This is a genomic window from Methylobacterium sp. Leaf85, from assembly GCF_001422125.1.
Lineage (GTDB): Bacteria > Pseudomonadota > Alphaproteobacteria > Rhizobiales > Beijerinckiaceae > Methylobacterium > Methylobacterium bullatum.
The window spans coordinates 54,442-101,574 of the sequence record NZ_LMME01000009.1; the positions used below are offsets into that span (position 1 = coordinate 54,442).

Annotated in this window: 45 protein-coding genes and 1 tRNA gene (1 of these 46 only partly in view); 24 read left to right on the forward strand and 22 right to left on the reverse strand. The window is 69.7% G+C overall.

Annotated elements, in window-relative coordinates; all coding sequences use genetic code 11:
- Together pucL and ASF08_RS07870 are read right to left on the reverse strand one after the other, a co-directional pair.
- A protein-coding gene (gene pucL / locus ASF08_RS07865) for a factor-independent urate hydroxylase (protein ID WP_056143476.1) crosses the window boundary here: on the reverse strand, positions 1 to 337 show its start. Its footprint begins 503 nt before the window's first position; the window shows 337 of its 840 coding nt (coding positions 1-337); its start codon is at positions 335 to 337; its stop codon lies off the left edge, out of view.
- A gap of 41 nt (positions 338 to 378) precedes the next feature.
- Entirely contained in the window at positions 379 to 1,776 is a 1,398-nt protein-coding gene (locus ASF08_RS07870; protein ID WP_244474482.1) for a nucleobase:cation symporter-2 family protein, read from the reverse strand.
- Positions 1,777 to 1,951: 175 nt separating this feature from the next.
- Between ASF08_RS07870 and uraD the strand changes: the two genes are divergently transcribed.
- Both uraD and ASF08_RS07880 read left to right on the forward strand, forming a co-directional pair.
- The gene (gene uraD, locus ASF08_RS07875) at positions 1,952 to 2,848 is read left to right on the forward strand and encodes a 2-oxo-4-hydroxy-4-carboxy-5-ureidoimidazoline decarboxylase (protein WP_056143478.1); all 897 of its coding nucleotides are present in this window, start codon (positions 1,952 to 1,954) and stop codon (positions 2,846 to 2,848) included.
- Between the two features lie 105 nt (positions 2,849 to 2,953).
- Positions 2,954 to 3,217: a hypothetical protein gene (locus ASF08_RS07880; protein WP_018045691.1), complete on the forward strand. Its 264-nt coding sequence runs from the start codon at positions 2,954 to 2,956 to the stop codon at positions 3,215 to 3,217.
- 86 nt (positions 3,218 to 3,303) lie between these two features.
- Here ASF08_RS07880 and ASF08_RS07885 read toward each other — a convergent pair whose 3' ends face one another.
- The 6 genes from ASF08_RS07885 to ASF08_RS07910 all read right to left on the reverse strand — a co-directional run bounded on the left by ASF08_RS07885 (position 3,304) and on the right by ASF08_RS07910 (position 10,890).
- The gene (locus tag ASF08_RS07885) at positions 3,304 to 4,359 is read right to left on the reverse strand and encodes a BMP family ABC transporter substrate-binding protein (RefSeq protein WP_026176256.1); all 1,056 of its coding nucleotides are present in this window, start codon (positions 4,357 to 4,359) and stop codon (positions 3,304 to 3,306) included.
- 95 nt (positions 4,360 to 4,454) lie between these two features.
- On the reverse strand, positions 4,455 to 5,381 hold the full coding sequence (locus ASF08_RS07890; RefSeq protein ID WP_056143483.1) for an ABC transporter permease: 927 nt from the start codon (positions 5,379 to 5,381) through the stop codon (positions 4,455 to 4,457).
- A gap of 28 nt (positions 5,382 to 5,409) precedes the next feature.
- Positions 5,410 to 6,501, reverse strand: a complete 1,092-nt coding sequence (locus ASF08_RS07895) for an ABC transporter permease (protein ID WP_056143486.1) — start codon at positions 6,499 to 6,501, stop codon at positions 5,410 to 5,412.
- Positions 6,502 to 6,833: 332 nt separating this feature from the next.
- Positions 6,834 to 8,435 carry an ABC transporter ATP-binding protein gene (locus tag ASF08_RS07900; RefSeq protein WP_056143490.1) on the reverse strand — a complete coding sequence of 534 codons (1,602 nt, stop codon included), beginning with the start codon at positions 8,433 to 8,435 and terminating at the stop codon, positions 6,834 to 6,836.
- Between the two features lie 2 nt (positions 8,436 to 8,437).
- Entirely contained in the window at positions 8,438 to 9,802 is a 1,365-nt protein-coding gene (locus tag ASF08_RS07905; protein WP_056143493.1) for an 8-oxoguanine deaminase, read from the reverse strand.
- Between the two features lie 65 nt (positions 9,803 to 9,867).
- The gene (locus ASF08_RS07910) at positions 9,868 to 10,890 is read right to left on the reverse strand and encodes a hypothetical protein (RefSeq protein WP_056143496.1); all 1,023 of its coding nucleotides are present in this window, start codon (positions 10,888 to 10,890) and stop codon (positions 9,868 to 9,870) included.
- A gap of 235 nt (positions 10,891 to 11,125) precedes the next feature.
- On the opposite strand from ASF08_RS07910, the gene ASF08_RS07915 reads away from it, so the two are divergent.
- The 3 genes from ASF08_RS07915 to ASF08_RS07925 all read left to right on the forward strand — a co-directional run bounded on the left by ASF08_RS07915 (position 11,126) and on the right by ASF08_RS07925 (position 14,344).
- Positions 11,126 to 11,866, forward strand: coding sequence for a GntR family transcriptional regulator (locus ASF08_RS07915; RefSeq protein ID WP_056143499.1), 741 nt, complete (start codon positions 11,126 to 11,128; stop codon positions 11,864 to 11,866).
- Between the two features lie 156 nt (positions 11,867 to 12,022).
- Entirely contained in the window at positions 12,023 to 12,697 is a 675-nt protein-coding gene (locus ASF08_RS07920; RefSeq protein ID WP_056143502.1) for a cysteine hydrolase family protein, read from the forward strand.
- Positions 12,698 to 12,751: 54 nt separating this feature from the next.
- Positions 12,752 to 14,344 (forward strand): hypothetical protein, encoded by a 1,593-nt coding sequence (locus tag ASF08_RS07925; RefSeq protein WP_056143505.1) that lies wholly within the window; start codon positions 12,752 to 12,754, stop codon positions 14,342 to 14,344.
- 141 nt (positions 14,345 to 14,485) lie between these two features.
- On the opposite strand, the gene ASF08_RS07930 is transcribed toward ASF08_RS07925, so the two are convergent.
- From ASF08_RS07930 to ASF08_RS07945, 4 genes are all read right to left on the reverse strand, one after another.
- Positions 14,486 to 14,722: a DUF2171 domain-containing protein gene (locus ASF08_RS07930; RefSeq protein ID WP_056143511.1), complete on the reverse strand. Its 237-nt coding sequence runs from the start codon at positions 14,720 to 14,722 to the stop codon at positions 14,486 to 14,488.
- A gap of 12 nt (positions 14,723 to 14,734) precedes the next feature.
- Positions 14,735 to 15,331 carry a YciE/YciF ferroxidase family protein gene (locus tag ASF08_RS07935; protein WP_056143514.1) on the reverse strand — a complete coding sequence of 199 codons (597 nt, stop codon included), beginning with the start codon at positions 15,329 to 15,331 and terminating at the stop codon, positions 14,735 to 14,737.
- 195 nt (positions 15,332 to 15,526) lie between these two features.
- On the reverse strand, positions 15,527 to 16,135 hold the full coding sequence (locus ASF08_RS07940; RefSeq protein ID WP_056143517.1) for a hypothetical protein: 609 nt from the start codon (positions 16,133 to 16,135) through the stop codon (positions 15,527 to 15,529).
- Between the two features lie 163 nt (positions 16,136 to 16,298).
- Positions 16,299 to 16,511 (reverse strand): hypothetical protein, encoded by a 213-nt coding sequence (locus tag ASF08_RS07945; protein ID WP_056143520.1) that lies wholly within the window; start codon positions 16,509 to 16,511, stop codon positions 16,299 to 16,301.
- Positions 16,512 to 16,987: 476 nt separating this feature from the next.
- On the opposite strand from ASF08_RS07945, the gene fdxA reads away from it, so the two are divergent.
- From fdxA to ASF08_RS07975, 6 genes are all read left to right on the forward strand, one after another.
- Complete coding sequence (gene fdxA / locus ASF08_RS07950; protein ID WP_018045675.1) at positions 16,988 to 17,326, forward strand: ferredoxin FdxA; 339 nt, start codon at positions 16,988 to 16,990, stop codon at positions 17,324 to 17,326.
- 581 nt (positions 17,327 to 17,907) lie between these two features.
- The gene (locus ASF08_RS07955; protein ID WP_018045674.1) at positions 17,908 to 18,510 is read left to right on the forward strand and encodes a CarD family transcriptional regulator; all 603 of its coding nucleotides are present in this window, start codon (positions 17,908 to 17,910) and stop codon (positions 18,508 to 18,510) included.
- Positions 18,511 to 18,817: 307 nt separating this feature from the next.
- A complete protein-coding gene (locus tag ASF08_RS07960; protein WP_026176254.1) occupies positions 18,818 to 19,690 on the forward strand; it encodes an RNA polymerase factor sigma-32 in 873 nt (290 codons plus the stop codon).
- Positions 19,691 to 19,768: 78 nt separating this feature from the next.
- Entirely contained in the window at positions 19,769 to 20,014 is a 246-nt protein-coding gene (locus ASF08_RS07965) for a hypothetical protein (RefSeq protein WP_156629507.1), read from the forward strand.
- A gap of 3 nt (positions 20,015 to 20,017) precedes the next feature.
- Entirely contained in the window at positions 20,018 to 20,800 is a 783-nt protein-coding gene (locus ASF08_RS07970) for a 4'-phosphopantetheinyl transferase family protein (protein ID WP_082473122.1), read from the forward strand.
- A 63-nt stretch (positions 20,801 to 20,863) separates the two neighbouring features.
- Positions 20,864 to 20,940 (forward strand) — tRNA-Pro (locus ASF08_RS07975).
- A gap of 201 nt (positions 20,941 to 21,141) precedes the next feature.
- Here ASF08_RS07975 and ASF08_RS07980 read toward each other — a convergent pair.
- On the reverse strand, positions 21,142 to 21,975 hold the full coding sequence (locus ASF08_RS07980; protein WP_056143526.1) for a phosphotransferase family protein: 834 nt from the start codon (positions 21,973 to 21,975) through the stop codon (positions 21,142 to 21,144).
- 205 nt (positions 21,976 to 22,180) lie between these two features.
- Entirely contained in the window at positions 22,181 to 22,465 is a 285-nt protein-coding gene (locus ASF08_RS07985) for a hypothetical protein (protein WP_018045669.1), read from the reverse strand.
- A gap of 269 nt (positions 22,466 to 22,734) precedes the next feature.
- On the opposite strand from ASF08_RS07985, the gene ASF08_RS07990 reads away from it, so the two are divergent.
- Positions 22,735 to 23,718, forward strand: coding sequence for a hypothetical protein (locus ASF08_RS07990; protein WP_056143529.1), 984 nt, complete (start codon positions 22,735 to 22,737; stop codon positions 23,716 to 23,718).
- On the opposite strand, the gene ASF08_RS07995 is transcribed toward ASF08_RS07990, so the two are convergent.
- Both ASF08_RS07995 and ASF08_RS08000 read right to left on the reverse strand, forming a co-directional pair.
- Positions 23,706 to 24,956, reverse strand: a complete 1,251-nt coding sequence (locus ASF08_RS07995) for a glycosyltransferase family 4 protein (protein ID WP_056143531.1) — start codon at positions 24,954 to 24,956, stop codon at positions 23,706 to 23,708. The two genes, ASF08_RS07990 and ASF08_RS07995, sit on opposite strands and share 13 nt — an antisense overlap.
- A gap of 8 nt (positions 24,957 to 24,964) precedes the next feature.
- The gene (locus ASF08_RS08000) at positions 24,965 to 26,005 is read right to left on the reverse strand and encodes a glycosyltransferase family 4 protein (protein WP_056143534.1); all 1,041 of its coding nucleotides are present in this window, start codon (positions 26,003 to 26,005) and stop codon (positions 24,965 to 24,967) included.
- A gap of 72 nt (positions 26,006 to 26,077) precedes the next feature.
- Between ASF08_RS08000 and ASF08_RS08005 the strand changes: the two genes are divergently transcribed.
- From ASF08_RS08005 to ASF08_RS08030, 6 genes are all read left to right on the forward strand, one after another.
- A complete protein-coding gene (locus tag ASF08_RS08005; protein WP_056143537.1) occupies positions 26,078 to 28,132 on the forward strand; it encodes an HAD-IIB family hydrolase in 2,055 nt (684 codons plus the stop codon).
- Positions 28,122 to 28,994 (forward strand): glycosyltransferase family 2 protein, encoded by an 873-nt coding sequence (locus tag ASF08_RS08010; RefSeq protein WP_056143540.1) that lies wholly within the window; start codon positions 28,122 to 28,124, stop codon positions 28,992 to 28,994. The genes ASF08_RS08005 and ASF08_RS08010 overlap by 11 nt, the downstream gene beginning before the upstream one ends.
- Positions 28,995 to 29,010: 16 nt before the next feature.
- On the forward strand, positions 29,011 to 30,120 hold the full coding sequence (locus ASF08_RS08015) for a glycosyltransferase (RefSeq protein WP_056143543.1): 1,110 nt from the start codon (positions 29,011 to 29,013) through the stop codon (positions 30,118 to 30,120).
- 32 nt (positions 30,121 to 30,152) lie between these two features.
- Positions 30,153 to 31,109, forward strand: a complete 957-nt coding sequence (locus tag ASF08_RS08020; RefSeq protein WP_056143546.1) for a galactosyltransferase-related protein — start codon at positions 30,153 to 30,155, stop codon at positions 31,107 to 31,109.
- A 10-nt stretch (positions 31,110 to 31,119) separates the two neighbouring features.
- Complete coding sequence (locus tag ASF08_RS08025) at positions 31,120 to 32,196, forward strand: glycosyltransferase (protein ID WP_056143549.1); 1,077 nt, start codon at positions 31,120 to 31,122, stop codon at positions 32,194 to 32,196.
- A 657-nt stretch (positions 32,197 to 32,853) separates the two neighbouring features.
- Positions 32,854 to 35,205: a calcium-binding protein gene (locus ASF08_RS08030; RefSeq protein WP_056143553.1), complete on the forward strand. Its 2,352-nt coding sequence runs from the start codon at positions 32,854 to 32,856 to the stop codon at positions 35,203 to 35,205.
- A 496-nt stretch (positions 35,206 to 35,701) separates the two neighbouring features.
- Here the strand turns inward: ASF08_RS08030 and ASF08_RS08040 are convergent, their stop codons facing one another.
- Positions 35,702 to 36,166 (reverse strand): hypothetical protein, encoded by a 465-nt coding sequence (locus ASF08_RS08040; RefSeq protein WP_056143559.1) that lies wholly within the window; start codon positions 36,164 to 36,166, stop codon positions 35,702 to 35,704.
- Between the two features lie 106 nt (positions 36,167 to 36,272).
- Positions 36,273 to 37,469: an MFS transporter gene (locus ASF08_RS08045; protein ID WP_056143562.1), complete on the reverse strand. Its 1,197-nt coding sequence runs from the start codon at positions 37,467 to 37,469 to the stop codon at positions 36,273 to 36,275.
- 108 nt (positions 37,470 to 37,577) lie between these two features.
- On the opposite strand from ASF08_RS08045, the gene ASF08_RS08050 reads away from it, so the two are divergent.
- From ASF08_RS08050 to ASF08_RS08060, 3 genes are all read left to right on the forward strand, one after another.
- Positions 37,578 to 38,366 carry a helix-turn-helix domain-containing protein gene (locus ASF08_RS08050; protein WP_056143565.1) on the forward strand — a complete coding sequence of 263 codons (789 nt, stop codon included), beginning with the start codon at positions 37,578 to 37,580 and terminating at the stop codon, positions 38,364 to 38,366.
- Between the two features lie 123 nt (positions 38,367 to 38,489).
- A complete protein-coding gene (locus ASF08_RS08055) occupies positions 38,490 to 38,906 on the forward strand; it encodes a hypothetical protein (RefSeq protein ID WP_156629508.1) in 417 nt (138 codons plus the stop codon).
- Positions 38,903 to 39,370 (forward strand): hypothetical protein, encoded by a 468-nt coding sequence (locus ASF08_RS08060; RefSeq protein WP_056143572.1) that lies wholly within the window; start codon positions 38,903 to 38,905, stop codon positions 39,368 to 39,370. The genes ASF08_RS08055 and ASF08_RS08060 overlap by 4 nt, the downstream gene beginning before the upstream one ends.
- Before the next feature lie 207 nt (positions 39,371 to 39,577).
- Here the strand turns inward: ASF08_RS08060 and ASF08_RS08070 are convergent, their stop codons facing one another.
- Genes ASF08_RS08070 through ASF08_RS08085 form a run of 4 tightly spaced genes read right to left on the reverse strand, consistent with a single transcriptional unit; the run spans position 39,578 to position 42,308 of the window.
- Entirely contained in the window at positions 39,578 to 39,772 is a 195-nt protein-coding gene (locus ASF08_RS08070; RefSeq protein ID WP_056143577.1) for a DUF3606 domain-containing protein, read from the reverse strand.
- Positions 39,773 to 39,774: 2 nt separating this feature from the next.
- On the reverse strand, positions 39,775 to 39,987 hold the full coding sequence (locus tag ASF08_RS08075) for a hypothetical protein (protein WP_018045652.1): 213 nt from the start codon (positions 39,985 to 39,987) through the stop codon (positions 39,775 to 39,777).
- A gap of 59 nt (positions 39,988 to 40,046) precedes the next feature.
- Positions 40,047 to 40,865 carry an ATP-binding cassette domain-containing protein gene (locus ASF08_RS08080; protein WP_056143580.1) on the reverse strand — a complete coding sequence of 273 codons (819 nt, stop codon included), beginning with the start codon at positions 40,863 to 40,865 and terminating at the stop codon, positions 40,047 to 40,049.
- A gap of 60 nt (positions 40,866 to 40,925) precedes the next feature.
- Entirely contained in the window at positions 40,926 to 42,308 is a 1,383-nt protein-coding gene (locus tag ASF08_RS08085) for a lysine N(6)-hydroxylase/L-ornithine N(5)-oxygenase family protein (RefSeq protein ID WP_056143583.1), read from the reverse strand.
- Positions 42,309 to 42,502: 194 nt separating this feature from the next.
- Between ASF08_RS08085 and ASF08_RS08090 the strand changes: the two genes are divergently transcribed.
- The 3 genes from ASF08_RS08090 to ASF08_RS25450 all read left to right on the forward strand — a co-directional run.
- Positions 42,503 to 42,718 (forward strand): MbtH family protein, encoded by a 216-nt coding sequence (locus ASF08_RS08090; RefSeq protein WP_056143585.1) that lies wholly within the window; start codon positions 42,503 to 42,505, stop codon positions 42,716 to 42,718.
- Positions 42,719 to 42,773: 55 nt separating this feature from the next.
- A partial coding sequence (locus tag ASF08_RS25290) for an AMP-binding protein (RefSeq protein ID WP_244474484.1) occupies positions 42,774 to 46,471 on the forward strand: 3,698 nt, incomplete at its 3' end.
- Positions 46,472 to 46,516: 45 nt separating this feature from the next.
- On the forward strand, positions 46,517 to 47,133 hold a 617-nt coding region (locus ASF08_RS25450; protein WP_244474485.1), incomplete at its 3' end, for an AMP-binding protein.

Consider the following 47,133-nt stretch of genomic DNA (forward strand, 5'->3'; position numbering starts at 1 on the left):
GCCGGCCGCCGATGGCCTGGCGCAGCCAGCGCGTCTCCTTGCCCTCGATCCCGATCTCCTCGACCTGCGGATACGTGTCGAGGAAGGTCGCGGCGACGGCCTCGGCGAAGGCTTCCTTGTCGAGGGACAGGTTCTTGGCCGCCACCACGTTGACGATGTTCTTCACGCTGTCGGTGGCGACGCAGGCCCGGTTGTCGCCGTCGGTCCAGGCGGCCTCGAAGGCCCCCTTCATCAGGACCGCGAGGGACAGTTCGCGCGGGGTGTGGTCGTCGCCGTCGCGGGTGAGGCGCATCACCCGCACGCGGCCCTTGCCGTATTTGGAGGCGATCAGGGGCATGCTTGTCTCCCAGGAGGGGCGATGAAGGACGACGGCCGTCCTCAATGTTCGGAGGACGCCGCCTGATGCCGGGCCGCGGCGCGGGCGGCCTCGTCGCCGGTCAGGCCGTTGAAGAACAGGTTCAGGCTCACCGCCGCGATCGCGCAGAGCAGGATTCCGGATTCGAGGAGCGGGTGCAGCGCGTGCGGCATCTGCTTGAAGAAGGCCGGGGCGACGAGGGGGATCATGCCGAAACCGACGGAGACCGCAACGACGAACAGGTTGTTGCGATTGCGGGCGAAGTCCACCGCGCCGAGGATGCGCACGCCCGTCGCGCCGACCATCCCGAACATCACGAGCCCGGCCCCGCCGAGCACGCATTGCGGCACCGCCTCGACCAGCGCCGCGAGCTTCGGGACGAGGCCGAGCCCGAGCATGATGAACCCGCCGACCACCGCGACGTAGCGGGTGCGCACCCCGGTGACGCCCACGAGCCCGATATTCTGCGAGAACGAGGTGTAGGGGAACGTGTTGAAGATGCCGCCGATGACGGTGCCGAGGCCGTCGCCGCGCAGGCCCCTGGTCAGGCGCTTCTCGTCCACGGGGTCGGCGCAGATCTCGGCGAGCGCCAGGAACATCCCGGTCGATTCGATCATCACCACGATCATCACGATGCAGAGGGTGACGATCGAGACGGGATCGAAGGTCGGGGCGCCGAAGGCGAAGGGCCGCACCACGTCGAACCAGGACGCGGTGGCCACATGGCCGAGATCGACCAACCCGAAGGCGGCGGCCACGAGCATCCCGGCGACGATGCCGATGAGCACCGAGGCCGAATTGACGAAGCCGGTGCCGTAGCGGGTGATCGCCAGGATCACGCACAGCACGAAGGCGGCGATGGCGAGATGGAGCGGTGCCCCGTAATCCGGGTTGCCGATTCCTCCGGCGGCCCAGTTCACGCCCACCTTCATCAGCGAGACGCCGATGACCAGGATGATCGTTCCGGTCACCACGGGCGGGAACAGCGGCAGCAGCCGTCCGATGAGCGGCGCCACGAGAAACGCGAACAGGCCGGCCGCGATCACGGCGCCGTAGATGCCGGTCAGCCCGATCTCGGGATTGGTCCCCATGGCGACCATGGGCGTGACGGCGGCGAAGGTGACGCCCATCATCACCGGCATGCGCACGCCGATCCCCGGCAGGCCCCAGCTCTGCAGCAGAGTCGCGAGTCCGCACGCGAACAGGTCGGCGCTCACCAGCATCGCCACCTGATCCGGCGGGAGTTTCAGGGCGCGCCCGACGATCAGCGGCACCGCCACGGCGCCGGCATACATCACCAGGACGTGCTGCAGCCCGAGCAGAGCGAGGGCGACGGGAGGCACCGTCGTCACGGGCGCCGTGGCCGGCTCGGCGGCGGCGATGGTGTCGGGATGGGCGGCGATGGTCGTGGCACTGGTCATGGGGTCGACGCCTCCGCCGCTCCGGGCAGATCCCTCAGCGGGGATGCGGTGTCCGTGGGCGCAAGGCGTGTGCCACCGGGGCGGGACCCGGCGGTGACGCGCATGGCCCGTTGCCTGCACCGGCCGGGCCTGCGATGCGTCGTCATCGCCTGCCTTCAACGGAGAGCCCGCCGCCATGGCGTCGACACTCGCAGCTCTGAACGAGGCCTCCGATGCGGACTTCGTGGCCACGCTCGGTGCCGTGTTCGAACACGCGCCCTGGGTGGCCGAGGCGGCCCTGCCGCAGCGGCCCTTCGCCACCGTGGAGGCGCTGTTCTCGGCCATGCGCGATGCGGTCCAGGGCGCGCCGGAGGGGCGGCGCCTCGCGCTGCTCACCGGCCATCCCGAACTTGCCGGGCGCGCCGCCCGATCCGGGGCCATCGCCCCCGATTCCATCGCGGAGCAGGCCGCGGCCGGCCTCGACCGGATGTCGGAGGCGGAATACGCCCGGTTCGAGGCGCTCAACGCGGCCTACCGCGACAAATTCGGGATCCCCTTCATCCTGTGCGTCAAGCGGCATGGCCGCGCCTCGCTGCTCGGGACCTTCGAGGCGCGGCTGGAATCCGCTCCCGATGTGGAGCGGCGCACGGCCGAGGCCGAGGTGATGCGGATCGCCGCGATCCGCCTGAACGCCCTGGTGAGCGGCCCCGGTCCGCTCGCCACGACGGGCCGGATCTCGACCCATGTCCTCGACACCGTCCGGGGGAAGCCGGCCGCCGGGGTGGCCGTCGACCTCGTCGAGTTCGTCTCCGCGACGGAGGCGGTGCTGGTGGCCCGCGCGGTGACCAACGCGGACGGCCGCACCGACATACCCCTGATCCACGGGCGCCCCGTGCCGATCGCCACCTACGAACTGCGCTTCGGGCTCGGCGACCACTTCCGGCGGGTCGGAGCGGGTCCAGGCCTTGCCCTCCCCGAACCGCCCTTCCTCGACATCGTGCCCCTGCGCTTCGGCGTGGGCGACCCGGAAGGCCATTATCACGTGCCGCTGGTGGCGACCCCCTGGAGCTATCAGACCTATCGCGGAAGCTGACGCGGAACCTCTCCGGCCCGGCTTCGATTTTCTTCGAGCGGCCAAAGACTTGCTTCTCGTTTTACGGTTCTCTCGCTCTTCGCCTCTCTTGAAAGGTCATCGACCATGCGTATCACGATGTCGGCCCTCGCTCTGTGCGGGCTCTTCGGGTTGACCGGCGCGGCCCTCGCCCAGGGGACCGGTGCGCCCGCCGGCCGCGACCCAGCGACGGCTCCCGGCGGGACCGAGGGGATCGCCGGCCCGCGGAACGAGCGCGAGGCGATCCGGAGCGGCGATGCCGTCGCCGCGCCGAGCGGAGTCGGCGTGCCGGTTCCCCCGCCCTCCGACGAGCCGAAGGCCGACCGGCCGGCGCGCCACCACAACCATTGAGCGCAGCGACGCTCTCATGAACGAAGAAGCCCCGCCGGGACGCTCCGGCGGGGCTTCTTTTCCATGCGATGGTGTAGAGCCCGGGGTTATTGGGTCAGCTTGTCGTCGATCCCCTTCACGTACCAGTTCATGCCGAGGATCATCGGGTCGGGCGCGGTCTCGCCCTCCTTCACGGCGACGCTCCCGTCCTGCTTCAGCACCGGCCCGGCGAAGGGGTGGATCTTGCCGTCGGCGATGGCCTGCTTGGTCTCCTCGGCCATGGCCTTCACGTCGTCGGGCATGTTGGTGAAGGGGGCCAGCACGACCATGCCCTCCTTGATGCCGCCCCAGGTGTCGTGGCTCTTCCAGGTGCCGTCGAGGACCGCCTTGGCCTCCGCGATCACGTAGCCGTTCCAATCGTCGGTGATGGAGGTGAGCTGGGCCTTGGGGGCGAAGCGGTACTGGTCGGAGGACTGGCCGAAGGCGAGCTTGCCCTGCTTCTCGGCTTCCTGGAGGGGAGCGGCCGAGTCGGTGTGCTGGGTCAGGATGTCGGCGCCCTGCGCGAGAAGCGCCTTGGCCGCCTCCGCCTCCTTGCCCGGATCGAACCAGGTGTTCACCCAGACCACCTTGATCTTGATGTTCGGGTTGACCGCCTGCGCCCCGAGCATGAAGGCGTTGATGCCGCTGACGACTTCCGGGATCGGGAAGGACGCGATGTAGCCCACCGTGCCGGATTTCGAGAGCTTGCCGGCGATCTTCCCGCAGACGTAGCGGCCTTCGTAGAAGCGGGCGGAATAGGTCGAGACGTTGTCGGAGCGCTTGTAGCCGGTGGCGTGCTCGAACTTCACCTTGGGAAACTTCCGCGCCACCTTCAGGGTCGGCTCCATGAAGCCGAAGGAGGTGGTGAAGATCAGGCCGGCGCCGGAGCGGGCGAGTTTTTCGATCGAGCGCTCGCTGTCGGCCTCGGGCACGTTCTCGAGGAAGGTGGTCTCGACCTTGTCGGGCAAGGCCTCGGCCAGGGCCTTGCGGCTGAGGTCGTGCTGGTAGGAATACCCGAAATCGGCGACCGGCCCGACATAGACGAAGCCGACCTTCAGCTTGTCGGCCGCGAGCGCCGGCCCTGCGGCGAGCATCGCGCACAGAACCGCAGCGCCGAGCCTCATCGACCTACCGAGCCTCATTTTCTTGCCGTGCATCATGGACCTGCCCCGCATCGTGTCGTCCCTCCCGATCCATTGCCGTTCGCCGGCCCGGCGTGTCATCGGCTCGGCGTGAAGACTCGCCCGAGCGAGGCGGGCGCCAGCGAGCCGCCGTGGCGCTGCCCGAGAGAGAGCAAGACCAGGGCCAGGATGGTGGCGAGATAGGGCAGGGCGGAGAGGAGCTGGCCCGGCAGGCCGAGGCCGGCGGCCTGGGCGTGGAGCTGCAGCACCGTCGCCCCGCCGAACAGCAGGGCACCGGCCGCGACCCGCAGGGGCCGCCACGAGGCGAAGACCACCAGGGCGAGGGCGATCCAGCCGCGGCCCGCCGTCATCCCCGGCGACCAGAACGGCGTGTAGGCCAGCGCGAGATAGGCCCCGCCGAGCCCGGCGCAGGCGCCCCCGAACAGCACCGAGAGGAAGCGGACCTTGCGCACTTTCAGCCCGAGGGCGTGGGTCGCCACGTGGTCGTCGCCGATGGCGCGCAGGGTCAGGCCCGCCCGCGTCCGCCACAGGAACCACGACACGGCGACCACGAGGGCGACCGCCGTATAGACGAAGGCGTCCTGGCCGAAGACGAGCCGGCCGAGTCCGGGCAGGTCCGTGAGGCCGGGGAGGGACAGGTGCGGCGCCGGATCGCGCTTCATCCCGACGTAGTTCGCGCCCACCAACCCCGACAGGCCGAGCCCCAGGATGGTTAGCGAAAGGCCGGAGGCGACCTGGTTCGCCGCGAGCCCGACGGTGAGGATGCCGAACAGGGCGGCCAGGAGCAGGCCGGCCCCGGCCCCGCCCAGCGCCCCGAGGAAGGTCGATCCGGTCTGCACCGCGACGGCGAAGCTGACGGCGGCGCCGAAGATCATCATCCCCTCCACCCCGAGGTTGAGCACGCCGGAGCGCTCGGCCACGAGCTCTCCGATGCCGGCGAGGATCAGGGGGGTCGCGGCCGCCAGGACCGTGACGAGGACCATCTGGACGATGTCGAGGGTCATGATCGGCTCCGATATCCCTCGAATTGGCTCACGACGCCGTGCGGCCGGACGGGCCGCCCGGCACGAGCCGCACGTGATAGCCGGCGAACACGTCGGCCCCGAGGACGAGGCCGAGGAGCAGGCCCTGGAAGGCGCGGGTCAGGTCGAGGGGCAGCTTCAGATCGATCTGCGCGCCCTCGCCGCCGATGGTGGTCAGCGCGATGACGATGGCGGCGATCAGGATGCCCGGCGGCGAGAGCCGCCCGAGGAAGGCGACGATGATCGCGGTGAAGCCGTAGCCCGGCGAGATCTCCGGCTGGAGCTGCCCGATCTTTCCCGCCACTTCGACGATGCCGGCAAGGCCCGCCGCGCCGCCGGAGATGGCGAAGACGGCCAGCGTCAGGCGGGCATCGGAGAAGCCGGCGAAGCGCGCCGCCCGCGGGCTCGCGCCGACGACCCGGACCTCGAACCCGAACAGGGTGCGGGCCAGCACGACGGTCGCCAGCACCACGGCGAGGAAGGCGACGACCACCCCCGCATGCAGCGTCTCGCCCTCCATGAGGTAGGGCAGCCGCGCCGCGGGATCGAAGCCGACGCTCTGGGGAAAGTTGTAGCCGGCCGGATCGCGCAGGGGGCCGCGGACCATGTAATCGAGGAGGAGCTGGGCGACGTAGACGAGCATCAGGCTCGTGAGGATCTCGGAGACGCCGAGGCGGACCTTCAGGACGGCCGGGATCATCGCGTAGGCGGCCCCGGCGAGCGTTCCGGCGATCAGCATCGCGGGCAGGATCCAGAGCGTGAACCCGCCCATGCCGTGGGTGGCGACGCCGACCCAGCCGCCGGCCAGGCCGCCGATGACGAACTGGCCCTCGGCCCCGATGTTCCAGAGGTTGGCGCGGTAGCAGAACGCCAGACCGGTGGCGATCAGCGCCAGGGGCGCGGCCTTCAGGGCGATCTCCTGCAGCGACCAGACCTCGCTCAGGGGCGTGACGAAATAGGTGACGAAGGCCTCGCCCGGCGAGACGCCGAGGGCCGCCACGGCAAGGCCGCCGATCAGCACCGCCGCCACGAAGGCCAGCGCCGGAGAGAGGATGTCGAGCACCGGAGAGCGGCGGGTGCGGGGAACGAGGTCAAGACGCATGATGCGCTCCGCATGTCGTCGGACCCGCCGCGCGATCCCGCCGCCGCCCGAGCGGGGCCGTCCGGGGATGGCTTTCGGGAAAGGCGCCGGTCCCCTCTCCCTGCGGGCTGCTACCGGATTCGCTCATCTGCTCTTGCAGGCAGACCGCGTCCCTCTCCCCCTTGTGGGGAGAGGTTAGGAGTGGGGGTGGCTCCGCCAGCCTCCGCAGCAGGAGTGTGGCCCCACCACCCCCACCTCCAACTCCTCCCCACAAGGGGGAGGAGGGCCGCGCATTTCGCGACAGGCGTGAATGCCGTAGCCGCGTGCGGGGAGAGGGGATGCGCGGGCATCGGTCAGTGAGCATGGGGCACCGCCTTCGATGCGTCATGAGGCTCGGCCGGCGCGTCTCCCGATCCGCCCATGAGCAGGCCGATGGCCTCGCGGGTCGTTTCGCCCGAGGGCACCGCCGTCGAGAGCGTCCCGTCGTGCAGCACGGCGATGGAGCCGGCGATTTCGAACAGCTCGTCGAGGTCCTGGCTGATGACCAGGATCGCGGCGCCGCGCGCGGAGAGATCGATCACCGCCTGCCGGATATGCGCCGCCGCCGCCGCATCGACGCCCCAGGTCGGCTGGTTGATGACGAGCACGCCGGGCTCCGCCAGGATCTCGCGGCCGACGACGAATTTCTGGAGGTTGCCGCCCGACAGGGTGCCGGCGGCGGGGTCTGGCCCCGCCTTGCGCACGTCGAAGGCCTCGATCACCCGCTTCGCGAGATCGCGCGCGGCCCCCAGCCGAAGCAGGCCCAAGCGGGTCAGCGGCGCGGTCGGGTAGCGTGAGAGCAGGGCGTTCTCGGAGAGGCTCATGAGAGGCGCCGCCGCGTGGCCGTTGCGCTCCTCCGGCACGAACGCCGCGCCGAGGCGCCGGCGCGCGTTGATGCCGAGCCCCCCCACGGCGGCGCCGTCGATGCGGACGGCGTCCGGGTCCGGCGCGCGGGTCTCGCCCGACAGGGCGGCGAAGAGTTCGGCCTGGCCGTTGCCGGCGATGCCGGCGATGCCGAGGATTTCGCCGCCGGAGACGCCGAGGGAGACGTCGCGCAGCGAGGTGGCGTGCAGGCCCGGAGCGGGGAGGGTGAGGCGATCGAGGCGCAGGCGTTCCGTGCCCACCGTCCCGCCAGCGCGCCCCGTGACCTCGCGGACCGCGCTGCCCACCATCATGGCGGCGAGCGAGCGGGCCGTCTCCTCCTGGGGGTTGCAGGCCCCTACCACCTTGCCGCCGCGCAGGATGGTGGCGCGCACGCAGAGGCGGCGCACCTCGTCGAGGCGGTGGGAGATGTAGAGCAGCGCCCGGCCCTCCGCGCGCAGGCGCTCCAGCACGGAAAACAGCACCTCCGCCTCGCCGGGGGTGAGCACCGAGGTGGGTTCGTCGAGGATGACGAGGCTCGGGTCCTGGAGCAGGCAGCGGACGATCTCGATTCGCTGGCGCTCGCCCGCCGAGAGCGACCAGACCGGACGATCCGGTTCGAGGTGAAGGCCGTAATCGATGCCGAGCTTGGCGATGCGGTCGGCCAGCGCCCGGCCGGAGAGGTCTTTCGGCATGACGAGGGCGATGTTCTCGGCCACCGTCAGGTTCTCGCAGAGGGAGAAATGCTGGAAGACCATGCCGATCCCCAGCCGGCGGGCGGCTTCCGGATTGGGCAGCTGCACGATGTCGCCCTTGTGGGTGACGACGCCCTCCGTCGGCTCCAGCAGGCCGTAGAGGATCTTCATCAGGGTCGATTTGCCGGCGCCGTTCTCCCCCAGGAGGGCGTGGATCTCGCCGGCGCGGATCTCGAGATCGACGCCGTCATTCGCCGTGAAGCTGCCAAAGCGCTTGACGATGCCGTAGGCGCCGAAGAGCGGGGTCGGTCCCTGCCTCGGGCGGGGCGGCTGGGCGGCGGGAGAGAATGCGGTCGCCATCGTCAAACCGTGCCGAACAGGTGCCGGGCCAAGTGCGTGTGCTCCTCGCGAAGCCGGCGCGTGTCGAGGCCCACCGGGTGCCCGTCGATCACCCGCCATTGCCCGGCGACCATCACCCGGTCGGCCCGGTGCGCCCCGCACAGGACAAGCGCGGCGAGGGGATCGTGGCTGCCGGAGAAGCGCAGCTCGTCGAGGGTGAACAGGGCGAGGTCGGCCTCGCGGCCCTCCTCGATCCGTCCGATGTCGCTGCGCCCGAGGCAGGCGGCGGAGCCCTCGGTGGCCCAGCGCAGGGCGTCGAGATGGGTGACCCTCTCCGCGCCGTAGGTGAGGCGGTTCAACATCAGGGCGTGCCGGACGCCCTCCATCAGGTTCGAATTGTCGTTCGAGGCCGAGCCGTCGACGCCGAGGCCCACGGGGCTGCCCGCCGCTTCGAGCTCGCAGGTCCGGCAGCAGCCCGAGGCCAGGGTCATGTTCGAGGTCGGGCAATGGCAGATTCCGACCCCTGCCTTGCCGAGGCGGGCGATCTCCGTGTCGTTGAAATGGATGCCGTGGGCGAGCCACGCGCGCGGGCTCATCCAGCCGACCTCCTCCAGGTAGTCGACCGGGCGCAGCCCGAAGGTCGACAGGCAATAGGCCTCCTCGTCGAGGGTTTCCCCGAGATGGGTGTGGAGGCGGCAATCGTGGCGTTCGGCCAGCGCCGCGCTTTCCTGCATCAGGCGCTTCGACACGGCGAAGGGCGAGCATGGCGCCAGCCCGATCTGCACCATCGCGCCGGGCGCGGTGTCGTGGAACAGGCCGAGTACCCGTTCGCTGTCGGACAGGATGGTGTCGTCGTCCTGGACCAGGGTGTCCGGCGGCAGGCCGCCGTCCCGCACCGACACGCTCATCGAGCCACGGGTGACGACGGCGCGGATGCCGAGGCTGCGCGCCTCCTCGACCTGGATGTCGACGGACGCCTCGAGCCCCTTGGGAAACAGGTAGTGGTGGTCGCCCGCCGTGGTGCAGCCCGACAGCAGGAGTTCGGCATAGGCGAGCCGGGTGGCGAGGCGGAACGCGTCCGGGGTGAGCTTGTCCCAGACCGTGTAGAGCGCCTTCAGCCAGGGGAACAGCGGCTTGTTGATCGCCAGGGGATGGGCGCGCGTCAGCGTCTGGAAGAAGTGGTGATGGGTGTTGACGAGGCCGGGAATGACCACGTGGCGCGAGGCGTCGAAGGTCTCGTGCACGGCCGCCGCCGGTGTCCCGCCCGACGCCACGCGCTCCACGATGCGGGATCCCTCGACGACGATGCCGCCTGCGGATTCCGCCGCGAGGATCGCCAGCGGGTTCCTGATCCAGAGGCGGCGGGCTCCGGCGTCTCGTTCGCTCATCCTGGCTCCCGATGTCAGGCGCCCCGGAGCGGAGCGCATTTCAGGCCGTTCGGGTATCGGTGCGTTCAGAAGATGTGAAAGGCGAGGCCGGCGAGGAAGCTCTTCTCTTCGTTCCCCTTGAAGTTCGCGCGATCGACGTTGCCGAACTTGTTCAGCCAGTACTGAAATCCGATGAAGGCATCGAGCTTGTTGGGCTGGTTCCAGACCAGCTTGCCGACATCGAGGACGAGGTTCGTCCGCGACAGGAACTCGACGCCCGTCCCCGGATAATAGCCGCCCGGATAGTTGAACGGGTCGCGGATGCCCTTGCCCTTCGGCGTCACGATGTTGTTGAAGCCGGCGATGCTCAGCGGAAGGTTCGGGATGAAGGTGAGCGGGAAATTGTAGACGATCTCGAACTCGGGAACGGTGTCGAAGCTGACGTCACGGTCGGGCTGGAAGTTGAAGCCGTTGCGGTTCCATTCCTTGTAGGCATGGGCGCTGATGTTGAGGAAGCCCGCCGGCACGTCGACCGAGAAGGTCAGGCCCCCGACGACGTCGCGCTTCTTGGGACCGAAGGCGGTGTTCTTCGCGTTCGCATCGAAACCGAAGGAGAGCGAGACGTCCTTGACGATGCCCGGAATGGCGAAGGCCTTGGTTCCGGTCAGGGCGTTCAGGCTGAGGGTGCCGCGATAGAGGCCGTAGGCTTCCGTGGCGCCGTGATCGTATTGGGCGAAGCCGCCCGGGACGTTGGTGGTCCCCGCCGGGTCCTGGGACGTCGATTGCAGGATGTCGAGGGAGAAGAAGTTCGTGCCGTAGGCCCAGGCGTCGGCGTGGGAAATGTTGGTGATGTATTTCGGGATGTCGCGATTGCGGAAGCTGCCATCCGCCTTCTGGATCTGCACGCCCGGCTCCGCGGCCGGGAACTGGTAGCGAAAGCTGACCTGCGTATCGGAGAACAGGAAGAAGGACGGCGCCTTCACCGGCGCCGGCTCGGCGACCTTGAGCGTCTTCACCGGATCGAGATCGGCCGCCATGCTGCATTCGATCATGCCGCATCCGATCATGCCGAGTGACAGAGCCGCGGCCGTGAGCCTCCTTGCGACCATCGTTCTTCTCCTCATTCGCAACGTCTGAGGGGATCTCCGCAACCGATGTGCCATGGCGGGCCGCCGGCCGATCGCCGATGGGAGGAGTCGTAAAATTGCAACGAATTCCCGGCCCCGTGCCGCGACGTCCTCCCGTTGCGGCGCGGGGGAAACTCGTCGTACTCATGGCGCGCGCAGGCTGATGGCGCGCGCAGGCCGACCCTGCGCCGATCGCGTGTCGTGAACCGAGACCACAGTGCCTGCGTCCCCGACCCGCTCCGAAAGCCTGTCCGACAGAATCGCCGACGCCATCCTGTCGGGGGAATTCCCGCCGGGCGCCCGGCTGGACGAACAGGTCCTGGCCACGCGCTTCGGCGTCTCGCGCACGCCGGTGCGCGATGCCCTGCGCCTGCTCAACGGCACCGGCCTGATCGACCTGCGCCCCCGCTTCGGCGCCACCGTGCGGACGATCACGCCGGACCAGCTCGACATGCTGTTCATCGCCATGGGCGAGATTGAGGCGACCTGCGCCCGCCTCTCGACCCTGAGCATGACGCCCGCGGAGCGTGCCCAGCTTCGGCTGCTGCATGAGCGCATGGGCGTCCTCGCCGAGGCCGGGGACCACGACAGCTACGTCGTCGCCAACCAGGACTTTCACGGGCTCCTCTACGAGGGCGCCCACAATACGGTGGTGGACGAGATCGCCCGCAATCTGCGGCGGCGGCTGACGCCGTACCGCCGCGTCCAGTTCCAGGCACCGGGGCGGCTCGCCCGCTCGCATGCCGAGCATGGCCTCGTGGTCCGCGCCGTCCTCGCGCGGGACGCCGCCGCCGCGAATTCCGCGATGCTCGTCCACATGAGCGTCGTCGAGGACGCCTTCGAGACCCTCGACGCCCAGAGCGCCGCCGTGCGCGAGGCGGCCGGCGAACGGGCGCGGGACCGCCTGGAGCGGCCGGCCGCTCCGCTCCGCGCGGGCAAGGCGCGCCTTCAGCGCTGACGGCACCGGCTCTTCCACCGGAGATCATGCATAGAAGCTCGCCAGGGCGAGGCGAATCTTCGGGCATCGAAGTGTATGGTTTGGGCAAGGATTTCCCCATCCTTGCATACATGATGAGGCGCAGTCAGCCCGATTCGCGATTGGGAGAGGCCCCTCATGCCCAACCTCCTCGACGCCCAGCCGTCCCCGCTCCCCTTCGACGCGTCGAGCACGGCCCTTCTCATCATCGACATGCAGCGCGATTTCCTCGAGCCCGGCGGCTTCGGGGAGAGCCTCGGCAACGACGCCTCGCTCCTCGCCTCCGCCGTGCCGCCGACGAGGGCCCTTCTCGACGTGGCCCGCGCATCCGGACTCCTGGTCGTGCATACACGGGAGGGACACCGCCCGGACCTCTCCGATGCGCCGCCGGCCAAGCTGGAGCGCGGCGAGCCCACGGCCCGGATCGGTCAGCCCGGACCGATGGGCCGCATCCTGATCCGGGGCGAACCGGGGCACGACATCATTCCCGCCCTGGCGCCGCAGGACGGCGAGCCGGTGATCGACAAGCCCGGCAAGGGCGCCTTCTACGCCACCGAACTCGCCGACGTGCTCGCGGCCCGCGGCATCGCGACCCTTCTCGTCTGCGGCGTGACCACCGAGGTCTGCGTGCACACGACGGTGCGCGAGGCCAACGACCGCGGCTATCGCTGCGTCGTCGTCGCCGATGCCTGCGCGTCGTACATCCCCGAGTTCCACGCCGCCGGCCTCGCGATGATCAAGGCGCAGGGCGGCATCTTCGGCTGGGTCTCGGATTCGGACAGCGTCATCGCTGCCCTCGGCCGGCACGGCTGAACCCCTTTTCCCGGCGCGGCGCACTCGCCTCGCCCTGGCACGATGGAGGGCACCATGGCGAGCGGCATGACGAACACGGCCGGCGCATCCCGCCGCCCGGCCCTCTGGGTGCCCGGCGACTGGAACGCGTTCTTCGGCTTCGGCACCAACATCCTCGTCAACATGCTGGTGCTCACGGGCCTGCTGCGCTTCGTCCTCGGCATGCCCGACGCGATCACCTTCGGGCGCATCCTGCCCGCCGTCGGCCTGATGCTCTTCCTCTCCACCGCCTATTACGGCTGGCTCGGCTACCGGCTCGCCAAGACCAGCGGCCGCGACGACGTCTGCGCGCTGCCCTCCGGCATCAGCGTGCCGCACATGTTCATCGTGGTCTTCGTGATCATGCTGCCGATCAAGCTCTCCACCGGCGATCCGGTGAAGGCCTGGGAGGCGGGGCTCGCCTGGGTGTTCATCCAGAGCTTCATGCTGATGATCGGCGGTTTCATCGCCCCGGTCATCCGGCGCATCACGCCGCGCGCGGCGCTCCTCGGAACCCTCGCCGGCGTCTCCGTCACCTTCATCGCCATGCGCCCGGCGCTGGAGCTGATCCAGACCCCGGTGATCGGCGTCGTCGCCTTCGCCATCATCCTGCTCGCGTGGTTCGGCGGCGTGCGCTATCCGGGCCGGCTTCCGGCCGGCCTCGTGGCCATCCTGTTCGGCATGGCGGTCGCCTGGGGCGCCAAGCTCGTCGGGATCGACATCGGCGGGGTCAGCGGCCCCGGCCTCGCGAGCGCGCTCTCCGGCATCGGCTTCTCGGTGCCGCTGCCGGCCATCGGCCATGTCTTCGGCGGCTTCGAGTTCATCGGGATCATCCTGGTGACGGCGATCCCCTTCGGCATCTACGACCTCGTGGAGGCGATGGACAATGTCGAGAGCGCGGAAGTGGCGGGCGACGCCTACCCGACCACGCGGGTGCTCACCGCCGACGGGATCGTCAGCCTGATCGGCTGCCTCATGGGCAACCCCTTCATCAACGCCGTCTATATCGGCCATCCCGGATGGAAGGCGATGGGCGGGCGGATCGGCTACTCCTTCGCCACCGGCATCGTCGTGCTGCTTCTCGCCTGGCTGAACCTGATCTCGCTGATCTCCAGCGTGGTGCCCATCGTCGCGATCTCGCCGATCCTGCTCTATATCGGCATGCTGATCGGGGCGCAGGCCTTCCAAGAGACGCCGCATTCGCACGCGCCCGCCATCGTGCTGGCCTTCGCGCCGCATCTCGCGGCCTGGGCCAAGACGCTGATCGACGGGGCGCTGGGGGCGGCCGGCACCAGCGCCGCTGCGGTGGGCATGGACAAGCTCGGACAGGTCGGGGTGCTCTATCACGGGCTCGCCGTGCTCGGTGAAGGCGCGATCCTCGGCGGGCTGATCCTCGGCGCCATCGCGACCTTCATCATCGAGCGCGACTTCCCGAGGGCCTCGGCCTTCGCGGCGGCCGGCGGCGTGCTGACCTTCTTCGGCTTCATGCACGGGCCCGCCGTGGGCTTCGCGGTGACCCCGACCCTGGCGCTCGCCTACATGCTGGTGGCCGGCCTGCTCTACGCGGCGGCCCGGGGCGCGGTCCCGGTCCCGGCGCTGGCGCCGACCGCGCACGCGCCGGCGGAGTAGATTTCGTGCCTCTCGCGCGCATCGACGAATCCGTCCGGTCCGGGGCTCGGCCTTCGGTCTCGATGTCCAGGCCGGGGTGAGGCCGGAAAAAAGGGGTCGCCTCATGGGCAACCCCTTCGCATTCCGGCCCGACGCGCCGCGCTATTCCGCGGTGCCCCATTCGTCCTTGGCCTGGGCGCAGGTCCGGTTCAGCTTGACCTTGCCGTCCTCCACCGCATCGATCGAGTCGACGTGGAGGAAGTGGTGCCGACCCTCGGCTTCGGGGTCGGTCCGGGTGAGCTTGATGCGCTGCCCGTCGAGATGGTCCACCGTGCCCACATGCCCGTCATCCGACCCGACGACCGGCATGTGCTCCCGGATCTTGCTGGTATCGACCATGGTTCGATCTCCCTACTCGGCCTTGGACTTGGGCTTGGACCCGGACTCGGCTTTGGCGCCCTTCTTCCGGGGAGCCGGCTCGTCCTCCGTCCCGGCCGCCTCTTCGGTCCCGGCCTCCTCGGAGCCCTCGACGTTGAGGCCCAGGGCGATCTGCGTGAGGAGTTCGTCGGTCTTCTTCTCCTCCTGAAGGGTCTCGTCGAGGAGCTTGGCGGCGTCCTCGTAGCCGAGCTGGCTCGCCCAGGTCTTGAGGGTGCCGTAGCGGGCGATCTCGTAATGCTCGACGGCCTGTGCGCAGCCGATCAGAACCGCATCCGCCGCCGGGCTGTCGCCGAAATCCTCGAGATCCTCTTCCATCTCGGCGGTCAGGCCCTGCATGGCCTCGCAGGTCTTGGCCCGCGCCGACTTGCCGATGATCTCGAACACCTGCTGGAGGCGCTCGACCTGGACGGCGCTCTCCTCGGCATGGGTCTCGAACGCCTGACGCAGCTCGTCGTGCTCGGCGGATTTGGCCGATTTCTTCAACGCGCGAACGGATTGCTTCTCGGCGTAATAGACGTCCTTGAGGGTCTCATAGAAAGCATCATTCAAGGTTTTCTGTTTGGCGGCCATAGACATCATCCCACTTCAACGAGTGTATTATTTCGTACCGACGCGTCATTGCGCTGTCAGTCATCAAAAGAACGCTCGTTCTGCCTTGAGGCTCCCAAAAATGAGAGATCTATATTTGGGGGAAAACTATGGGGATTGCGCTCGGCTGTGGAACCTTTCGCCGTCAGGCTGCCATGCCTGGCGGTCGCGCCGAGGTCAGGACGCGGCGGGAGGATGGAGCCGCAGGCGTCCGGCCTCGCCGCAGGCCGTGAACCAGTCCCGCTCGGCGTCCCAGGGGTGGCCCGACCAGCCGGCGAAGCCGAACCCATAGACGTCGATCGGGGGCAGGGACGGGCTCCGCCCCTCGAGGATGGCGAGCGCCACCAGGAAGCCCGTGCTCGGATTCGGGGTGCCGGAGACGCGGGGGGCGAGCTGCTGGCGGGCGCGGTCATGCAGGGCGGAGGGCAGGACATGGACCGGGCGGTGGGCGAGCTTGTCCCGCAGGGGCGCCGTCCAGCAGACGCGCTCATGGGCTCCCTCCTCGTCCGGCGAGAGTTCGGGGAAGGCCAGCAGGTAAGTGCGGGCCTGCCGGATCACGGGGCGATCGAGGAACCCGTCATCCTCCACCCAGGCGCGGGCCTGGCCTCCGCGATTGACGAGGGCGAGGAGGGTCACGCGCGATCCCGCCGGGCCGCCGAAACCCGCGGCGTTGTTGAAGCGCACTACGCAGGACGCCCCATCGATGGCCCGGCCGTGATCGCCGATCTCCGGCGCGTTGCCGACGAGGGCGAGGTGGGGATCGTCGAGGCCCGGCCATGACGACATGGGTCGAGTTCCTTTGAACAGGCCGCCGGTGCGGGGTCTCGCGGATGGGGCGTCGGGTCCTGAGCAGGTTTCGCAGAAGTGGCCCCCGGTTCTGCGATCGAAAACCTGCGACACAGCAAAGAGCTAAGCCGGGTGATGCGTTGGCTTGCCAACGCGAACCGGCTTAGGCCGGTCCGTCCGGCAGGGCCAGGGACGATCCGGGCGCCGTCCGCTCCATGGCGTTGAGGGCGTCCGCCATCGCATGCGCGGCCTCCCGACCCAGGCCGACCTGCCGGACGCTCTTCACCAGTGCCGGCTCCAGAGTCTTGGTGTCGTAGACCGTCCATCCTCCGAGTTCCGGAGCGATGGCGTAGACGGCATGCTCGTTGTCGTTCATGGCGTGCCTCGCATTCGAGGAGAGCGACTGTTCGGGGTCGATGGAACGGCCGGTGACGATCCGAGCTCCCCTGCGGGCTCTGCGACCCTTGGTAACAACGGTCTTTCGCCCGCCACCGCACCGGAAAGTTTGCCGGATGCGGCACTATTCACGGTACGAGGGCGCCCGTCGCGTCTCCTGTCGGACCCTCTCGGATAAAGGGAGCGGCCGGCCGGCGGATGGGCGGATCCGATAGCCTCCTTGGGTGTGGCACGGACGCACCTGCCGCAGCCGGCGTGAGCCGCCGCTGCTTGTCAGCCACCCTGGCAGGGGATAGAGCCGTGCGGAAATGACGGGCGGGGCGGTCGACGCGCCGTCCGCGAGGCGCGTGACACACGGACGCGTTAACGGAGCCGTGCGGGAGGCCGGTCTAGGATCGGGGCCAAGCGGGCTCGGGTCTCGCGATCCACCCCACCACGGATAGGGCTGAAGGGCACATGACCTACGTCGTCACCGACAATTGCATCAAGTGCAAGTACATGGACTGCGTGGAAGTCTGCCCCGTGGATTGCTTCTACGAGGGCGAGAACATGCTCGTCATCCACCCCGACGAGTGCATCGATTGCGGCGTCTGCGAGCCGGAATGCCCCGCCGAGGCGATCAAGCCCGACACCGAGCCGAGCCTGGAAACCTGGCTGAAGCTCAACGCCGATTACGCGCGGAGCTGGCCCAACATCACGCAGAAGAAGGACGCCCCGTCCGACGCCAAGGACTGGGACGGCGTCGCCGGCAAGCTCGAGGCGCATTTCTCGGCCTCCCCCGGCACCGGCGACTGACCCCTCGGCCGGGCCGGTGGCCCGGAACTCCCGGTTCGCCTCGAGGTCACGGACACGTGATCCCCGGCCCGCCGACGGACACGGGCGCTTCACGACGCCGCGGATGGCGGGCCGGCCTGCGGAAGCGTCGACCCGGCAGGTCTTCGGAGATTCCCTCCCCGCGTGCATCGAGCGCCGTGCGGAGCCCGGCCCGACCGGTCGCGCACGCATGCCCTGCGTCGGCAATCCTTTGATTCGGCGCCCGGTTTGTGGTATGTAGACCGCCTGCCGTCGTTCGTGCCTGACGTGCTGCCTTTGGCTACCTCACCGGTGGTTTTCAAACTTTTCGACAGAGTCGGCTTCCCATCTTCCTGGGACGCTACCTCGGCGAGACGAGGCGGCATGTGATCGACCGCTGGAGGCGCATGCGCCTTCCGCGACCCCGATCGCATGGTGTGGATGATCGGTTAGCCTGGGACCCGCTCGGCCGGTGCATGACGCATCGATGGCCGGCGGACAAGGGGCTCAAGCCGGGTCACCCACCCCGGGAATGAAGGTTCAGCGCGACTCGACCCGCGCGATGTTCTGGAGGCGCTTCTCGCATGACGACAGCCAAGAAGACGACGGCAGGCCGCCAAGGCTTCAAGACCGGCGAAGCGGTGGTGTACCCAGCTCATGGCGTCGGCCGCATCACGGCGATCGAGGAGCAGGAGATCGCCGGCTACAAGCTCGAGCTGTTCGTCGTCTCGTTCGAGAAGGACAAGATGGTCCTGCGCGTGCCCACCGCCAAGGCCAACAGCGTCGGCATGCGCAAGCTCGCCGAGCCGGAACTCGTCAAGAAGGCCCTCGACGTGCTCACCGGTCGCGCCCGGATCAAGCGCACCATGTGGTCGCGCCGCGCTCAGGAATACGAGGCCAAGATCAATTCCGGCGACCTGCTGTCGGTGACCGAGGTGGTCCGCGACCTCTACCGTTCGGAGGCCCAGCCCGAGCAATCCTACAGCGAGCGCCAGCTCTACGAGGCTGCCCTCGACCGCGTGCTGCGCGAAATCTCCTCGGTGAACAAGATCACCGAGACGGAGGCGCTCAAGCTGATCGAGCAGAGCCTCGCCAAGTCGCCCCGCCGCGCCAAGGGTGAGGCGGAAGCCGAGGGCGATGCCGAGGCGGAAGGCGACAGCGACGAGATCCGGGAAGAGGCCGCCTGAGCGGACCGCCGATCTCAGACGGATTCATCGGACGATCGGGCCCGGCGCACCAGCGCCGGGCCTTTTTCTTTGTCGGCACCGCATCAGCGGTCGCGCCAACGACCGTCGCCCGGATGCTCCGATGCGCCGCAGGGTCACGGCCCCCTGTCAGCCTGAGCCGGCGGAACTATCCACGTAACGGCTCCGTTGTCCGGTGCCTGGGCGATGCCCCCGGGCTGGTGCCCTCGCTTTCCGGACCATTCGGGTCGACCGACCCGGAACGTCCGTCGCGGTGCGCGCACGCAACGGACGAAAGGCGGAGGCGGGAATGGCGGACATCGCGGGGATACGGCGACAGTTCATTCGTACGGCCATGGAGGCGCCCTTCCTGGCGCGAGACGAGGAACGTGGCCTCGCCGTCCGCTGGAAGGACGAGCGCGACGAGCACGCGCTCCACCGCCTGATCTCCGCCCATATGCGCCTCGTCATCGCCATCGCGGGACGCTTCCGGCATTACGGCCTGCCCATGGCCGACCTCGTCCAGGAGGGGCATGTGGGCCTGATGGAAGCGGCGGCCCGGTTCGAACCGGAGCGGGAAGTCCGCTTCTCCACCTATGCCACGTGGTGGATCAGGGCCTCGATCCAGGATTACATCCTGCGCAACTGGTCCATCGTCCGCGGCGGCACGAGTTCGGCCCAGAAGGCCCTTTTCTTCAACCTGCGTCGCCTTCGCGCCAAGCTGATGCAATCCACCGAGGAGCATGTGGGCGACGAGATCCATCGCCGCATCGCCACCGCCATCGGCGTCTCGCGCGAGGACGTGGCCCTGATGGATGCGCGCCTGTCTGGACCGGACATGTCTCTCAACGCCCCCGTGGGCGAGGAGAGCGAGGCCTCCTCCGAGCGGATGGATTTCCTCGTGGACGGGTCCGACCTGCCCGACGAGACGGTTTCGGCCTCGGTGGATGGCGAGCGCCGGCTCACTTGGCTCAACGAGGCGCTCACCGTGCTGTCCGAGCGCGAATTGCGCATCCTGCGCGAGCGGAGACTCACGGAGGATCAGGCGACCCTGGAGGCGCTCGGCCGCCGTCTCGGCATTTCGAAGGAGCGGGTCCGGCAGATCGAGAACCGCGCCCTGGAAAAGCTCCGGCGCGCCCTGGCCGAGCGTTTTCCACAGACCGCCGGTAACGTGTACGTCTGATCGGACGGTACTTGCCGCCCGCGCCCGGCCCCGGCACATTAACGCTTCGGCATCCCACGTGTGAGATGACGGACGTCGATGGCGTCGAGGTGCGTTGTGCGGGAAGTCCATGACGAGACCGGTGGGGCGCATAGGCCGCTGATGGCCCTCGCGGTGATCCTTGCCGCGAGCGTGACGATCACTGCCGCCGTCGCCGTCGAGCACGGTCTCGCGTGGCCCGCGGCCGTCGGCACGTTCTACGGCCTGGCCGCCCTCTGTCAGATCGCCTATCTCGGCCTCGTCGTCGCTCGCGAGTGGGACGGCACCTCCGGCCCGTCGATCTGACGGGTGACCTCCGCTTGTCCGAACGAGCCGACAGGCACCGGGACGCCGGACCGAGCGGGGACGGATCCTGACGTCACCGTTTGGGACGTCGATCTCACCCGGGCCATCGACCATCGGGCGACGTGCCGGGATCTTCTCTCCGACGACGAGATCGCGCGCGCCTCCCGATTCGTCCGCGACGTGGATCGCTGGCGGTTCGAGGCGAGCCACGCGGCCCTGCGCCTCGTGCTCGGGGAACGGCTCGGATCGGACCCGCGCGGCCTCGTCTTCGGCGCGGCGCCCTCCGGCAAACCATATCTCGCGGGGGAGCAGGCCCGGTCATGCCGCTTCAGCCTGTCCCATTCCGGCAGCCGCGCCCTGATCGGGCTTTCCTCCTCGGCGGAGATCGGCGTCGACGTGGAAGAAATACGCCCGATGCCCGATCTGCTGCGCATCGCGCGGGCGCATTTCGCGCGAGAGGAAATCGCCGCCCTCGAAACCCTCCCGCCCCACGACCTCACGGCGGCGTTCTTCGCCTGCTGGACCCGCAAGGAGGCCGTTGCGAAGGCCACCGGCCAGGGCCTCTCCCTGCCCCTCGACAGCTTTGCCGTCTCCGTCACGCCGGACAGGGCGGAGTTGCTGACGATGCCGGCCGGGACGAAGGCCTGGAGCCTGCATGCCCTCTCCACGGCACCGGGCCATGCCGCCGCCATCGCGGTCATGGCGGCCGATGTCGGCTGCATCCGCCGCACCCTTGCCCCCGATTGGGCCGCCCGTCCCGCCGCCATATCGCAACAAGGGCCATGATGGCGCTTGCGGCCCCGCGCCGGCCTCGCTATACGTCCGCTCGCCGGTGGAGACGCCGGCCGTCGGAGTGTAGCGCAGTCTGGTAGCGCACCACGTTCGGGACGTGGGGGTCGCAGGTTCAAATCCTGCCACTCCGACCAAATTTCCCGAGAGTTCGCAGTCTCTTAACTGCTTCCCCACAAATCTTAGCCGCACGGCGTGGACCGCTTGACGAGCCTCGGTCTCCGCATGATGGTGTCCGCCGCCTTCGCGAACGGCGTGGCGTTGGCCCCGCCCACCCGCTGCATTACGGCTCGACTCGCTCGCCGTGGCTCAGGCCGGTCCCGGCGGCGGGCCACGCATCAGATCAGATGCGCGAAGTGGTGTCCCAGCCGCCTCGCTTCCGCCTGAAGGTCGTCCTCGTTCGGGGCGGCCTGCCCGGACAGGCGGGCGACGATCACGGGCAGTCGCCAGGCGTCGATGTCCCGCCTGTCGAGGCCGCTCAACCGGCAATACGTCCAGACATAGAAATCGGCCAATCTCGCGCGGATCTGCGCATCGGCCGCCTTCGCCCAGGCGTTGACGAAGCGGGTGCGTCCGGATCGAAGGATGAGCTCGGTGCGGGCGACGTCCGCTGTGGGATGCCCTGCCGTCGACTTTTCCCAGTCGATGACGACCAGACCGTCCGGCGTGTAGAGCGCGTTCTCGGGGTGGAGATCTCCGTGGCAGAGATTGTCCCCATCGGGCAGGCGATCGAGCACGGCGAGCGTCGTTTGCTTCAGCCAGGCAGGCACTCTCGCTCTGGAGACTTGAACGCGCAGTGCGTCCTGCTGGTTGGGAAGCGGAGCATTGACGATGGTGTGGATGCCGAATTGAATATGCGCGAGTTGCCTCAGGGCGCCCAGCATGCCGACCGGGTTCCTCCTGAAGTGTTCGAGAACCGTCTTGCCGTCGATATGCTCGAACAGCACGCCGGATCGTCCGTGCCGCTCGATGATTCCCAAGGGAGCCGGGACGCGCAGGCCTTGGGAATGGGCGAACGACGTCGCGACGAACTCCTTTTCGGCGAGGGACTTTCCCCATTTCGCCTTGTAGAGCTTCAGTATCTGGCCCGATTTGTCGACAAAGACTTCGGCACTTCTTCCCTCACCGATGCGCTGTGTCCGATCAAGAGCGATCTCTTGCGTCGATACCATATCGATCCAACGTCATGGCCCCCTCCATGCCATGCGCGAGAGTATCGTCGATGAAGATCAGCCGGCAATCCATTCCGGGACGGGATCGGTGCCGACATGGGGACGAGGTGCCGCTGCGCACACATGGCGCAGCAAAAACCCCGCTCCGGCTTTCGCCGGGCGGGGTCCCAATGCGAGGGCTCTTCGCTCTGAAGTCTGCGGCCCGTCAGTATCCGTAGCGGCGAGCGCGACGATAGTTCTGATCCTGGCGGCGCAGATGCGCCCCATACCGGCGATCGTGGAGCATCTGCCGGCGAATGTGCTTCCGATAGCGGTACTGGGGCGAATGCCCATAACCGGACCGGTACCCGTACCCGTACTGTACGGTTTCGACCGCCGCCGGCTGTCCGAGCGCGGTGGCGTCCACGGCCAGCGGAGCGGCCTGGGCCGTTGACGTCAAGCCGGCACATACGAGCGCCGCGGCGAGCGCGAGGGAGCGCAGGTCTTTCATCGGATATCCTTCCTTGTGGGTAGGACGACGGCATCTAGGGCGGCGAAGCTTGGCTTCAACCCAAAAATCCGCCGCGGTGCGAGCCCGGCGGGTCGGGTCGTTCAGTGGGGGGCTCCCCAGAAGGCCCAGGCCCCTTCATACCCTCCCGGAAACCGCGCATTGATGCCGACGATGCCAGGCAGGGTCCGCGGAAGCGGTCGCCGGTTTTGCGTCCTTAAACCCGCGAACCCGCTCAGGCGCGGCGAGGCCGGGCGCGATGAGGGAGAACCATGCGACGCTGTTTCGTCTGTGAGGCCGATAGCCTCGAGCCGACGGACCGGCACATCCTCCATGAGGATGGGCGGCGGCGGGCGTTTTCCATCGCCTGTGCCTCGTGCGGCGTGCTCGTCCGGGACGGGGCGGACCCGGCCGCATGCTGGGCCGATCTCGCGCGGGCTCTGGCCGGGCGCGTGTTCCGCCTCGATCCGCAAGCGCCCTACGGTCTCGACATCTACACCCTGCGCCTTGCCGCCACCCGGCTGCGCCGTGGCGTCAGGCCGGTCGGCGGGGCCGACCGGGAAGCCCTGCTGCACCCGCATTCCGAGCGGGCCGCCGCCGGCGATCTGTTCGATCTCGATGCCGCGCTGCCGGCCACGGTCTCGCTCGGCCTCCTCTGCCGGCCGCAGGATCTGGATGCGGTGCTGGCCCGCCTTTCCGCCCATGCGGCCTGGACCGGCGACGTGGTGGTCCTCGTCGACGCCCCCGACAGCCCGCCGGTTTCCGCCGCCATCGCCGGCTATCCCTCCGGCGCCGTGCGGGTCGCCGCCCGCCCCCTCGCCGGAGATTTCGCGGCCCAGCGCAACGCGCTGCAGGCCCTGTCGCGCCGTGCCTGGACGCTCCAGCTCGACGCCGACGAGGAGTTGGCAGCCGCCGTGGGTGAGCTGCTTCCGGCCCTTGCCGCCCTGGCCGAGGAGGGAGACGTCCTCTCCATCGGCCTGCCCCGGCGCAACCGCGTCGACGGGGTGTTGTCGGATGTCTATCCGGACGTTCAGTACCGCCTGAACCGCGCGGATGTCCGTTTCGGGGGGCGTGTTCACGAGCGGCCCGATCTCGGCGGCGCGTGGCGGCGGGGCTTCATCTCCCTCCACGGCGCCATCGAGCACCGGCTCTCGCGCGCCCATGTGGAGGCGCGGTCCCGGCGCTACGAGGCGATGGACCCCGGCCGGGGGCGCCCGGAGGAGGAGACGGCGCTGCTGCGCCCCTACCGGCCCTGACGCGCTGCCGCGATGGCCCGTTCGTAGAGCGCCAGGGTCTCGGCCCCGAGCCGCGCCCGGTCGAAGGCGCCGCTCGCCGAAAGGGCGCGGTCCCGCAGGCGCAGGCGCAGGGCGGAATCCAGGAGCAGCGGACGGATGGCCTCGGCCAGGGCCGCCCCCGTCGCTTCCCGCGCGAGAAGGCCTGCGCCCGGCCCACCGATGAAGGCGCGGGCGCTGGCATCCTCCGCGCAGGCCACCACCGGGCGGCCATGGGCCAGGGCTTCCTGGTAGACGAGGCCGAAACTCTCGTAGCGCGAGGGGGCGAGGACGACATGCGCTCGCGCATAGGCGGCCTCCAAGGCCACGGCGTCGATCCGGCCTAAGGGGCGCAGGCGCCGTCGCGCGACGGCGGGACAATCCGGCGGGAGATCGGCCTCGGGCACGCCGACGAGGGCGATCTCGAAGGGGGGAAGCGTTCCGGCCTCGCAATCGGCACCGAGGATCGCGGCGGCGGCGAGCAGGAGATCGAACCCCTTGCGCGCCTCGGCCCGGCCGACGAACAGCAGGCGGATCGGGCCGTCCGTGGCCTCCGGATAGGGAGCGGCGCGGCCGCGTTCCAGCATCTCCGGGGGCAGGCTCAGGCCGATCACCGCATGGGGCCGGGCGGTATGGGGCCGGGCGGTATGGGGCCGGGCGGTATGGGGCCGGACGGTATGGGGCCGGGCCGGCTGAAGGCCGTAGAGCGCCGTCATCCGCGCCGCGTGCTCGCCGGTATTCGAGATCAGGCCGGCGCTCGCCCTCGCCTGCCGGCGTTCCAGCCGGTCGGCGGCGAGACCGTCCAGGCGGTCGCGCAGGGAGGCGGCCGGTTCGCGCGAGAAGGCGGCGGGCGTGGAGTTGCGGGTGACCAGGGGCGGGGCCGCGCCGCCTCCGAGCAGGGCGGCCGGCCCGTACCAGTTCGTGGCCTCGATGCAAGCGAAGGGATGCCGGGCATGGGCCCGCAGCACCGCCCGGCGGAAGGCCATGGGCGCGGCGAGGTGCCCGGCCGATCCCCACAGGCGCAGCCGCGCGAGCCGCGAGCCCGGCGGGAGGCCGATCCCCTCGATCCCGACGCCCGCATGGTCGCCGGACCCGGTGCGGTCGAGGGTGAACACCGTGACAGTGACGCCGAGCGCGCTCAGGCTCTCGGCGATCTCGCGCGCGGCGGTGGAAAGCCCGCTCGGGGCGGGGGGATAGTCCCAGGCGAGGAGCGCCGTGCGCATGCGCCCGCTCACCGGCCGAGCAGGCGCCGGTAGATCGCGAGGTAGTCGGCGGCCATGCGCTCGGCGGTGAAGCGCGCCTCGAAGCGGCGGCGCACCTGCGCCCGGTCGAGCTCGCCCACCCGCGCCAGGGCCGCCACCGCCTCGGCCTCGGAGGAGACGACGAAGCCCGTGACCCCGTCCTCGACGATCTCCGGCACGGAGCCCCGGTTCCAGGCGATCACCGGGGTGCCGCAGGCCATGGCCTCGATCATCACGAGGCCGAAGGGTTCGGGCCAGTCGATGGGAAACAAGAGGGCGCGCGCGCCGCCGAGGAGCCGGCCCTTGGCCGCATCGTCCACCGGGCCGACATAGACGGCGTCGTCACCGAGCAGCGGGCGGACCGCCCGGTCGAAATAATCCGGGTTCCCCACATCCACGGTTCCGGCGAGGCGGATCGGCAGGCCCGCCGCGCGGGCGACGCGGATGGCGACGTCGGGCCGCTTCTGGTCGGTCATCCGGCCGATGAAGGCGAGATGGCCCTCCGGCTCGCTCCGCAGGGCGTAACGGTCGCGCGCGATGCCGTGATGGACGATGCCGGCGCGGTTCGCCGCCGGGATGCCGGCTTCCTGCGCCGCCGAGATCGCCGCCACGGGCAGGTCGGGGAAGCCGGCGAAGAACAGCGCCCGGTCGCGCTCGTCCACGCGCCAATGCACGGTCGTCAGGCTGCGGCATCGCCGCGCGCCGAGCACGGGCGCATGCGCGAACTCGCCGTGGCAATGGACGATGTCGAAATCGTCGAGGCGGCGGGCAAGCGCTTCCATCTGGAGCGCTTCCAGGGCTGCCGGCACTCCCGGAGCCACGCGGCCCTCACGGGCCTCCAGGGCGGCGAGACTGAGATGATCCCCGACCCTTGGTATATCTGTCACACTGTCCGCCGGGGCGAAGAGCGTTACCTCAACCTGCAAGTTTCGCAGTGCTATGCTGAGATCATGGATGACGCGCTCCGTCCCGCCATGATGCGTCGGAGGGGTCGGAAAGATGTTGGGTGCGACCTGCGCGATACGGATCACGGGTTGTTCTTGTATTTTAGGTATGAAAGTCGACATTTTATCCGTGGTTGACGCGCCGGCACCCCGCCGCTGATGTTCGTTCTTCATATCGCGCTTCAAGGATGTCTTCGCGGTGACGACGTCGCCTACGGCCTCACCGCCGATACGGGCGGCCATATCCGCTACCTGCTCGATCTCGTCCGGGCCTGTGACCGGGATTCGGCCTCGGACCGGATCGTCATCGCCACCCGTCTGTTCGAAAGTGCGCTCGGAGCCGACTACGCCGTGCCCGAGGAAGCCGTATCGGACAAGGTGACGATCGTGCGACTCGCCAGCGCGTCGCCGGATTACCTGCCCAAGGAAGCGCTGCACGGGGAGGTGGCGAGCTTCTCCGAAGCCCTCGTCGCGTGGATCGCCGCGCAGCCCATGCGCCCCGCCATGATCCACGCGCATTATGCCGATGCGGCCGCCGTCGCCGCCCTGGTCGAGGACCGGCTCGGCATCCCCTTCGTGTTCACCGCGCATTCCCTCGGACGGGTGAAGGCCCGCGCCATGGGCCGGCCGCCGACGGATACCCCGTCCCTGGCCCACCGGATCGCGGCCGAGGAGACGGCCCTGGCCCGCGCCGCCCTGGTCATCGCCTCCTCGCGCGACGAGGCCGAGGTGCAATACGCGACCTATGCCGCCTACGATCCCGGCCGCATCCGCGTGCTGCCGCCGGGCAGCGACCTGGCGCGCTTCCACGCGGCGCGGACCTGCCCGAGGGTCGACGCCTCCATCGACCGTTTCCTGCGCGAGCCCGGAAAACCCGCGCTGCTCGCGCTGGCCCGGCCCGTGGCGAGGAAGAACCTCGCCGCCCTGGTCACCGCCTATGGCGAGAGCCCGGAACTGCAGGCGCGCGCCAACCTCGTCCTCGTGGCCGGCACCCGCGACGACCTCGACGACCTCGACGGCGGCATGGCCGAGACCATGCGCGACCTCCTCGTGCTCATCGACCGCCACGACCTCTACGGGCTTGTGGCCTATCCGAAGACCCACCGCCCCGACGACGTGCCGGCCCTCTACGCCTATGCCCGCGAGCGCGGCGGGGTGTTCGTCAACCCGGCCCTCAACGAGCCCTTCGGCCTGACCCTGCTCGAGGCCTCCGCCGCCGGCCTGCCCCTGGTCGCCACCGACAGCGGCGGTCCCAACGACATCGTCGAGACCTGCGGCAACGGCCTCCTCGTCGATCCGCGCGATCCGGCCGGGATCGCGCGGGCCTGCCTGCGCATCCTCACCGAGCCCGGCCTGCGCGACCGCTACGTCGCCGGCGGCGAGCGGGCGGCGGCGGCCTACGATTGGGACCGGCACGCCCTGCGCTACCACGCCCTGCTGCGCGCCCTCGGGGCGGCCGAGGCGCCGTCGAGCCATCCGCGCCAGCTCCTGATCTGCGACATCGACAACACCCTGGTCGGGTGCGACGCCGGCCTCACCGCGTTCCGCCTCTGGCGCAGCGAGCAGGAGGGCCTCGCCTTCGGCGTCGCCACCGGGCGGTCGTTCCACAGCGCCATGGCGATCCTGGAGCAGCAGGCGAGCCCGCGCCCCCAGGTGATGATCACGTCGGTGGGTTCGGAGATCTACCATCTCGACGCCAACGGGGTGAGCTACACCGCCGACCGGGCGTGGCGGGACACGGTCTCCCGTGGCTGGAGCCGGGAGGACGTGCGGGCCGTGCTCGGGCAGGTTCCCGACCTCGTTCCGCAAGGCCCCCTGGAGCAGCGCCCGCACAAGCTCAGCTATTTCGGCGATGCCGCCACCGCCCGGCGCGTGCGGGGCAGGCTCGACGCCTCGGGCCTCGCCGCCTCCATCATCCACAGCCACGGCCGCTACCTCGACGTGCTGCCGCCCGCGGCCTCGAAGGGGACGGCGGTCGACCATGTCCGCGCGCTGTACGGGCTTACCGAGGGCAACGTGTTCGTGGCGGGCGATTCCGGCAACGACGTGGAGATGCTGCGGGTGCGGCGACAGGCGATCATCGTCGCCAACTTCTCCGATGACCTCGCCACCCATGCGGCGCTCGGCCATTCCTACGTCGCCCGCGCCTCTCATGCGCGCGGCGTCATCGAGGGCGTGGCGCATTTCCGGAAGATGCCCGTCCATGCCGGCTAGAGCGCGCTCGGTGAGCGTTCTCACCCTGGTCCGCCACCGGGACGGGCATCTGCGCAACCTGATGCGCGGGCTCGTCCGGCAGACGGTGGCGCCCCTGGAACTCGTGATCGCCTGGATGCAGCCGGAGCCGGCCCACGACCTGCCGGATCCCGGCTGTCCCGTCCGGCACCTGCATGTACCGGGGGAGCCGATGCCGCTGGCCGCCGCCCGCAACCGCGCCGCCGAGGCGGCGCAGGGCTCGCGCCTGATCTTCCTCGACGTGGATTGCATCCCCGGGCCGGGTCTGGTGGCGGCCTATGCCGGAGCCGAGGCCGAGGCGCTGCTGCTGGGCGAAGTGCTCTACCTGCCCGAGGGCGCAGTGGGGGCCAGCCTCGATTGCGAGGCACTCGACCGTGCCGGGCGGGTGCATCCGGCCAAGCCCCCGATCCCGGAGACCGGACTGCGCCCGGAGCCGGAGGCGCGGGAGCTCTGGGGCCTGTCCTTCGCCCTCCCGGCCTCGGCCTACCGCAGCGTCGGCGGCATGGACGAGGGCTTCTCGGGTTATGGCGGCGAGGAAACCGATTTCGCCCTGCGCCTCGCGGCCTCCGGCCTGCCGACCTTCTGGATCGCCGGGGCGCGGGCCTACCACCAGCATCACCCGGTCCACGTGCCGCCCCTGCCGCATTTCGAGTCGATCCTGCGCAACGCCACCCGCTTCCATGCCCGGCACGGCAGCTGGTGCATGGAATACTGGCTCGGCCAGTTCCGCGAGGCCGGCCTCATCGCCTGGGACGCGCAGGCCACCTCCATCCGGCGCCTGCGCACCCCCGACCCCGCCGAGATCGCCGCCGCCCGGCAGCCCGGCACGCGCCTGTTCTCCTGACCCCGACCCGAGCCCCATGACGAAACCCATCGCCTTCTTCGTCCACCACCAGGGGCGCGGACACGCCAACCGCACCCGCGCCGTGGTGGCCGAGTTTTCCGCCACGCGCCCGGTCTCCGTCCTCACCGCCGATCCGAGCCTGTTCGACGGGTTCTCCCGCGACATCGAGATCGTCGCCCTGCCCGACATGATCGGCGCCCGGGTGCCCACCGCGCGCCTGTTCGCCGAGCCGACGCCCCGCGTGATGCATTGCGTGCCGCTGGGCGTGAGGGAGACGCGCCGGACCATGCGCACCATCCTCGACCATCTCGACGACCGGGAGGTCGGCCTGTTCGTGGTGGACGTCTCGGCCGAGATCGCCCTGCTGGCGCGCGCGGCGAGCGTGCCGGCCGTGCAGATCCGCATGCACGGCGACCGCTCCGACATCGGCCATGTGGGCGCCTACGAGGCCTGTATCGGCATGCTCGCCCCCTTCGACGAGCGGCTGGAGCAGGACGATTACCCGGATTCTCTGCGCGCCAGGACCTTCTACAGCGGCGGCCTCTGCACCAGCGTCGATCCGGTGCTCCCCCGCGCCGAAGCCCGCGCCCGCCTGCGGCTCGATCCCCACCGGGAGATCGTCGTCGCCGTGACCGGCGGCGGGGGCAGCGGCACGCCCTACGCCCCCCTCACCGTGGCGGCGCGCGCCGTGCCGGACGCCCTCTGGCTGACCCTGGGGCCGACCCACCGCGAGGGCCACGAGACCGATTTCGGCAACCTGCGCGAACTCGGCTGGGTGCCGTCCGTGACCGATTACCTCGCGGCCGCCGACATCGTCATCGCGTCCGCCGGCGACAACACGGTCCACGAGGTCGCGCGGGTGGGCGGGCGCCTCGTGGTGATGCCCGAATGGCGCTATTTCGGCGAGCAGACCCGCAAGGCCGAGGCCCTGGTGCGCCTCGGCGTCGCCGTGCAGGCCCCGCACTGGCCCGGCGACCTCCAGGGCTGGCGCGACCTCCTCGACCGCGCGCGCCGGCTCGACGGCGAGACCCTGCGCCCGCTCCACGCCCCGGACGCCGCCGCCCGCGCCGCCGGCTGGCTCGAAGACCTCACCGACGAACTCTGGGCCGGCGCGCCCGCCGCTTGAACCCTTCCGATCCCCAAAACCGGACCTCGAGAATGTCGACCGTTTCCGTCGTGACGCTGGCCAAGGGACGGCCCGCGCATCTCACCAACCTCGTCCTCGGCCTGATGCGTCAGACGCAAGCACCCGCCGAACTCGTCGTCGCCCGCATGCAGGACCAGCCCTACGACCTGCCGGAGGCGCCGTTCCCGATCCGCCAGATCCCGGTGGCGGGCGACCCGCTGCCGCTGGCCGCCGCGCGCAACCGCGCCGTGGCGGCCGCGTCGGGGGAGGCTGTGGTCTTCCTCGACGTGGACTGCATCCCCGCGCCCACCCTCGTGGCCGATTACGCCCGTCGCCTCGGCGAATGCGACGGATTGCTGATGGGCGAGGTGCTCTATCTCCCCGGCGGGGCCACCGCCGGTGCGTGGAGCTCCGACGGGTTCGCGGATGTCGCCGTCCGGCATTCCGACCGGCGCGGCCCGCCGGCCGAGGGCATCGAGATCTGCAACGATTATCGCTGCTTCTGGTCGCTGAACTTCGCCATGCGGAAGGCGACCTTCCTCGGCGTCGGCGGTTTCGACGAGCGCTATGCGGGCTATGGCGGCGAAGACACCGATTTCGGCAAGCTCCTCGACCAGCGCGGCATCGCCATCGCCTGGCTCGAAGGCGCGCGCGTCTATCACCAGTATCATCCGCACCACATGCCGCCGATCCACCATCTCGACAGCGTGGTGCGCAACGCCGAACTGTTCGAGGCGAAGTGGGGCTACCGGACCATGGGCCATTGGCTCCATGCGTTCCGCCTCATGGGCCTGATCGACGACACGCCCGGACAGCCGATCCGCATCCTGCGCCGCCCGGATGCCGACGACCTGGCGCTCACGGGCCAGCAGAGTCACCAGCCCTATTCCAACACCGCCTCGGTCATCCGCATCCTCGATGCGCGCAACGCCGCCGCCCTCACTGAACAACGGGCCGGAACCCTCGCGGCGGAGCCCGAGCCCGCATGACAGCCATCCGATGAGGATCGCGCTCCTCGCCCATGTGCGCCAGCCCATCGCCCAGCCCTTCAAGGGCGGCATGGAGGCCCATAGCTGGCACCTCGCCCAAGGGCTGCAGGCCCGCGGCCACGAGGTCGTGCTGTTCGCCTCCGGCGACAGCGACCCGCGCTTCACCCTCGACCCGGTCCTGCCCGAGCACCAGGAGCGGACGTTCCCCGGGCAGGAGCATACCGGTAACCCGGCGCTGATCGCCCATCTCGATGCCGGCTACGCCGCCGCCTGCGACCGGATCGCCGCCGGGGGCTTCGACGTGGTCCACAACAACAGCCTCAGCCGCCTGCCCCTGGCGCGCGGGCGAACGGAGGCCGTGCCCACCGTCACCTCCCTCCACGTGCCGCCCTACGATGCCCTGCGCTGGTTCGTTCACGACGGTGTCGCCCCCTCGCACCGGATCACGGTGACGTCGCAAGGGCAGCTGCGTGCCTGGTTCCCGGAAGGGGCACCGCCCGAAGTGTCGGTGCTCCACAACGGCATCGACCCGGCCGATTGGCCCTACCGCGACCGTGGCGACGGCAGCGCCGTCTGGTGCGGCCGGATCACGCCCTACAAGGGGACGCACCTCGCCATCGAGGCGGCGCGGAAGGCGGGCATCGCCCTTACCCTCTTCGGCTCGACGGAGGACGCCGAATACTGGGAACAGGCGGTCAGGCCACTCCTCGGCGGCGCGATCCGCTATGGCGGCCATCTCGACGGGGCCTCCCTCGCGGCGGAAATCGGACGGGCCTCGGTCTTTCTGTTCACCCCCTGCTGGGACGAGCCGTTCGGCCTCGTCGCCATCGAGGCCATGGCCTGCGGCCTGCCCGTGGCCGGCATCGACAGGGGAGCGGCCCGCGAGGTCATCGGCGAGGCGGGCGCCTTCGCCCCGCCCGGAGACGACGAAGCCCTCGCCGACGCGATCGGGCGAGCGCTGGCCATCCCGCGACGCGGCGCGCATGAGCGCGTCCTCCGCCACTTCACGCACGACGTCTGGCTGGACGCGTGCGAGGCGCTGTACGCCGACGTCCGACATTCGCACCCCGGCGGCCGGGATCGGTAGAGCTACGATCGTCACATATATCGCGGGCTGCGCCACCCTGCCTTCCTCCACCTCGCGGGGAGGAGTTGGAGGTGGGGGCGGTCGGGCGACCCTCATGCTGCGGAGGCTGGCAAACCCACTCCCACTCCTGACCTCTCCCCAGAAGCTACAGGATTCACACATCGGCTCGACGGCTGTTCCCTCTATCCAAGAGGGTTCGGCATAGGCGCGACGGGCACCCTCTCCTTCCAGGAGAGGGTGCCCGCGCATCCCGCGAGATGCGTGAACATCGTAGTCCGACACGTGGGGAGGGACGCGCCTCCGGCCGGGATCCCTTGTCCGGCAGCCGCCGCGCGGTCGCGCTGGCGGGCCCGATCGGACGCTTCGAAACGGCTCGAAGCCGAAGGCTTTAGCCTCCGCTATCCATCGAATGCTGCACGGCACAAAACGATAGCCCGCCGCATCAAGATGAATACAGTGCATGAAGCATATGGAAACGATCGTTAAGTATTAAATCGTACCCAGCCGCCAATGTAGCGGCAACAACGCCAGTGCTCCGGAACCGATCGAGTGGGCTGGGTCTTTGAAGCTCGGGCCTCAAGTGCCCGCCATGCCATGTAAGCCGGCATGATCTTCAATCTATCCCGTCGTTCTCGATTTGTGGGTTTGGAGAAAACAATGGCCACTGTCTCGATCCTGACCAATGCTGGCTTCGACGTTCGCGATTTCTTCGTTCCCAACCTGGGTGGTGCCGACCTCACATTCACCGGCCTCGTCGACAGCGTCGGCGACCTCCTTCTCGACGGCAGCCGAACGGATACGTTCGAGGTTCTCACCATCGAGGCGAACGGCCTCACCTACAACTACAGCGGCAATTGGGAGATCGAGGCCTCCACCGGCCTGTTGACCGGAACGGTCTCGGCCAGCGGCGGCTACGACGGGGTCGAGGTCAAGCTCGGCGATACGGTCCTGGCGACGCTCGACCTGCCGTTCCAGCCGGTCAACCTCGGAACGGAAACCAGCACCGGCATTCTCGGGGACGTCGGAGACCTGGTGACGGATCTCGTGGGCGGCACCGTGGACATCCTCCTCGGAACCCTCGATGAAACGGTCTCGCTGGTGGGCCTCAATCTCGACGCCACCCCCGACCTCATCGACATCGTCATCGATGCCGGCGGCACCCAGACCGGCGGCGACGGCGACGACACCCTGCGCGGCGGCATCGGCGGCGACACCCTCGACGGCGGCGCCGGCAACGACACCATGATCGGCGGGGCGGGCGACGACACCTACATCGTCGATTCGGCCGGCGACACCGTTGTGGAGGATGCCGGCGAAGGCGACGACACCGTCCGCTCGTCGGTGACCTACACCCTTCCCGACAACGTCGAGAACCTCGTTCTCAGGGGCACCGGCGCCATCGACGGGACAGGCAACGCCCTCGACAACAGGATCACCGGCAATGATGGCGACAACCGCCTCGACGGCGGGGCCGGCAACGACCGACTCACCGGGCGTGGCGGCGACGACGTCCTCGTTGGCGGTACCGGCAACGACATCATGCGCGGCGGAGCCGGTGACGACGTCTACGTGGTGGATTCCACGGGCGATCAGGTCATCGAGGAGGCTGGCGAGGGCAACGACACCGTCCGCTCGTCGGTGACCTACAGCCTCGGTGCCAATGTGGAGACCGTCGTTCTCACCGGAACCGGCGCCATCGACGCCACCGGAACCGGCGGTGCCAACAGCCTGACCGGCAACAACAGCGACAACCGCCTCGACGGCGGCGCCGGTACCGACACGCTCTCCGGACGCGGGGGAAATGACACCCTTCTCGGCGGCACCGGTGCGGACACGATGCGCGGGGGCACCGGCGACGACACCTACGTGGTCGACGCTGCGGGCGATCGGGTCATCGAGTTGGCCGGCGAGGGCACCGATACCGTGCGCTCCTCGATCGACCACACCCTCGGGGCCAATGTCGAGCGCCTCGTGCTGACCGGAGCCGGAGATCTCGACGGGACCGGCAATGGCTTGAACAACGCCATTTTCGGAACCGGCGGGGACAACGTGCTCAATGGTGGTGGCGGCAACGACATCCTGTTCGGCAAGGGCGGAAACGACAGGCTCGACGGCGGAACCGGCAACGACACCCTGCATGGCGGTCTCGGCGACGACACCTACTTCGTCGACAGGGTCGGCGATAAGATCGTGGAACTCCCGGGCGAGGGCAACGACACGGTTTATGCCTCGGTGACCTACGGGCTCTCGGCCAATGTCGAGAACCTCGTCCTGAGGGGGACTGGCAACCTGAGCGGTTTCGGCAACGACCTCGACAACGCCATCACCGGCAACGACGGCAACAACCGTCTGAGCGGGGGGGCCGGCGACGATGTCATGACGGGCCGCGGCGGCAACGACACCCTGCTCGGCGGCACCGGGGCCGACACCATGCGCGGGGGAACCGGCAACGACACCTATGTCATCGACAATGCCGGGGATCGCGCCATCGAACAGCCGGGCGAGGGCTTCGATACGATCCGCTCGACCGTCAGCCACACGATGGAAGCCAATACGGAGAAGATGGTTCTCAGTGGAACCGCGGCTCTCACCGCCAACGGCAATGCCGGCAACAACGAGATCTACGGCAATGCCGGTGACACCGCGATCTACGGCGGCGACGGCCGTGACCTTCTCTATGGCCGCGGCGGTGCCGACACCTTCGTGTTCAAGGCCATCTCCGACAGCGACGTCGCCATCGGCGGGCGCGACATCGTCAAGGACTTCGACTTCGCACAAGGAGACCGCATCGACTTCAGCGCGATCGATGCGAATTCGGGGCTAGCCGGCGACCAGGGCTTCCAGTTCGTCGGAACCCAGGCGTTCTCCGGCGAGGCCGGCGAGTTGCGGATGAAGTTCGGCGGCGGCAACACCCTCCTGCAGGGTGACACCAACGGCGACGGAGCGGTCGACTTCTCCGTCCTCCTTCAGGGCCATCATGTCCTCGACAGCGGGTCGTTCATCGTCTGACGCGGGCTTCCCCGGCGGTCGGTCGCCCTCCGGCACCGGATGGCCCGACACGCAGACAAAGACCACATGACGAGCGGGGGGCCGACGGCTCCCCGCTCTTTTCCGGGGATCTCGGCGCAGAATGGGGCGACGATTCTCTCGGAGAGGCGCTGGAGCCGACGAGATGGCGGTTTCCGCCGACCCGGTGACCTTCCGGGCTTGACGCTGGTATACCAGAAGGGCCAAGATGCTGGCGCTCCTCTCGGGGAGCCTTCCTATGAGCAAAACTTCACCCGCCCGGCTTCGGCCGAGGCGGGCTTTTACGTGTTGCGGACGCGCGCCGAGACCGCCCCCCTCGACGCGGCCGTGATCGCCCGCCTCACGCAAGCCACCAAACCGGCCATCCGCCCAAAAGCTCTCACCCTCCTCAACGCCATCCTGCCGAGCAGCACGCCATGGCAGCCCCAAGGCGCCCGACCGACAGGACAGTCGCTCTCCCGCAAGGAGCGGGGCCACCTCATAAGCGGGGATCGGCGTAGTGCTTGATCACCGCGAGGGGAGCGACAGGGGCCGGCCAGAGGACGAGGCGGTAATGGTCCTCGCCGTCCAGGCGGTCGTCGGTGAGGGTATCGAGGCCGCCGAAACAGGCGCGGACGCGGTAGGTGCCGGGTGCCACCGAGAGGATGTCGATGGACCCGCCCGTGCATTCGTGGATTTCGAGCCGGCCCGAGGGCAGGTCGAGGCTCGCCTCCACCACATGGTCCCAGAGGTCGAGGGCCTCGTCGGGCGGTGCGTCGACGATGTCGAGTTCCACCGGCACGGACATGTTGCGCTCGGGCTGGATCACCACGAGGAACGGCGCCGTCTTGACCCTCCGCCGGAGGTCGTCCTCGCTGTAATCCAGCGCCGTGTCGGGCATCTCGCCGTGATCCCAGAGATAGAACTGGTGGTAGTCGGCGAAAATCTCGTAGCGCTTCTGCATGGCATCGCTCCCGCTGGCGCGACCGGAATAGGACGTTCGCTCAGGTTTCGCGATGACCCCGTCCGATGGCGGTGCGAAGGCCCGTCGCGTGGCGGTCGGCCCCGCGTCATCCCGCCGGGGCGAGGGGCCGGGAGCGGTCGTTCCCCGTGAGGCCGAAAAAGCCGACCGCCGAGGCCACGATGACGCCGCCGCAGGCCGCCGCGATCCCGAGCACGAGCCCGAACCCGCCCCTCTCGTGCAGCAGGGCGATCAGCGGCACCGCGAACCCGCTCACGGTGAAACCGAGGAAATAGCGCACGCTGTAGGCCCGCGCGCGGTAGAGCGGCGGCACGTAGCGGGCCACCATCGCGTCGTTGATCACCACCTGCCCGTAGAGCGCCGCCATGGCCAGGACGAGGCCGGCGAGGAGCGGGAGGCCGGTGCTCAGCGCAGCGATTCCCAGGCCCAGGGGCTGCAGCACCGACAGGCTCAGGAACAGCGCCGGCAGGCTGTAGCGGTCGATCAGGCGTCCCATGACGAGCTGGGTCAGGGCCCCCACCATGAAGACCAGGGTGGCCACGGAGCCGATCAGCGCGAGGGGCAACCCGTCGCCGACCCGCTCGTCCACCACCTTCGGCAGGGCGATGGTGGTGATGTTGAAGGTCATGCCCCCCGCCACGATGGCGCAGGCGAAAACCACGAGCAGGGGGATGGGCCGGGACACCGCGAGCACCGCCTTGCCCCTGTCCTTGCCCTGCACGCCCTCGCCGTCGCCGGGGACCATGGCGAGAAACGCAGTCCCACAGGCGAGGCAGACCAGGCCCGGCACCAAGAAGGCTGCCTGCCAGCCGAACCCCGTCGCCAGCAGCGCCGTGACACCCGAGGCCGTCGCGGCGCCGACATTGCCCCAGACGCCGTTCACGCCGAGGTCCCGCCCGAGGCGGCGCGAGTGGGAGACCAGCATGGTCGAGCCGACCGGATGATAGATCGCCGAAGCCAGCCCGAGCACGCAGAGCCACAGGGCGAAAGCCGTCGGGCTCGCGGCACTCGCGACCCCGAGGCACGACAGGCCGTAGCCGAAGAAGAACACCGCCAGGAGGTTTCGCCGTCCGAACCGGTCGGCGAGCCAGCCCATCGGCAGCGCGCAGAGCCCGAAGGCCACGAAGGCGCCGGTGGCGAGCGCGATGAGCTCTCCATAGGACAGCCCTGTCTGCGCCGCGATGGCGAGCACGGCTGTCGGGTAGATCAGCAGGACGAAGTGATCGAGGGCATGCGCCACGTTGACGAAGCGCAGGGTGCGGCGGGACAGGGTTTCGGCGTCCATCGATAGAGGATCTCCGCAGGCAGGCACCCCTCTACCTGACCCGTTGAACGCCGTCGGGCCGAAAGTGTACGCGTTCGGGCCAAGGCAGACCGTGCCGACGGGGAAACCATGCGCTCCATCAGGGCCGAGGATTATCAGGACGTGCCCCGCGACGTCGCGGTGATGCCCAAGACCTTCGCGGCCGGCAGCCGCACGGAACGGCACTCCCACAAGCGGGCGCAGCTGCTCTACGCCACCGCCGGACTGATGATGGCGACCGCCGAGGACGGGACCTGGGTGGTGCCGGAGGGCCATGCCCTATGGATCCCACCGCGCCTCCCCCACGCGGTCGTCATGCATGGCGACGTCGCGATGTGCTCGGCCTATCTCGCCGTCGAGGCGATTGCCGGCTTCTCCGAACGGGCACGGGTCATCGAGGTCTCGCCCCTCCTCGCCGCCGCCCTGGTCGCCCTGACAGGCGAGCCCGTTCTGTATGACGAGACGGGGCGGGGCGGGCATCTGGCCGCCCTGGTGCTCGACGAGACCAGACGCGCCCCCGAAACCCGGCTCACCCTGCCCTTGCCGCAGGATGCCCGCCTTCGGCGGATCTGCCTCGGGTTGATCGACGATCCCGCCTTGGCGCTCGGTCTCGACGCCTGGGCCGATCAGGCCGGCGTGAGCCGCCGGACACTGACGCGCGGGTTTCGCCGGGAAACGGGCCTCAGCTTCGGGCAGTGGCGCGCGAGGGCCAGGATCGTGCGGGCCCTGGCCCTTGCGGCCGATGGCCGGGCGGCACGCCACGTCGCCGCCTCGGTGGGCTATCGCAGCATCCAGGCCCTGAGGGGCAGGACCCAAGCGCTGATCGGACGGGAGGGGGACACCCGGCCGGCCTCGGCGGCCGTCGCTCCGCCGGGTTAAAGAGCGTCGCCCGTCCCGGCAGGATCGGTCATGCCTTAAGCCCGAGGAGAAGGCAGAATGCGTCGATATCCACGACGTCCCCGGCATCGCGTTCGGAACCGTCCGGGGTGGACGGGGATGCCGATGCGCCTGCTCGCCGTGTCGCTGGCGGTCTCCTCGCCCGCCCGCGCCCTCGACGAACTCATCGTCCGGCCGCCGACGGGTCTGGCGGACGAATGCGTGAACGGCCTCATCGAGCACCGAACCGGCCAGTGGAAGCGGCGGGACCGGCCGCCCGCCTCCGGCGCGTTCGGGAGCGTCGAGGAGATCATGCGGGACGTCGACCCGCCGGCCCTGCGCGCCCTGGCGGAGCGCGGGTGCAGCCGGCGCTTTCGGCATCTCTTCCTGTCCTGCACACGGGGCGATTGGCCCGAGAATGCCAGTCCCGCCCTCCGGCCCATGGGCGTTTCGGCCGAAACGGAGGCCGAGATGATGCGGGTCATGCGCGGATGCCTCGCCGATCTGAAGAAGGCGGGCGTGCCGCCGACGGGCACGCGATGACCGCGGGGCCGGACGACTGGAAGCGCCTGCCGTTCGGGGAGACGGCTTCCATTCCCTACCGGGCCTCCTTTAGCGACGCGGATTTCGAGAGGATCGCGCGCGGCCTGGTTCCGAAGGCGATGGAGGACAAATGGTTCGCCTATCTCAATGGCCCGGTTCTCTGTTTCCATCGAAGCTGGACGGGGCAGGCGGCTTATCGCGTCACCTTCCGAAGGTCGGACGGGCGTCACATCGTGGCCGAGGCACTGTGCGCGGTGGAGCTGATGGAAAATGGTGAGGCCGCCTATCAGGCCGAGCTGCTCGATTTCCTGATCCGTACCCTCCTATTGGGCGCGCCGCGTCCGTTCCCGCTTCCCAGTGATCTGAAGGAACCGGCGCCGGGCATCTATCAGCATAGGGTCGCGGGAACCGGCTATCGGGAGGTCGCGGTCCCCCGAAAGGCATGGTGGAAATTCTGGGGCTGACGGCCGGTCGCCCGTCTTCCTATCCTTCGGGCTCGATGAGGAACGCGCCGCGGCGGTTCCGCTGCCGTCCGGCGGGGTCGTCGCATCCATCGGGATGGGCGTTGGGCGCGACGGGCATGGTCTCGCCCCTGCCCGCCGCCGCCAGGCGGCGATGCCGCGCCTCACCAGCCAGGCGCGGACGGAGGCCGCCCGCCGCAGCCGATTCCCTCACACGATGCCGCTGGCTTCGAACGGCCACGGTTTGCCGAGCCGTTCGGCGACCTTCGCCGGATCGTGGCCGACCTCCGCCACGGCGGCCTCGACCTCCTCGCTCGGGGTCTGGAAATAGCGGGCCCAATAGGCTTTGTCCCGGGGCTCCTTCAGCGTCACCGTGGCGGGCGCCTCGGGCGTGGATCCATCCATGCTCAACGTGCGGCCTCCTCGGCTTCGGTGCCGGGGCGGTCGCTCGGATCGTCCGGCGTTTCCCGAACGGTTCCGCTCACGGTATCCTTCGGGCCGGTCGCCGCGCCGTTCTGCTCGGGCTCGCCGGAGCCGCCGCCGCGCGATCGGTCGTAGGAGGATGCGGCCAGATCCTCGTTCACCTTGGTCGGTTCGGGCGGTTTCGTCGTCTCGGACATGCGTTGCTCCCTGATCTGACGGGCCAACGCTCGAAGCGCGATGTGGGTTCGGGCCGGCCTCAGTCGAGGTAGCTCAGGGCCATGCCCGTCCGAGGATGGGGGAAGACCCCCATGCGCACCCCGTAGATCGCCTCCAGCCCCTCCGGCGTCACGATCTCGGCGGGCGTGCCGCGCGCGATGAGGCGGCCACCATGGAGCGCGATGAGGTCGTCGCAGGTGCGGGCCGCCATGTTCACGTCGTGCAGGACCACGATGACGGTGAGGCCGCGCTCCCGCGACAGCTGGCGCACGAGGGAGAGCACCTCGATCTGGTGGGCGACGTCGAGGGCGGCGATGGGCTCGTCGAGAAGCAGGCATCCGGCATTCTGCGCCACCAGCATGGCGAGCCAGACGCGCTGGCGCTCGCCGCCGGAGAGGCTGTCCACCATGCGCTCGGCGAAGGGCGTTACCGTGGTGAGCCGCATCGCCTCGGCGACGGCCTCGCGGTCGGCCGCGCCCATCCGGCCCAGCGCCCCGTGCCAGGGATAGCGGCCCATGGCGACAAGTTCCCTGACCAGCATGCCGGGCGCCTGCGGCGTCGTCTGCGGAAGATAGGCGACCTCGCGGGCGAAGGCGCGGTCCCCGAGCTGTTCGATCGGGGCGCCCTTGAACAGGACGCGTCCGGCGCTCGGAGCCTGCTGGCGGCCGAGCAGCTTGATCAGCGTCGACTTGCCCGACCCGTTATGGCCGATGAGGCCGATGACCCGGCCGGCGGGGATGGTCAGGGTCAGCGGCTGCAGCAGCACGCGCCCGGGCACCGAGAACGTGACGCGGTCGAGGCTGTAGACCGCATCGTCCGGGCCGGAATCTCCCCTTGGTCCCGCATCGGCTCGGATCATGGATTTCGTTCGCCCGTTCGACGCTGCAACGCACGCCATGCTGGTGGACCGAGGGCCGCGTCAGGCCCGCGCGGCCGTCGTCTGCCGGTCGGCCAGTAGCGATTGGGCGATCTCATGCCCCCGCATGACCAGGATGGACAAGAGTGTATCGCTCAGGCCGTGGGTGGGTTCGCTGAAACCTTGGAGATAGATGCCCGGCTCGAAACCGGGGCGGGTGGCGAGACGGTAGTCGCGCCCGATGGTGCCGTCGGTGAGATGCGGGGCGAGCGACGGCATGATGGTCTCCAGGCGGTCGCGGCGATAGCCCGTGGCCAGGATCACGACGTCATAGGGCTCCTGCGCGGTGAGCCCCGTGGCGGCGTCCAGGGTTTCGAGGACGATCTCGCCGGCCTGCTCTACGGCCCCGACCACGGTGGTCCTCGGCCGCAGGGCATGGCGATGCTCGCCGCTGACCTTCTGCTGATAGAGGATGTCGAAGATGCGCGTCAGAAGGTCGGTGTCGATCACCGAGTAATTGGTGCCGCGGAACTCGTCGATGATGGCCCGGCGCTGGGTCTCGGGCTGGCCGTAGACAAAGTCGGTGAAGTCGGGGTTGAAGATCTCGTTGACGAAGGGGCTGTCATCGGCGGGCTTCAGCGCCTGCCCGCGGAAGATCATGGAGATGTCCGCGGTGGGAATGCGGCTCTGCAGGTCGAGGAAGAGCTCGGCCGCCGTCTGGCCCGCGCCGATGACGGCGATGCGCGGCCGGCGTGTGGCGCCGTCCGGCAGGGGAACGCCGTCGATCCGCGACAGGTAGCGCGACGAGTGGAAGATCCGGGCGCTCCCCTGCAGCTCCTCAAAGACCGGCAGGATACGCGGCTCGCCTCCGGTGGCGAGGATGACGGCGCGGGTGCGCCGTCTCCGCTCGCGGCCATCGGCCTTGCGCGAATGGACGAGCAGGTGGCGGATCGTGTCGCCGCGCCCCTCCGGCTCGACGGCCAGCACGGTATCGCCATAGTCGCAGCGATCGGCGAAATGCCCGGCCACCCAGCGCAGATAGGCGTTGAACTCGATCCGGCTCGGAAAGAACGACTTGCGGTTGATGTAGTCGATCAGCCGGCCGTGGACATGGAGGTAGTTGATGAAGGTGTAGGGGCTCGTTGGGTCACGCAGGGTGACGAGATCCTTCAGGAAGGAGATCTGCATCCCGCTGTCAGGCAGGAGCATCCCGCCGTGCCAGACGAACTCGTCCTGGCGCTCGAGGAAGCGCACCCGGGGCTGGCGGCCCCGCCGCCGTCCCGCCTCGTCGAGGGCGATGGCCAGCGACAGGTTCGACGGGCCGAAGCCGATGCCGAGCGCATCGTAGACCGGCGCGTCGTCATCGTCCCCGCGCCTCGGCCCCTCGTCCCGGAAGACCCCGCGCAGGGGGAAGGACGTATCCGAGTGGTCGTAGGATTCCGTCATCACCGAACCTCCATTCCTGCGCCGAGCGACACGGATCACCGCGGCGATCCGCCGGCGGTCGTCAGGCAAAGGGACGTTCGGGCAGGGGAGGGATTTAGGAGCCGGCCGGAAAAATTGTGCGCCGCCGCTTAAATTTCGGCGATCCGCCACCGTCTCTGGCTGCGAGACCGACCAAATTCGCGGAGCGCAACGCCATGGCCACCGACGACAGCGAAGCGACGTTCCTCGTCGTGATCAACGGGGAAGAGCAGTATTCCGTCTGGCCCGCCCATCGCCCGGTGCCGGCCGGATGGAGCGCCACCGGCTTCTCCGGGGCCCGCGCCGCGTGCCTCGAGCATATCGACACGGTCTGGACCGACATGCGGCCCCTGAGCCTGCGCCGTGCCCTTGCCGGCAACGCCTGCGCCTGAACCCCGGCGCCCCGTTTCGATGACATCCCGTTTCGACGACATGGCAGGACACATGATGACCGACGGTTTCCCGCGCGCGTCGCTGGTGGTCCCGCCCGCCACGGACTTCGTCAGTCACCTGCGCTGGCTGGCCGAGACCCATGGCGAGGTCTCCGCCCTTCATTTCCTCGACGACCCGCAGCGGGGCGAGGTCGCGGTCACCTACGCGGAGCTCCACCGTCGGGCGCGGGCCATCGCAGCGCGGCTTCGGCAATCGGCCAGCCCCGGCGACCGGGTCTGCCTCCTGCTCGATACCGGGCTCGACTACGTCGCGGGCTTCTTCGGTTGCCTCCAGGCGGGGCTCATCGCCGTCCCGGTGTTCCCGCCCGAGCCGCGCCGGGCGCAGCATCAGGCGCGCATCGCCGCGATCATCGATGACGCCGAGCCGTCGCTGATCCTCGTCCATCGCGACGACGCGGACTCCGTTCACGCCATGCTCGCCACGGCGGGAATCCGCAGCGCGGTCCTGCCGGTGGAGGACATCTCGGCGTACGAATCCCGCGACGCGGAGCCCGCCGGCCGGCTCGAGGCGGCGCTGTCGCCGGAGGACGTCGCCTTCCTGCAATACACGTCGGGGTCCACGGCCGTGCCCAAGGGCGTGGTCGTCAGCCACGCCAACCTCGTTGCCAACGAGCGGCTGATCCGGGTCGGGTTCGACTTCCGTCCCGACGACGTCATGGTGAGCTGGCTTCCGCTCTATCACGACATGGGTCTGATCGGCGGCATGCTGCAGCCGATCTACGCGGGCATCCTGGGCGTTCTCATGTCGCCCAAGCATTTCCTCGGCCGCCCGGCGCGCTGGCTGGAGGCCATCCACCATCATCGCGGCACGGTGAGCGGCGGCCCCGATTTCGCGTTCCGCCTGTGCCAGGACAGGGTCGACGACGAGACCGTCGCGCGGCTCGACCTGTCCAGCTGGCAGATCGCCTTCTCGGGCTCGGAAATGGTCCGGGCCTCCACCATGGCCGATTTCGCCGAGCGTTTCGCTCCCGCCGGTTTCGACGCCCGCGCGCTGAGGCCGTCCTACGGCCTGGCGGAAGCGACACTCTTCCTCACCGCCGGGACGCGCGGCGAGGGCATGCGGTCCCTCGACCTCGATCCCGCCACCCTCGCGCAAGGCCGTGCCGTCGCCGCGGTGGACGGCACCCGGCTGGTGGATTGCGGCTTCGAGCAGCCCGGGCATCCGATCCACATCGCCGGTTCCGATGGGGAATCGCTGCCGGACGGGACCATCGGCGAGGTCGTCGTCTCCGGTCCGAGCCTCGCCCAGGGCTATTGGCGCAACCCGGACGCGACGGCGGCCGCCTTCGTCGAACGGCACGGCGTGCGCTGCCTGAGGACGGGCGATCTCGGCTTCCTGCACCGGGGCCGGCTCTTCCTCGTCGGGCGCGAGAAGGACCTCATCATCCTGCGTGGCCAGAACGTCTATCCGCAGGACGTGGAGCGGGTGGTGGAGCAGGGCGTCGACATCCTGCGCCGAGGCCGGATCGCCGCCTTCGCCATCGAGCGCGACGGCCGCGAGGGCATCGGCGTGGCGGTGGAGGTGTCGCGCACCGTCCAGAAGCTCGCCGCGCCCGAGGCGATCGCCTCGCTGGTATCGGAGGCCGTCGCCGATGCCTTCCTCGAGACCGCGCGCGTCGTGGTTCTCCTCAATCCCGGCGGCCTGCCGCGCACATCCAGTGGGAAGATCCAGCGCGGCGCCACGCGGCGCGGATGGGAGAGGGGCTCCCTGGACGCCTACGCGGTGGTGGAGGACGGCCGGCGCAGCGATGGGGAAGGCGCGCCGAAATCCGGTGAGGCCATGGCCCTGGCCGGGCTGGATGCGCGCCTCGCCGCGATCTGGTCCGTCATCCTCGACCGGCGCGACCTCACCCGCGACAGTCATTTCTTCGCTCTCGGCGGAAATTCCATCGCGGCCATCGGGATGCTCACTGAGCTACGCGCGGCCATAGGCATCGCGATCCCGCCGCAGACCCTGTTCGCGCATCCCCGGCTGGGGGCTTTCGCCGAGGCGGTCGGGGCGGAGATCGCGGCCGGTACGACGGCTCTCGTGATCGCTCCGGCCCCCCGTGACGGAGCGCTTCCCCTGTCGCTGGCGCAGGAGCGGCTCTGGTTCGAGGCCGAATTCGGCGATGACGAACGCCACCATATCGCCGGTGGGATTCACCTCCACGGCGACCTCGACCGGAGCGCCCTGGACCGCAGCCTTGCTGCCCTCGTCGCGCGGCACGAGGCTTTCCGCACCCGTCTGCACCGCCGCCCCGACGGCCGGGCCGAGCAGGTGATCGTGGCCGGCTACGACGTCGCGTTGCCCGAGACCGATCTGACCGGGTTCGACGCGCATGAGCGCGAGGAGCGGTTCGCCGCCCTCTGCCGCGAGGCGGCGGAACGCCCCTTCACCCTCCCCGGCGGCCCGCTCGCGCGCTTTGCCCTGGTCCGCCTCGGCGGGGCTCATCACGTCCTCCTGGTGACCCTGCACCACATCGTGTCCGATGGCTGGTCCATGGGCGTGATCCTGCGGGAATGGCCGGCGCTCTATCGGGCTGAGGCGGAGGGCCTGCCCACCGGTCTGCCCCCCCTCGCGATCCAGCCGGCCGATATCGCCGCCTGGCAGGCCGGCGAACCACGCGCCGATGCCATGGAGTCCGACCTCGCCTGGTGGCGCGAACGCCTCGGCGGGCCCGAACCCGATCTGTCGCTTTCCGATCGCCAGAGGCGGGTCGGCGTACCCGACCGCGTCCTCCGTCACGGTTTCGCGATCGGCGAGGGGGTGAGCCGTCGGGTCGGGGCCCTGGCGGGTGAGACGGGCACCTCGCCCTTCACAATCCTGCTCGGCGCCTTCGCCCTCTTCCTGCATCGTTATGGCGACACCCGGAGCCTGCGCATCGCCATGCCCGTTGCGGGTCGCCACCTGCCGGGCGTCGAGCACCTCGTCGGGGTGTTCGTGAACACACTGGTCCTACCTGTGTCGATCGACCCGGCATCGCCGGGACGCAACGTCATCAGCCGGCTATGGACCTCGCTGACGGACGCCCTGGCCCATCAGGATCTGCCCTTCGAGCGACTGGTGGAGGCGCTGCAGCCGGAACGCGTTCCCGGCCGGGCACCCCTTGCCCGCGTGATGATCAGCCAGCAGCCGGCGACCCTGGGCGATCTCGGCACGGTCGCCGGCCTGACGCTCGAAACATTCGGGCAGGATACCGGCACACCCGCCTACGACCTCGTCCTGGAAGTATCGGAGAAGGACGGCGGCCTGTCCGCGACCTTCGCCTATTCCGAAGCCCTTTTCGACCCCGCCACCATCGCCCGGTTCGAGGAGGGCTATCTCGCCCTGCTCGACGGCCTGACCGGCACCCCGGCCCGTCGCATCGACACGCTCGAACTGGTCCCGGCCTCGTCCCTCGCCTCGCTGTCCGCGCCCTACGCGGACGGGATGCCGCTGTCGGAGGCGCTGGTGCCGGCGCTGATCGGCGCGGCAGCGCAGGCCGATCCCGACGCGCCGGCGGTGATCTGCGGTCCGCGCACCACCACGTTCGGCGAGCTCGACCGGGCCGCCAACCGCCTCGCCCACCGGTTGATCCGGGAGGGAATCGGTCCCGAGGCCGTGGTCGCGGTCGCCCTGCCGCGCGGGCCGGACCAGATCGCCGCCTTCCTCGCCATCCTGCGGGCCGGGGGCGCCTTCCTGCCCCTCGATCCGGCCCAGCCGAGGGTGCGNCGCCTCGCCCACCGGTTGATCCGGGAGGGAATCGGTCCGAGGCCGTGGTCGCGGTCGCCCTGCCGCGCGGGCCGGACCAGATCGCCGCCTTCCTCGCCATCCTGCGGGCCGGGGGCGCCTTCCTGCCCCTCGATCCGGCCCAGCCGAGGGTGCGTCTGGCCTCCCTCCTGCGCGATGCCGGGGCCCGCCTACTGCTGGTGCAGGGGTCGGCCCTCGACGGGCTGGCGCAAGAGTCCGGAATGGGAGAGGCCGGTAGCCTGGACCCCTCCGCCCTCGATCTCGCCTCCGAGCCCGAGACCGCGCCACCGCGTACCGCTCATCCGGAGCAGCTCGCCTACGTGATCTATACCTCCGGCTCCACAGGGACCCCCAAGGGCGTCGCCGTGGCGCACGGGCCCCTGGCCCGGCACGTGCGGGCCACGGGGGCCGTCTACGGCACGAACCGGGAGACGCGCGAACTCCACGTCCTGTCGATGAGCTTCGACGGGGCGCAGGAGCGCTGGATGGTGCCCCTGGCCTTCGGTGGCTGCGTCGTGCTCAAGCCCGACGGGCTGTGGACACCGCGCGAGGCGCTGGACGCCATGGAGCGTCATCGCGTGACCCATGCGGGCTTCCCCACCGCCTACATGCATCAGCTGGCGCTGGAGGCCGCCAGCGGCCC

Coding starts and splice junctions, on each gene's coding strand:
- ASF08_RS07870 (WP_244474482.1), bottom strand. CDS start 1,776: ATGACCAGTGCCACGACCATCGCCGCCCATCCCGACACCATCGCCGCC.
- uraD (WP_056143478.1), top strand. CDS start 1,952: ATGGCGTCGACACTCGCAGCTCTGAACGAGGCCTCCGATGCGGACTTC.
- ASF08_RS07880 (WP_018045691.1), top strand. CDS start 2,954: ATGCGTATCACGATGTCGGCCCTCGCTCTGTGCGGGCTCTTCGGGTTG.
- ASF08_RS07885 (WP_026176256.1), bottom strand. CDS start 4,359: ATGAGGCTCGGCGCTGCGGTTCTGTGCGCGATGCTCGCCGCAGGGCCG.
- ASF08_RS07890 (WP_056143483.1), bottom strand. CDS start 5,381: ATGACCCTCGACATCGTCCAGATGGTCCTCGTCACGGTCCTGGCGGCC.
- ASF08_RS07895 (WP_056143486.1), bottom strand. CDS start 6,501: ATGCGTCTTGACCTCGTTCCCCGCACCCGCCGCTCTCCGGTGCTCGAC.
- ASF08_RS07900 (WP_056143490.1), bottom strand. CDS start 8,435: ATGGCGACCGCATTCTCTCCCGCCGCCCAGCCGCCCCGCCCGAGGCAG.
- ASF08_RS07905 (WP_056143493.1), bottom strand. CDS start 9,802: ATGAGCGAACGAGACGCCGGAGCCCGCCGCCTCTGGATCAGGAACCCG.
- ASF08_RS07910 (WP_056143496.1), bottom strand. CDS start 10,890: ATGGTCGCAAGGAGGCTCACGGCCGCGGCTCTGTCACTCGGCATGATC.
- ASF08_RS07920 (WP_056143502.1), top strand. CDS start 12,023: ATGCCCAACCTCCTCGACGCCCAGCCGTCCCCGCTCCCCTTCGACGCG.
- ASF08_RS07925 (WP_056143505.1), top strand. CDS start 12,752: ATGGCGAGCGGCATGACGAACACGGCCGGCGCATCCCGCCGCCCGGCC.
- ASF08_RS07930 (WP_056143511.1), bottom strand. CDS start 14,722: ATGGTCGATACCAGCAAGATCCGGGAGCACATGCCGGTCGTCGGGTCG.
- ASF08_RS07935 (WP_056143514.1), bottom strand. CDS start 15,331: ATGGCCGCCAAACAGAAAACCTTGAATGATGCTTTCTATGAGACCCTC.
- ASF08_RS07940 (WP_056143517.1), bottom strand. CDS start 16,135: ATGTCGTCATGGCCGGGCCTCGACGATCCCCACCTCGCCCTCGTCGGC.
- ASF08_RS07945 (WP_056143520.1), bottom strand. CDS start 16,511: ATGAACGACAACGAGCATGCCGTCTACGCCATCGCTCCGGAACTCGGA.
- fdxA (WP_018045675.1), top strand. CDS start 16,988: ATGACCTACGTCGTCACCGACAATTGCATCAAGTGCAAGTACATGGAC.
- ASF08_RS07955 (WP_018045674.1), top strand. CDS start 17,908: ATGACGACAGCCAAGAAGACGACGGCAGGCCGCCAAGGCTTCAAGACC.
- ASF08_RS07960 (WP_026176254.1), top strand. CDS start 18,818: ATGGCGGACATCGCGGGGATACGGCGACAGTTCATTCGTACGGCCATG.
- ASF08_RS07965 (WP_156629507.1), top strand. CDS start 19,769: ATGGCGTCGAGGTGCGTTGTGCGGGAAGTCCATGACGAGACCGGTGGG.
- ASF08_RS07980 (WP_056143526.1), bottom strand. CDS start 21,975: ATGGTATCGACGCAAGAGATCGCTCTTGATCGGACACAGCGCATCGGT.
- ASF08_RS07985 (WP_018045669.1), bottom strand. CDS start 22,465: ATGAAAGACCTGCGCTCCCTCGCGCTCGCCGCGGCGCTCGTATGTGCC.
- ASF08_RS07990 (WP_056143529.1), top strand. CDS start 22,735: ATGCGACGCTGTTTCGTCTGTGAGGCCGATAGCCTCGAGCCGACGGAC.
- ASF08_RS07995 (WP_056143531.1), bottom strand. CDS start 24,956: ATGCGCACGGCGCTCCTCGCCTGGGACTATCCCCCCGCCCCGAGCGGG.
- ASF08_RS08005 (WP_056143537.1), top strand. CDS start 26,078: ATGTTCGTTCTTCATATCGCGCTTCAAGGATGTCTTCGCGGTGACGAC.
- ASF08_RS08010 (WP_056143540.1), top strand. CDS start 28,122: ATGCCGGCTAGAGCGCGCTCGGTGAGCGTTCTCACCCTGGTCCGCCAC.
- ASF08_RS08015 (WP_056143543.1), top strand. CDS start 29,011: ATGACGAAACCCATCGCCTTCTTCGTCCACCACCAGGGGCGCGGACAC.
- ASF08_RS08020 (WP_056143546.1), top strand. CDS start 30,153: ATGTCGACCGTTTCCGTCGTGACGCTGGCCAAGGGACGGCCCGCGCAT.
- ASF08_RS08025 (WP_056143549.1), top strand. CDS start 31,120: ATGAGGATCGCGCTCCTCGCCCATGTGCGCCAGCCCATCGCCCAGCCC.
- ASF08_RS08030 (WP_056143553.1), top strand. CDS start 32,854: ATGGCCACTGTCTCGATCCTGACCAATGCTGGCTTCGACGTTCGCGAT.
- ASF08_RS08040 (WP_056143559.1), bottom strand. CDS start 36,166: ATGCAGAAGCGCTACGAGATTTTCGCCGACTACCACCAGTTCTATCTC.
- ASF08_RS08045 (WP_056143562.1), bottom strand. CDS start 37,469: ATGGACGCCGAAACCCTGTCCCGCCGCACCCTGCGCTTCGTCAACGTG.
- ASF08_RS08050 (WP_056143565.1), top strand. CDS start 37,578: ATGCGCTCCATCAGGGCCGAGGATTATCAGGACGTGCCCCGCGACGTC.
- ASF08_RS08055 (WP_156629508.1), top strand. CDS start 38,490: ATGCGCCTGCTCGCCGTGTCGCTGGCGGTCTCCTCGCCCGCCCGCGCC.
- ASF08_RS08060 (WP_056143572.1), top strand. CDS start 38,903: ATGACCGCGGGGCCGGACGACTGGAAGCGCCTGCCGTTCGGGGAGACG.
- ASF08_RS08070 (WP_056143577.1), bottom strand. CDS start 39,772: ATGGATGGATCCACGCCCGAGGCGCCCGCCACGGTGACGCTGAAGGAG.
- ASF08_RS08075 (WP_018045652.1), bottom strand. CDS start 39,987: ATGTCCGAGACGACGAAACCGCCCGAACCGACCAAGGTGAACGAGGAT.
- ASF08_RS08080 (WP_056143580.1), bottom strand. CDS start 40,865: ATGATCCGAGCCGATGCGGGACCAAGGGGAGATTCCGGCCCGGACGAT.
- ASF08_RS08085 (WP_056143583.1), bottom strand. CDS start 42,308: ATGACGGAATCCTACGACCACTCGGATACGTCCTTCCCCCTGCGCGGG.
- ASF08_RS08090 (WP_056143585.1), top strand. CDS start 42,503: ATGGCCACCGACGACAGCGAAGCGACGTTCCTCGTCGTGATCAACGGG.